A 55,815-nucleotide genomic window follows, 5' to 3' on the forward strand; every position below is an offset into this window, starting at 1 on the left:
GACCGACTCGGGTCGATGGTCGTCGACGTCAGCGGCGTGGAGGTGCCGGTCCGGGTCGTGCGTGAGGGCTCCTTCGGGAAGCTACCCTCTGAGGCGGCCACGCCGCTCGCGATGGTGCTGACCGAGCTGCTGCAGAACGCCGTCGAGCATGGCTACGCCGGGGTCCCTGCCGAGACGTCGGGCCGGGTCGTGGTCACCGCACGCCGCATCGTCGGCCGCCTCCACGTCGTGGTCGAGGACGACGGCCGGGGGCTGCCCGACGACTTCGACCTCGACTCCTCGACCCAGCTCGGCCTGTCGATCGTGCGCACGCTGGTGGAGTCGGAGCTCGGCGGCGTGCTGGACATCGGACCGGGCAGCCGGGGCACGCGCGTGCAGGCGGACCTGCCGGTCGACTGACTCAGGCCGTGCGGATGCGGGCCCGGGCGTTGCGTCGCTTGAGCGCGCGGCGCTCGTCCTCGCTGAGGCCACCCCACACTCCGTGGTCCTGGCCTGCCTCGAGGGCCCACGCGAGGCACTGCTCGCGCACCTCGCAGCGACGGCACACCTGCTTGGCCTCCTCGATCTGCAGGATCGCGGGCCCGGTGTTGCCGATGGGGAAGAAGAGCTCGGGGTCTTCATCGAGGCATGCGGAGCGGCTGCGCCAATCCATGGGTGGGGGAATCCCTCTTTCACATCACGTCGGTTGCTGTTGGCGGACGTTCAGCTGGGCCCGGGCGCATGACAGCGCAGCGACCAGACTGACAACATTTGAACGTTCACACAACCCCCGCTGCTGGTCGTGTCCGTCACAACTACTGTTGCCCGGTGACCGTTACGCCCCCGGTGGATCCCCGTGACCGCGACCTTACCGTGCCGCCCCCGCTCGCGGTAGCGGCTGCGCTGGTCGCCGTCGAGGCGTTCCTGCTCCTCGTGCTGGCCGTCCTCGAGCTGGCCAACCTACGCTCGATCCGGCTCACCATGGGCGTCACCACGACGATGTTCTTCCTCGTGGCCGCGGCCGGGCTGGCCTGGTGCGCCTGGTCGCTGTGGAAGGCGCGGCGCTGGGCACGCGGGCCGGTCGTGATGGCCCAGCTGATCCAGCTCGGCCTGGCGTGGAACTTCCGCGACGCGCCCACCACGCTCGTCGCGATCGGGCTCGCGGTCGTCGCGCTGGTCGTCGTCGCGGGCCTGCTCCACCCGGCGACGACCCGGGTGCTGGAGGACGACGCGCCGCCCGAGCGGTAGCCGGCCGTCCCTTCCGGTCGGGTCAGCCGGTCGGGTCAGTCGGTCGGGTCAGTCGGCCTCGAGCGACGTACGCAGCTGGGCGAGCGTGCGCGTCAGCAGGCGGGAGACATGCATCTGGGAGACGCCGATCTCCTCGGCGATCTGGGACTGCGTCATGTTCTTGAAGAAGCGCAGGAGCAGGATCCGCTTCTCGCGCTCGCCGAGGCCCTCGAGGAGCGGCTTGATCGACTCGCGGACCTCGACGTGCTCGATGTTGGCGTCCTCGACCCCGAGCGTGGCGAGCATCGCCGGGGGGCCGTCGTCGCTGTCGTCCGAGGCGTCGAGCGACAGCGTCGCGTAGGCGTGGGAGGACTCGATGCCCTCCATGATCTCCTCCACCGTGCAGCCGATGACCTCGGCCAGCTCGCGCGGCGTGGGGGAGCGACCCAGCTTCTGGGTCAGCTCGCCGGTGGCGCTGCCGATCTGCATCCGCAGCTCCTGCAGGCGGCGTGGCACGCGGATCGCCCAGCCCTTGTCGCGGAAGTGACGCTTGATCTCGCCGATCACCGTCGGTGTCGCGTAGGTCGAGAACTCGACGCCGCGGTCGGTCTCGAAGCGGTCGACGGCCTTGATCAGGCCGATGGTGCCGACCTGCACCAGGTCCTCGAACGGCTCGCCCCGGTTGCGGAAGCGCCGGGCGCAGTGCTCCACCAACGACAGGTGCAGGTGCACCAGGTCGTCGCGCGCCACGGCCCGCTCGGCGCTGCTCGCCTCGTCGTCGCGCAGCACCCCGAACAGGTCGGCACTGCGCGCACGTACGTGGTCGAGACCGCTGGGCGCGACGCCGTCGGCCTCGTGGTCATGGGCAGCGTCGCCTGCCGTGTCGTCCCCCGTGTCCCCCGTGTCTCGGCTCATGTCAGAGCTCGGCACCTGTCATTCCCGCAGCCACCGCCGACGTCACCGTGAAGCGGACGCGGAAGCGTCCACCCTCGGGTCCTGCCGAGGCGTCCTGCGCCATCGTGTCGAGCACCTGCCAGGCGAAGCTCTCGGTGTCGAGCGGGGGGTCGTCGATCGCCTCGACCTGCAGCTCGACGGTCATCGAGCCGGGACCGAACCAGAAGGTGGCGACGAGGTCGGTGCCGGGATCGGCCTCCGGGATGACGAGCGCGCTCGCCTCGCCGATGGCGATGCGCAGGTCCTCGATGTCGTCGATGGTGAAGTCGAGCCGGGCGGCGAGCCCGGCCGCCGTGGTGCGGACGATCGTCGCGAAGGCTCCCTCGGCGGGGAGCCGGAGCTCGACGTCGGCGCGAGATGTCCCCGTGTTGTCTGCCATCTGCGTCAGTGTCCCGTCCTCGAGGCCGATGCTGCGCACACCCTAGCCGTCACGATCACTGGAACCACGGACACACCTGGTCGCGCGTGCGGAGCTCGTGGCGGTGGCGAGGCTCGTGGAGCAGCGCGGTTGGTCGGCGACCGACGCGTGCCACCGGCACCGGCGACGGCGTACGGACCGACCCGTCCACCGAGGCGTTCGGCTCGAGCTCGACGACGACGCCGTACACCCCGTTGCCCTCGTCCTCCAGCTCCACCGGGCCGAGCCGGCGCAGCATCCCCAGCGACGCGGGGTTGTCCTGGAGCACCTCGGTGATGATGCGGTCCACGCCCACCGGACGGCTGCGTACCAGCACCTCGAGCAGCGCGGTCGCGACGCCGCGACCCTGCCACTCGTCCTTGACGGTGACGGCGAGGTCGGCCGCGTCGGTGGCGTCGGCGTAGCGCACCATCCGGGCCAGGGCGACCGGGTCGTAGACGTCGGGGCTCGTCTCCGCGCACAGCACGAGGGCGATGTGGTCGACGCCGTCGACGTCGTCGACGAGGTGCTCCAGCATGGTGTCGCTCAGGTGCCGGACCGGCGCGAGGAAACGGCGGCGCTGCGACTCGGGGGAGAGGGTCTCGAACTCCGCCACGAGCGTCGCCCGGTCGGTGCGCTCCAGTGGTACGACGAAGGCGTCGGTGCCGTCGCGCAACGTCACCTGCTCGATCATCGGCCCTCCTGTCCGCCGGGCGGTGCCCAGCCAGCCGGAGCCTAGCCAGCCGGAGCCCTCCTGGCGGTCCAGACCTCGCGTCGCGGGTCGTTGATGGGTCGCCCGGGGAGGAGCAGACTCGTCGGAGCGGGGGGAGGACGGTGATCTGGATGAACAACCTCAAGCGGTTCACGACCTGCAAGCTCTTCGACCACCGCTGGACGAAGATCTCCTACCCCGTCGGATCCGACGGCGAGCGGGCCGGGAAGTTCCTCCGCTGCCTGCGCTGCGGCAAGGAGGACCACAACGTGGGTGCTGTCGCGAAGGGGCCCAACGGCGCCATGGCGTGACGGGGAAGCAGAACGCCGCACCGACCCGGAGGTCGGTGCGGCGTCGAGAGCGTCAGGCCTTCGTTTCGCTCAGGCCTTCTTCGTCTCCCAGAAGATCTCCGCGATCTCGTCGATCTTGGCGAGCAGCTCGTCGGCCTTGCCGGCGTCGAGCTCACCCTTGGTGCCGGAGGCACCGGCCAGCTTGGTGGCCTCGTTGACGAGGGTGTGCAGCTGGGGGTACTTCTCGAAGTGCGGGGGCTTGAAGTAGTCGGTCCACAGCACCCACAGGTGGTGCTTGACGAGCTCCGAGCGCTGCTCCTTGATGAGGATCGCGCGGGTCCGGAAGTCGGGGTCGTCGTTGTCGGCGACCTTGGCGATGATCGCCTTGATCGACTCGGCCTCGATGCGGGCCTGGGCAGGGTCGTAGACGCCGCAGGGAAGGTCGCAGTGGGCGGAGACCTCGACGGTGGGGGCGAGCAGCAGGTGGCGAAGCATCGGATTCCTCTCGATCGGGAAGATGTGCATCTGCTGCGACACTACTCCGCGTGGAGAGGCGTCTGCAGCGGGGTCCCGCCCCTCGGGGTGGACGCTCCGGGCCCCCGTTCGGGACGGCTGTCGTGCGCGGTCGTTCGATGCTCCCGACGCTGCGCGACGGCGATCTTCTCCTCGTCCGGTACGGCGCCTCGCCCCGGCCCGGCGACCTGGTCGTCGCCCGGTTCGTCGACGGCACGGTCGCGGTCAAGCGTGCGGTCGAGGGACGTCGTACGCGCTCCGGCGCAGCCGGCTGGTGGCTGCTGAGCGACAACCCCGACGAGGGCGTCGACTCCCGCCACCGCGGGCCCGTGCCGGAGGTCGACGTGCTGGCCGTCGTACGCCTTCGAGTGTGGCCTTCCCCACGCGTGGGACGCAGGCTCGCAGGCCCCTGACCTGTGCCAGTATCCCGGGCATGGCTTCGCACCCGCACGCCGGCGACCCCGTCTTCGACCTGCACGTCGGCGGCAAGATGGAGATCCGCTCGACGGCCGCGCTGACCGGCCCGGACGAGCTCTCCCTCGCCTACACGCCCGGCGTGGCGCGGGTGTGCGAGGCCATCGCCGCGGACCCGTCGATGACCCAGCACTACACGTGGGTGCCCAACACGGTCGCCGTCGTCACCGACGGGACGGCGGTCCTCGGCCTCGGCGACATCGGCCCGGCCGCCGCGATGCCGGTGATGGAGGGCAAGGCGGTGCTCTTCAAGCAGTTCGGCGGCGTCGACGCCGTGCCGATCTGCCTCGACACCACCGACGTCGACGAGATCATCGAGACCGTCGTCCGGCTCGCGCCGAGCTTCGGCGGGATCAACCTCGAGGACATCTCGGCCCCGCGCTGCTTCGAGATCGAGGCCCGGCTGAAGGAGCGCCTCGACATCCCGGTCTTCCACGACGACCAGCACGGCACGGCCGTCGTCGCGCTGGCAGCGCTGACCAATGCGCTGCGGTTGACCGGTCGCGACGCCGCGACCGTCCGCGTGGTGGTGCAGGGCGCCGGTGCCGCTGGCGTGGCCGTGGCGCGCATCCTGCTCGAGGCCGGGGTGCGCGACGTCGCGGTCCTCGACCGCAAGGGCGTGCTCAACTCCGAGCGCGCCGACCTCACGGAGGTCAAGGCCGCACTCGCCCGCGACACCGCCGACGTGTCCGGTCGGTCGGGGAGCCTGGCCGACGTGATGGCCGGTGCCGACGTCTACATCGGCGTCTCCGGCGGGCAGGTGCCCGAGGAGATCGTGGCCTCGATGGCCGCCGACGCGATCATCTTCGGCCTGGCGAACCCGACGCCCGAGGTGCACCCCGACCTGGCGAACAGGTACGCCCGGGTCGTCGCCACCGGGCGCTCGGACTACCCCAACCAGATCAACAACGTGCTCGCGTTCCCCGGCATCTTCCGCGGCGCCTTCGACGTCCACGCCACCGCGATCACCGAGGGCATGAAGGTCGCCGCCGCGACCGCCCTCGCCGAGCTGGTCGGCGACGACCTCCGCGAGGACCTGGTCATCCCGTCGCCCTTCGACCCGCGCGTCCCGGGCGCCGTACGCTCCGCGGTGGCCGACGCCGCCCGCCGCGACGGGGTCGCGCGCCGCTGACCCGACCCCGGGCCGGGCGGTCGCAGAGCGTCGAACAGGACGAAGTCCTGCCCGGGCCGGATCGGCACGCCCGAGCAGGCTGGCGCGCCCAGGTTCGCCCTGTTGGACGCGCCGCGCGATGTGCTGCTCTGGCAGCATCGGGGCATGGACGTCGAGGTGTCGGGGGCGGAGCGGCTGCGGTTCGGGGACGGGACGCCCGTGCGGGCGGCCTCCGCGGTCGCGCCGTTCGGTGACGGACACCTCGTCGCCTCCGACGACACCGTCCACGCGGCGTGGTTCCGCCCGGAGGAGGGAGCCACCCGCGTACGACTCCTGCCGCCGGTGGACGGGCACGAGGTGTTCGACGAGGAGTCAGGCACCAAGCACCTCAAGCCCGACCTCGAGGCGGCGTGCCATGTGACGACGGGTGCGGGACCGGCGGTGCTGCTGATGGGGTCGGGCTCCTCGTCGCGGCGGATGCGGTGGTGCCTGCTGCACCTCGAGGAGGGTGGACCGCGCGTGGTCGTCGCCGACATGACCGAGGTGTACGCAACCGTCGCCGCAGCGCTGGACGTCGCGCACGACGTGCTGAACCTCGAGGGTGCCTGCGTCGTCGGCGACACGCTGCGGTGGTTCCACCGCGGACTGCCCTCGGCGGGGCTGCCGTCCGGCAGCGTGGACCTCGATATCGGCGCAGCCCTCGCCGCGGCACGCCGCGAGGTGGCTGCGGCAGACCTGCAGGTGTCGCGGCCCGTGCACTACGACCTCGGGTCGGCGGACGGCGTCGGCCTGGCGATCACGGACGTCGTGCACCTCCCCGACGAGGGCCTGCTCGCCAGCGCCGCGGCCGAGGACAGCCCGAACGCACGCGACGACGGGCCGGTCACCGCGACGGCCCTGGCCCTGATCCGCGACGACCGGGTCACCGAGGTGGTGCGGCTCCCGGAGGTGCGAGGCAGCGTGCTGAAGGTCGAGGGACTCATGGTGCTCGAGGCGGGAGCATCGCACGCGACCCTGCGTGCCGTCACCGACGTCGACGACCCCGACGCCGCGTCGTGGGCGGCGACGCTCCACGTGCGCCTCTGAACCTGCGGACTCTTGATTCCCGACCGCCCGGGACGTGCGTCCCTGTCGCCGGGCCCCGCCGACGCCGCACGGTGGTCGGGACGCCGACCATCGGGGTCGGCGCCATCCGGAAGGAGAGTGCTCATGGGTGGAATGTTCAGCTCGAGCCGCTACTCGGCCGTCGCCTCGACGGTGGCTCTTGCTCTCGCGCTCGGAGGCGGGACGGCGTACGCCGCGCAGCTCATCACCAGCAAGGACATCAAGGACGGAGGCGTGAGACGCGCCGACCTCGCGAAGGGGGCCGTCGACTCCCGCACGGTCGCCGACGGCAGCCTCAAGTCCCGCGACTTCGGTGTCGGGCAGCTGCCCGGTGGCGCCCAGGGGCCCACCGGACCTCAGGGACCGGCCGGTCCGCAGGGCCCCGCCGGACCTCAGGGGCCGGCCGGCCCGGCCGGTGCGAGTGGCGACCTCGACCTGGTCTACGTCCGGACCGGGCCGCTGAACGCGGCGGTCGGGGTCACGACGCTCTATCTCTTCTGCCCCGACGGCCTGTCCCCGACCGGGGGCGGGCCGGCTGCGACGGGCTCTGGGACGACCTTGAGCATGCACAGCTCGTTCCCGTTCGACGACAACATGCTCGGGAGCGGTGCCGACAGCGACACGATCCCCGACAACGGGTGGGCAGTGCAGCTCAACAACGACGGTGAGTCTGGCGTGATCTTCGCCGGGTACGCCGTCTGCGGTTCCGCGACGACCGTCGACGAGGAGTACGTCATGGTGACCCCGGCGCGGACGACGACCGAGACGACCGCCGACGGCGTCCGCATCATCGCCCGCCCCGGCTAGAACCCGATCGACGGCTGACCGCGCACGTGCGGCGGAACTGACCCCTGGATCGCCGTGTCGGGGGCCACACGCGCCGCACGTGCGCCGACGGTCGGGCGGCCGACGCTAGAAGCCGATCGACGGCTCCGGGGCCACCAGGGTGCGCATCGCGCGAGCGAGCTCGGCGTACGACCCCGAGCGGTGGTCCTGCACGAGCCCGGCCCGGAGCAGGCCGCCGATCGAGTGGCCGAGGTAGCCGGCACCGAGGACGGCGATGTCGAGGGCGAGCTCGGCGTCGGCGTCGGTGCGCGTGGCAGACCCGATGCCGGAGGAGGCCGTCAGCCGCCAGCGCCCGGCGTTCCAGGGCGCGTAGCGGTCCACCACCTCCACGACGACGTCGCAGTCGGCCTCGTAGGAGCGCAGCGGCCAGGCGGCCTCGAGGTCGACGAGGCGGACCCACGTGCTGTCCCAGGTCTGGAGGCTGCCGGCGCTCCGCGGTCCGCCGATCCAGCCGAGGAGCGGGTCGTCGAGGCCGAGGTTCTCGAGCTTGGTCGTGCCCATCAGGTCGAGGTCGACCACACGGCGGGCGAGGGCGAGCCGCGCGGCGGGGGAGCCGCAGAGGGTGCCGACGACCACGGTGCCCGACGGACGCGCGTTCTCCCACTTGTGCTCCCGGCGCAGGCCGGTGAAACCGATGTCCTGACCGTCGCGGCGGGCGAGGAGGATGCGGCGCCGCTCCTTGTCGCGCAGCTGCTCCGGCGCCTCGTGGGCCATGAGGGAGAAGAAGTCGGGCGAGCCGACGATCGTGCCGGGGAAGTCCGGTGCCGCGGCCAGCTGGCAGGCGCGCATCCGCTCGGTGACGCCGGGGGCGGCCATGTCGAGCAGGTGGGTGGTGATCGCGGCGGCCTCGTCCTCGAGGTGCGGGGCGGTGAACGTGGTGCCGCGGCCGAGGGTGACCTGGTGCGTGAGGACCGCGTTGCCGTAGCCGAAGCGCCCGTAGATGGCGGCCTCGCTCGCATGGAGTGCGGAGAGGGCGGTCCCGGCGTCGCGGGTACGGGCGAGGTGGTCGGTCATCATCGCGGCGAGGACACCGCGGCGCCGCGCGTCGGGGTGTACGCCGACCCAGGTGAGGCCGGCGATCGCCACGAGTGCACCGCCGGGCAGCGACATCTCCATCGGGCGGACCCCGTAGATCCCGCTGTGCAGGTCGTCCGGACCGTCGGGCAGGTCGACGACGAACCGTTGGTCCTCGGGCAGCCCGAGCCGCAGGTGCTCGGCGTCGGCGTCGGTGACCTCGCCGAACCAGACGAGCTGGTCGGTGGCCAGGTAGGTGGCGGCGTCCTCCGAGGGACGTACGTCGATGCTCACCGGCCAACCCAACCGCTCGGCGTGACGACCCGCAACCGGATAACAGGAGTGACTCGCTAGGGTCGGGACATGTTCGCTGTCTACGCCGAGTCCTTCTCCTCCGACGACCCGCTGAGCGGCCTGGTGGTGGGGGAGCGACCCGCTCCCGAGGCGCCCGACGGGTGGACGACCGTGACGGTGAAGGCCGCCAGCCTCAACCACCACGACCTGTGGTCGCTGCGTGGCGTGGGACTGCGCGAGGAGTCGTTGCCCATGATCCTCGGCTGCGACGCCGCCGGCGTCGACGAGGACGGCAACGAGGTCGTCGTCCACGGCGTGATCGGCGACCCCCGGTGGACGGGTGCCGAGGCCGACGACCCGGGCCGGTCGCTGCTCTCCGAGCGCCACCAGGGCACGTTCGCCGACCAGGTGGTCGTGCCGCGTCGCAACCTCGTGCCCAAGCCCGCCTCGCTGTCCTTCGAGGAGGCGGCCTGCCTGCCCACCGCGTGGCTCACGGCCTACCGGATGCTCTTCGTGCAGGGCGGGTGCAAGCCCGGCGAGACGGTGCTCGTGCAGGGCGCCGGCGGCGGGGTCGCCACCGCGCTCATCACGTTGGGAAGGGCGGCCGGGCTGACGATCCTGGCCACCAGCCGCGACGAGGCCAAGCGCGAGCGTGCCCGCGAGCTCGGCGCCCACGAGGTGTTCGAGTCCGGCGCGCGGCTGCCGGTGAAGGTCGACGCGGTGATGGAGACCGTCGGCAGAGCCACCTGGACCCACTCCATCCGCTCGCTGCGCCCCGGCGGCCGCATCGTGATCAGCGGCACCACGTCCGGCCCCAACGTCGACGACGCCGGCCTCACCCACGTGTTCTTCAAGCAGCTCTCGATCATCGGCTCGACGATGGGCACCCGGGGTGAGCTCGACCTGCTCGTGAAGCTCCTCGACGCCACGGGCGCCCGGCCGCTCGTCGACCGGGCCATCCCGATGGAGCAGGCCCGCGACGGCTTCGCGGCGATGGCGGAGGGTGACGTCTTCGGCAAGATCGTCTTCACCCGATGAGCCGCACGCACGTCGTCACCGGGGCAGGCTCGGGCATCGGGCTCGCCCTCGCCCACCGCCTCGCCGACCGCGGCGACCGGCTGGTCCTGATCGCTCGCAGCGACGCCCGAGCGGCCGAGCTCGCGCAGACGTTCCCGCACGCGCAGGTCCTCGTGGCCGACCTCGCCGACCCGGGAACGCTCAACGGCATCGGCCGGCAGGTCGACGGCCCCGTGGACTCGCTCCTGCACGTCGCCGGCGTCGTCGAGCTGGCGCCGGTGGAGCGACTGCGCCTCGCGGCGTGGGAGGAGCAGATCGCCGTCAACCTCACCGCGCCCGCGGTGCTGTCGCGCGAGCTCCTGCCGCACGTGCGCACCGCCCGCGGCACGGTGGTCTTCGTCAACTCCTCCGCGGGGCTGAGCGCGAGCGCCGAGTGGTCGGCGTACGCCGCCTCGAAGTTCGGCCTGCGTGGCTTCGCCGACGCGTTGCGCGCGGAGGAGGTCGAGCACGGCGTGCGGGTCAGCACGGTCTACCCCAGCCGCACGGCCACGCCGATGCAGGAGAAGGTGCACGAGCAGGAGGGTCGCACCTACGACGCCTCGCGCTGGATCAGCCCGGAGACGGTCGTCGACACGATCCTCCACGTCATCGACCTGCCGCCCGATGCCACGATCCCCGACGTGACGGTCCGCCCGGTCGTCCCGCGCACAGGGACCTGATCGCCACCTGTCAGACCGGGTCGAGCACGAACACCCGGATCCGGCGGGTCTGCCCGACGCGCTGCCGGTAGCGGGCGTAGCCGGGGTAGGACCGGGAGGCCAGCGCGAAGACCTCCTCGGCCTCGGCGGGCGTCGCGGCCCGCGCGACGACCTCCCGCGTGGCGCCGCGGTAGGTGAGGGTCGCACGCGGGTCGGCCTCGAGGTTGAGGGCCCACGCCGGCGTCGCGGCCTGGCCGAAGTTGGTGCCCAGCAGCGCCAGCCCGCCGTCGTACGGCGTCGCGATCAGGTGGCTGGTCCGGCGCCGTCCCGACCGGCGGCCGGTCGTCGTCACGTCGAGGACCTCGAGCCCGGCGAGCAGCCCCGGCGCGCTGTGCCGCCCACCCGTCAGCCGACCCACGACGTCGTCGAGGTGCCGCAGCACGCGCGAGAACACCCACCCGCCGGCGCGGGTGCCGGCACCCCAGCGGACCACGCGGTGCACGGGGTTGCCCGTCGCGTGCGCGTAGCCGAGGTCGGCGGCGAGCCCGGAGGTCACCGCGACGCCCGCCCCTCAGTCCTCGGGGTCGTCGAGCCGGGCCAGCCAGGTGGCCAGCCGCTCGATCGGCACCTCGAAGTCGGGGTGGGCGTCGACGAAGGCCTGCAGCTGCTCGGCGAGCCAGGCCAGGGTGACCTCCTCGTCACCCCGGCGCCGCTCGAGCTCCTCGATCCCACGATCAGTGAAGTACACCCATGCTCCTGACTGCCTGTCCGGCCCCGGCTCAGTAGTCGTGGCCGGCGGCGCGCGGCGACTCGAAGGCCGCGTCGAGCAGCGTCTTCTGCTCCTCGACGTGGCGCTTCACCGTGCCCACCGACGGCGACGCCGACGCAGGACGCGTGATCGGCTCGACGGTCATTTCGAGCTCCGGCCACACGTTGAGCTGGTAGTGCGGCCACGGGCCCATGTTGCGCGGCTCGTCCTGCACCCAGCGGACGGCCTTGAGGTTGGGGTACTTCGCAACCTCGGCCTTGATCTCCTCGACGGGGTTGGGGTAGAGCCGCTCGATGCGACCGATGGCGAAGGCGTCGCCGTTGTCGCGCTTGGACCGCTCGACCATGAGGTCCCACGTCACCCGGCCCGAGCACATGATCAGCGTCTCCACCTTGTCGCGGTCGGCGGCGTCGTCACCGATGAACGCGCGGAAGGTGGTGTCGCCGACGAAGTCGGCCGGCTGCGAGGCCGCCTCCTTGCGCTTGAGCATCGACTTGGGCGTGAAGACGATCAGCGGGCGGTGCTCCTCGCCGAGCGAGTGGCGACGCAGCAGGTGGAAGTACGACGCAGGCGTCGACGGCTGCGCCACGACCATGGCGTCCTCGGCCGACATCGTCAGGAAGCGCTCGATGCGCGCCGACGAGTGGTCGGGACCCTGGCCCTCATAGCCGTGCGGGAGCAGCAGGACCACGCCCGACTGCTGGCGCCACTTGGTCTGGCCGGCCGAGATGAACTCGTCGATGACGGTCTGCGCGCCGTTGACGAAGTCGCCGAACTGCGCCTCCCACAGCACGAGCGCCTCGGGCCGCGCCACGGAGTAGCCGTACTCGAAGCCGAGAGCGGCGTACTCCGACAGCAGCGAGTCGTAGACGTGGAACTTGGCCTGGTCCTCGGTGAGGTTGGTCAGCGGCGTCCACTCGTCGGCGTTGGTGCGGTCGATGATCGTCGCGAAGCGCTGCACGAAGGTGCCGCGGCGCGAGTCCTGACCGGCCAGGCGCACCGGACGGCCGTCCATCAGCAACGAGCCGAAGGCCAGGATCTCGCCCGTGCCCCAGTCGATCGGACCGTCGGTGATCGCGGCTGCGCGGCGCTGCAGCTGCGGCATCACCTTGGGGTGGACGGTGAAGCCGTCCGGCGGCGTGACGTAGCTGTCGGAGATCCGCTTGAGCACCTCTGGCGTGACCGCGGTGGAGAACTCGCCGGCCGGCTTGTCGGGGTAGTCCGGGACCGTCGTCCACTCGGTCGGTGCCTCCGAGCTGGCCTCGCGCACCTCGGTGAAGACCCGCTCGAGCTGCTGCTGGTAGTCCTTGAGGACCTGCTCGGCCTCGTCGATCGTGATGTCGCCACGACCGATCAGCGACTCGGTGTAGAGCTTGCGCACCGACCGCTTCTGCTCGATGAGGTCGTACATCAACGGCTGCGTGTAGGACGGGTCGTCGCCCTCGTTGTGGCCGCGGCGGCGGTAGCACACGAGGTCGATGACGACGTCCTTGTTGAACGCCTGGCGGTAGTCGAAGGCGAGCCGGGCGACGCGGATGCACGCCTCCGGGTCGTCGCCGTTGACGTGGAAGATCGGCGCCTGCACCATCCGCGCCACGTCGGTGGCGTAGAGGGACGAGCGGGAGGAGCCGGGTGCGGTGGTGAACCCGACCTGGTTGTTGATCACCAGGTGCACGGTGCCGCCGGTGCGGTAGCCGCGCAGCTGCGAGAGGTTGAGGGTCTCGGCCACCACGCCCTGCCCGGCGAACGCGGCGTCGCCGTGGACCAGGAGGGGGAGGACCGGGAACTTCTCGCCCTGGTCGAGGAGGTCCTGCTTGGCGCGGGCGATGCCCTCGAGGACCGGGTTGACCGCCTCGAGGTGCGAGGGGTTCGCGGCCACGGAGACCTTGATCTTGTCGCCCGACCCGGCGATGAACTCGCCCTCGGCGCCGAGGTGGTACTTCACGTCGCCGGAGCCCTGGACCGTGCGCGGGTCGATGTTGCCCTCGAACTCGCGGAAGATCTGGCTGTACTTCTTGCCCACGATGTTGGCGAGCATGTTGAGCCGGCCGCGGTGGGCCATGCCGATGCAGACCTCGTCGAGGCCCGTCTCGGCGGCTGCCTCGCAGATCTCGTCGACCAGCGGGATGGTGGTCTCGCCGCCCTCGAGGCTGAAGCGCTTCTGCCCGACGAACTTGGTCTGCAGGAACGTCTCGAACGCCTCGGCCTGGTTGAGCTTGAGCAGGATGCGCAGCTGCTCCTCGCGAGGCGGCTTCACGTGCGGCTGCTCGACGCGCTCCTGGATCCACTTGCGCTGCTCGGGATCCATGATGTGCATGTACTCGATGCCGGTGGTGCGGCAGTAGGAGTCACGCAGGATGCCGAGGATGTTGCGCAGCTTCATGAAGCGCCGGCCCTCGCCGCCGAAGGACCCGGTCGCGAACTCGCGGTCGAGGTCCCACAGGGTGAGGCCGTGCGACTCCACCTCCAGGTCGGGGTGGCTGCGCTGGCGGTACTCCAGGGGGTCGGTGTCGGCCATCAGGTGGCCGCGGACCCGGTAGGCGTGGATCAGCTCGAGGATCCGAGCCTGCTTGACGATGTCGTCGTCGTGGGTGGCCACCACGTCGCGCGCCCAGCGGATCGGCTCGTAGGGGATGCGCAGCGAGCGGAAGATCTCGTCGTAGAAGTCGTTCTCGCCCAGCAGCAGGCCGTGCACGCGCTTGAGGAACTCGCCCGACTGCGCGCCCTGGATGACCCGGTGGTCGTAGGTCGAGGTGAGCGTCATCGCCTTGCTGATGGCGTTGCGGTTGATCGCCTCGTCGGAGGCGCCCTGCCACTCCGGCGGGTACTCCATGGCGCCGACGCCGATGATCGCGCCCTGCCCGGCCATCAACCGCGGCACCGAGTGCACGGTGCCGATGCCGCCGGGGTTGGTCAGGGACATCGTGGTGCCCTGGAAGTCGGCGACGGCCAGCTTGCCGTCGCGCGCCTTGCGGACCATGTCCTCGTACGCCGTCCAGAAGGCGGCGAAGTCCATCGCCTCGGCGCCCTTGATGTTGGGCACGAGGAGCTGGCGGGTGCCGTCGGGCTTCTGCATGTCGATCGCGAGGCCGAGGTTGATGTGGGCCGGCGTGATCAGGTTGGGCTTGCCGTCGCGGACCTCGTAGCCGACGTTCATCTCCGGCATCGAGCGCAGCGCCTTCACCAGCGCGTAGCCGATGATGTGGGTGAAGGACACCTTGCCGCCGCGGGCGCGGGCGAGGTGGTTGTTGATGACCGTGCGGTTGTCCCACAGCAGCTTGACGGGGACCGAGCGCACCGAGGTGGCGGTCGGGACCGACAGCGACGCGTCCATGTTGGCGGCGGTGCGCGCGGGCGCGCCGCGCAGCACGGTGTAGGTCGGCTCGTCGGCGGCCGGCGTGGGCGCGGCAGGCTTCGGGTCCTTCGCGACGGGCTTGGCCGAGCCCTTCGCCGGCTCGTCGGCGGCGGCCGCGGGTCGCGGCGTCGCGGTCGCGGACTTCGCCGGGGCCTGCTTGTCAGCGGCCCCGTCGGCGGGCTTGTCGGCCTGCTTGTCGGCGGGCTTGTCGGCCTGCTTGGCGGCGGGCTGGGCGGGGGCCTTCGCCGGCGCCTTGGCCGGAGCCTGGGACGTCACGGGGGCCTTGGTCTGGGTCTGGGTCTGCGTGCTCGCCTGCGGCTGGGACTGCGTCTTCTGGGCGTTGGGGGCGGGGGAGGCGCTCCCGTTGCCGAAGTAGGACGCCCACTCCGGCCCCACGCTCGCGGGATCCTTGTCGTACTGCTCCTTCATCTCCTCCACGAGCCACTCGTTGGCTCCCAGGTCAGATGACGGTGCAACCGAGGACTGGTTGCCGGACTGCCCGTTCGGGGACTGCGCCACGCTTGTTTCGCCTCTTCCAGATGTGATCGCGCGAGGATTGACCAAGTCGACGACAAGGCTAGTCGCACACGCACGCAAATGCAGGGCCGGGTTCGACTGGTGAGGCATGGTGTCGACCACACCACCAGCTACCCGTCAGTCACCCCCGTCATTCACCCCGTCCGTCCCCCCGTCGTCCTCGTCGTCACTGGACCCCCCGTCGTCCGCTCGATCCGCCTGGAGCTCCTCATGCCCCGCCCCTCACCAGGCAGCGTCCACCATGCCCACCGCGCCCGACGCGTCGTGGGACTCGCGCTCGTCCTGCTCGTCCCGCTCACCTCCGCCTGCCAGTCCGCCGCCGAGCCGTCCGCGGCTCCGGAGCGGCTGAGCCGGTCCGACTCGCGAGCGAGCCTGGCCTCGCACCCCGAGCCGACCAGGGTGGGGATCCACCGCGTCCACGGCCGGCTCCCGGACGCGAGGCGCAAGGCCGTGCGCAAGCAGGTCGGGGCCGTCGTCGACCGGTGGTGGGAGGCGGCCTACCTCGGCGGCACCTACCCCCGCAGCAGCTTCCCCTCCGCCTTCCCCGGCTTCACCGCCGCCGCCGAGGAGCGCGCCCGGGCCGACAAGGCCCTGCTGACCAACCAGGTCGCCGGTCCACGCATCGACTCGGTCACGGCCCGCAAGCGTCGGGTCACCATCGACATCCTCGCCACCGGTCGAGAGGCGCGGGCGGTGACCGCGCAGTTCGTCCTCACGTTCGACACCGCCGGCAGCAGGACCGGCACCACCACCGTGCGGGGGCGGCTCTTCCTCACCCGCAAGCGGGGCGCCTGGCGCGTCTTCGGGTACGACGTCGCGAAGGGAGCCCGGTGATGGGACGGACCATGAGGCTCGCGCGGACGGTCGCCCTCGTGGCGGTCCTGGCCGTCACCGCGTTCGTCGTACCCACCTCGGCGGTCCAGCCGACCGAGGTCAGCCTGGTGAGGATCCGGCACGCCCAGGGAGTCGCCACCGGCGGTGAGGACGTCGTCTGGATCCTCGGCGTCGGCTCGGACGCCCGGCCGGGTCAGGCCATGACCCGGGCACGCGGTGACGCCCTGCAGCTGGTGGGCATCAACACCCGCACGGGAGCAGCCACCGCCATCGGCGTGCCCCGCGACTCGTGGGTCGCCATCCCGGGCCACGGACGGGAGAAGATCAACTCCGCCCTCTACTTCGCCGGCCCGCGCGGGATGGCCGGCGCGATGCGCAACCTGATCGGCATCGAGCCCGACTACGTCGTGGTCACCCGGTTCCCGTTCTTCGAGGACATGGTCGACGACATCGGGGGCATCACCGTCACCAACCCGCGCCGCTTCACCGACCCCAACCTCAAGAAGGAGGGGTTCGCCCGCGGTCGCATCCGTCTCGGCGGCTACGACGCGATGGCGTTCTCTCGGATCCGCTACAACCTGCCGGGCGGTGACTTCGACCGCTCGGCCAACCAGCAGCGCACCCTGCGTGGCATCCACGCCCGCATCCGCGCGCAGGCCGACGTGCCCGGCTTCATCGAGCGCGGCGTCATGTCGGTGATGGCCCACACGGACACGAACGCCTCGCCGGGGGAGCTCTTCGAGATCGCCCAGGCCGTCGCCCAGGTCGACCCGCGCAAGATCACCACGTGCGTGGTGCGCGGGCGGATCGGGTCCGTGGGAGCCGCCAGCGTGGTCTTCCCCGACGTGGCGCAGGCGCGGCGCCTGGGGCGCGAGGCCCGGCAGGACGCCGCCCTGCGACGCTGCTGAGCGGCGGCCCCGGGGCCGCCGCCCACCGGGTCAGCCCTCGTAGATCCGTCCCGCGGTGCGGGCCAGGTCGATGACGACGGCGTCGGCGTAGAGCTTGATCCGCAGCCCGATGACCTGGGAGCCGCGGTAGCCGGTGTCGACGAGCTGGCGCTGGATCTCGCCGACGCCGTTCGGCAGCTCGACGACCTCGCCGGGCGCCGGGACCGCCAGCGGCTGCCCGCCGACGGTGATCGAGCCCACGCCGGTCGAGACCTTGGAGCCGACCCGCTTGCCGGCCTTCTGGCGCATGGCCGCACGTGAGCTGACGTCGGTGATCACCAGCTGGGCCGTGGGGATCGAGACGGACCTGATCGCGGTGCGCGACCAGCCCTTGGCGACCTTGCCGCGCTTCTTGCCGGCCTTGGCGCGGAACTGGTCGCCGTTGACCTGGTAGGTCACGCCCTCGAGCTGCACCGGCACCGGGACGAGCTGGGTGGCGTGGGGGACCTGGTACGTCTGCGTCCGGCCACGGGTGCCCTGGCAGGGGAGCGCCTTGTGCTGGACGTTGCCGAACCGCAGGGCGCCCTGCAGGGCCTGGTAGTCCATGGCGGTGCCGCCGGAGCGGAAGACGCCGGCCGGGGCCGGACCGCCCATCCGGACGCGCGCGGTGCCGAGCTCGACGAGCTGGCGGCGGTCGCCGGCGGTGACCTCGATGCGCAGCGCGGAGGCCTGCGACTGGGCGTTGTGGCGGTTGGCGCGCCCGTTCTCGTAGCCGAGCGCGATCGTGCCGAGACCGGGGATGATGATGGGCTTCGTGACGTCGCTCAGCACCTGGAAGACCTGCTGGGCGGCCTGCTGCGTGCCGGTGAAGACGGTGTCACCGACCTGGTCGAGCGGGGCGAGGAGCTGCTGGAGCTCGGGCGGCAGCTGCTCGACCACGGTGTTGTCGAGGAGCTCGAGGGAGATGCTGGCGAAGGTGAACCCCTCGTCGTGGCCGTAGCCCCGCGGGGTGTGGAAGGCATGGGCGGTCGTCTGCAGGCCCTTGATCACCAGGCGGGGGGTGGTCAGCGGTCCGACGGTCCCGCCGATGCTGATGTCGCCGATGGTGTTGGTGCCGCGGACGCCGTGCGTCTCGCCGTCGACGTACGTCTCGGTGCGGCTGGTGCTGGCCGAGACCTGGATGAGCGGGTTGTCGGGAACCGACACCGCGCTCTGCTGCTCGACGACCCTGCCGGCCGCCCGGGTGCACAGCTGCTGCGCGTGGGCGTCCTTGAGGTCGAGCGCCTCGACGCTGTCGGTCACGAGCTTCACGCCGTAGACGTCACCGCGGTAGCCGAAGCCGGTGAGCTGGTCCGCCCCCGCTGCCCGGGCATCGGTGGAACCTCCCGCCTGCGCCGGCGCGGCACCGGTGGACAACGCGAGCGCGGCGCTGAGGCCGAGGCTGACGGCGGCGACGAGCCGTCGCTGGGTCTTCTCCATGTCCCCTCCCAGGGTCTGCGGGGAGCGACACCCGGCCGTCCGAATGACCGGCCGGCAGCTCCCTCGCCCGCTCAACGACGGGGAGCCGGACAGGTCACGGCCGGAATGAGGTCCAAAGACCCTGTGGGGGAGAGGAGCGCGCTCCCGATACTGGAGGTCGTCACGCATGCGGGCGGCGGCGCGAGGCGCCGTGCTCCCGGTGTGCAGGAACGGGGGTCCCGATGGTTGAAGACATCTCGGCGCCGCGGCTCACGGAGACCGGTCCACCACCTCCCGACGTCCAGGACGAGCCCACCGCCGAGCCACCGGAGCCTGCAGCAGCCGGGCGGGTGCCGCTGCACCGGTTGCTGACCGCGGTCACGCTCAGCCCCGCGGAGGCCTCCCTCGTGTCCGTCCGGCTGCTCGAGTCCGTCGGTGCGTCGCGGGCGACAGGTGGGTCGCTGTCCGACGACGACCTCTGGGCGGCAGCCCTGACCCGCTCCGGCGGCGTCGCGGCCACGCGCGCGGAGGGGAACGCCGGTGCCGCGCTCGACGAGCTCCTCGGTCAGCTGTGCCGCAACGCTCGACGGCTGCCGGCCCACCCGGCACCTGCCCAGCTCGTGCTGCTGCGCAGGCTGGAGGAGGCGGCCGCGGAGCCGGGCCTGGAACCGGGCGCGCGAGCGGCCCGGCTCGAGGCGGGACTGGTGGAGGTCCTGGGTGCGAGCGCACCCCAGCGTCTCGGCGCCCAGCTGGCCGACCTCGTCGGCGCGTCCGCGCACCTCGCTGCCAGCACCCGGGCGCCGCTCGCCGTCGCGAGCCCTCCCGTGACGAGGCTAGCCCGGTCGCGCCCACCGTGGCATGGCCGGCCCTCGGGGCGTCGGCGGCGGCCCGCCCGCCGCGCCGCGGCGATCGCCCTGCTCCTGGTGGCGGCCGCGGCGGGCAGCGGTTACGTGCTGACCCGCCGCACGGGTGACGCGAGCGCCGGTGCGGAGGGTGGCGACCCCGCCACTGCCGCCCCGTCCGGGGAAGCCCGCACCTCGCCCACGCCCTCCGAGCGGCCGGCCCGGCCGCGCTTCGCGAGCCTCGCACCGCGGCAGGCCGGAGCGGTCACCGGTCTCGAGCTCCGGCCCGTCGCCGGGTGCGACAGGGGAGCGCCGTGCCCGGTCACGGTGACGGTGCGCCTGCGTCCCGCCTCGGACGTCCGGGTCGTGACCTGGCGCGTGGGCACGGCGACGTCGTGCGCCGGCGAGCTCCGCTGGTCACCTCCGGTCGGCGTGGGCGCGCAGCCCGGCTGGACGCGCGTCTACGCCACCTCATCGGTCCCGATCCCCGAGCGGGGCCCGGTGGTGCTCGTCGCGGCGACGACGACCCCTGCCCGCGCCCAGTCGCCCCCGGTGCCCGTCGCCGGGTCCTCCCCGAGCTGCTAGCCGGCCATGCTCAGCGTGGAGCGCGGGCTGCTGGGCGCACGTCCGTCCCGCCCGCAACCGGGCCGTCCGGCCCGCCTCCCCGTCCCGCGCCTCCTCGATCCCCTCGCCGTCGGAGCAGTGGCGCTCCTCGTGGCACTCGGCCTGGCCAACCTCGCCGCCCTGGGTGACCAGGCGGCCGTACGGCACCAGCTGGTCGTCGTGGTCTGCGGCGTGGTGCTCTTCGTCGTCCTCAGCCGGTGGCGTACCGCCGGCCTGCGCTGGCTGGCGTGGGGCTGCTACGGCGTGAGCGTCCTGCTGCTGTTCGCGGTCGACGTGGGTGGCATGTCGGTGCGGGGTGCCCAGCGATGGATCGCCCTCGGGCCCTTCTCGATGCAGCCGTCCGAGCTCGCCAAGCTCGGCCTGCTCCTCGTGCTGGCCCTGGTCCTCGGGAGCGACCGGTCGTGGCCACGCCGGCTCGCGACCGCCGCGCTCGTCGCCGCCGTGCCGATCGGCCTCGTCCTCCTCCAGCCCGACCTGTCGACCGCACTGGTCCTGTGTGCCCTGACCGGGACGATGCTGGTGCTGGGCCGGATCCCGTTCAAGGTCCTCGTGCCGTTGCTCGTCCTCGGTGCCGTCGCGCTGCCGTTCGCCGAGCAGCTGCTCCACCCCTACCAGCAGGAGCGGCTGCACGCCTTCCTGAGCGGGTCGACCGACGTCGACGGGCCGGGGTGGGCGATCCGCCAGATGCACATCGCGCTGGCCTGGGGCGGCCTGACCGGCGGCGCGGACCACCCGCTTCACCAGCTCGTCGGGCTCTACCTGCCGGACCGGCACACCGACCTGGCGTTCGCCAGCATCGTCGAGCAGTTCGGGATCCTGGCCGGGTCGGCGGCCGTGCTCGCCGCGACGGTGCTCGTCTGGCGGGTCGTCGGCACCAGCCGCCACAGCCGCAACCGTCCCGCAGCACTGGCCGCGGCCGGGTTCGCGGCGCTGGTCAGCGTCGAGGTCGCGGTCTCGGGGGCAGGCAACCTCGGACTGATCCCCACGGCAGGGGTGCCGTTCCCCCTGCTGAGCTACGGCGGTACGGCGGCCGCGGTGCACATCGCCGCCCTCGGGCTGGTGCTGGCGCTGGGCGCGGACGGCGAGGCCCACCGCCTCTGGCTCCGCGGCCGGCCGGACCGGGCCCGGCCGCGCTTGCTCCGCACGACGGCCGTCGCGGTGACGGCCCTCCTGGTCGCGATGGTCGGCTTCGTCTGGCAGCTGCAGAGCGCGCAGGGCTCCCAGCTGCGCGAGGCCGCGCTCGACCAGATGCTGCGCTGCACCCGGGTCCCCGCAGCGCGCGGGGAGATCACCGACCGGCACGGGGCACTGCTCGCCCTCGACGTCCGGCGGCACCGGGTGGCGGTGGTGCCGGCCCTGGTGCGGCGCGCCGACGTGCCCACCCTCGCCGCCCTCACGGCGCGGCCCGAGAGCGGCCTGCGTCGCGTGCTGCGCCGGAACCGGGCGAGCCGTGACCTGACCGTGGCCTCCCTCCCGCCGGCGGCCGGTCGACGCGTCCGCGCTGCCGCACTGCCCGGGGTCTTCGTGGTGCCGGAGACCCGTCGGCGCTACCCCGCCGGGGACGTGCTCGGCCCGGTCCTCGGCTGGACGGGCGTGGCCACCCCCGTCGAGATGGAGCGCTGGCCCGACCTGGCCCTCGGGGCGATCGCCGGCCGCGCCGGCCTCGAGCAGGTCTACGACCCGATCCTGCGCGGCACCGACGGACGCCAGTGCGTCTACGTCACCCCGGCGGGCACGCCGATGGCGATGGGCCCGTACACCGCGCCCCGTCGGGGGAGGACCCTGCGCCTCACCGTCGACCTCGGTCTGCAGCGCGAGCTCACCCGGTCCCTCGACGCCGTCCTGCGCAGCAGGCCGGGCCAGCCGCTCGGGGACCTCGGCGGAGCGGTGCTCCTCGACCCGCGGAACGGGCAGGTCCTGGCGACGGCCAGCCGACCGTCGTACGACAACCGGATCTTCGGACCGCCCGTCGACAACCGCGCGCTGGCCCGGGCGTCGCGGCAGCCCGGGAGCCCGATGCTCGACCACGTGACCCAGGTGGCAGCGCCGCCCGGGTCGACGTTCAAGCTCGTCGTGGCGGCCGCCAGCATGAGGGACGGCACGGTGCCACCGGACCGGGTGCTGCCGGGCGGCGGCTCGTGGACGCTGGGCGACCACTCCTTCGGCAACTGGATGCCCCTGCCCGCGCAGGACCTGCCGAGCGCGATCTCCTGGTCCAACAACGTGTACTTCTACCAGCTCGCCTGGGCGATGGGCCCGGAGCCGATGATCAGCACGGCACGGAGCCTGGGCGTCGGCCGACCGTCCGGCATCGACCTGCCCGGGGAGGTCGGCGGCTACCTCGGCACCCCGGACTCGGTCGCCCGCGACGGCGGGACGTGGTTCCCCGGCTCCACCGTCATCCTCGGCATCGGACAGGGCTACCTGACGGTCACGCCGCTGCAGGACGCCCTCTGGACCGCAGGGATCGCGACCGGCGCCATGGTCACGCCGCACCTCGGCCTGGCGTACGGCGAGGGGCGGGGCCGCACGTCGCTCCGGTGGCCACGACCCCGGCGGTTGCCGTACGCCGACAGGCTGGGGCCGGTCCGCGACGGCATGGCCCTCGCCGCGTCGTCCGGCACCGCGGGCATCCTGACGGCCCTGCCCGTCAAGGCCGGCGCGAAGACGGGGTCCGCCCAGGACCCGTCGGCGCTCAACGGTGCTCCGGACTCGTGGTTCACCGCAGCCGCCCCGATCGAGCGCCCGCGCGTCGTGGCGACCTCGTTCGTCCGCGGCGGTGGTCACGGGGTCAGCACGTCCGGCGCCGTCGTGCTTCCGGTCCTGCAGTACTTCTTCGACCACGAGGAGGAGATCCTGCGCACGGGACGTCCTCCGTCCCGGCGCCGGTGACCGGCTGCAGCCCCGACTTCGTGGTCAGGCGGCGTCGAGGAAGGTGTCCTCGTAGGCGCGCACCACGTCGGGGATGGCCAGGCAGCGCGCGGCGCCCTCCGCCACGCAGTACAGCGGTCGCTCGGCCATCCGCACGGGGAAGCCCAGCGCCGCCTCGACGAGCTCGTCGAAGCCCCGCAGCAGGCTGGAGCCGCCGAACACCGTCACGCCCTCGCTGAGGATGTCGTCGGCCGCTTGCGGCGGCAGGTCGTCGAGGACGCCCGCGAGCGAGGCGATGATGACGTCGGCCGTGGGCCTCAACGCCTCGAGGACCTCGGCGAGCTCGATCGTCTTCAGCCGCGGCCGACCCGTGGCGAGGTCGATGCCCTGCACCACCGTCGTGAGGCGGTCGTCCCCGTCCACCGCGCACTTCAGGGTCTCGGCCATCAGCTCGCCGACGAGCAGCTGGTGCTCGGCGCGCAGGTAGCGGTGGAGGGTCAGCGTCATCTCGTCGCCCGCGACCCGGGACGACCGGTGCGACAGGACGCCGCCGTAGCAGAACGCGGTGATCTCCGAGGTGCCGCCGCCGATGTCGAGGACCATGTGAGCGCGGGGCTCGAGGGGGTTGAGGTCGCACCCGAGGGCTCCGGCGATGGGCTCGGGCACCAGCACCGGCTTCCGCATCCCCGCCTCGTCCGCCACCTCCAGCAGCGCTCGACGCTCGAGCGCGGTCGCGCCGGCCGGCACCCCGATGACCGCTCGTGCGCCGACCCGCTGCCACGGGGGCAGCGCCGCCCTGTCGAGGAGCGCGGCCATGAAGGCCCGCGCGGCCTCGAGGTCCACGATCACCCCGTCGTGGAGGGGCCGCATGGCGGTGAGCCCGACCGGGCAGCGGCCGAGCAGGTCGCGCGCCTCGTGCCCGACCAGGAGCGGGCGCACGCGTCGCCGGCCCGCCTCGGACGGGCGCACGACCATGATGGACGGCTCGTCCAGCACCACGCCGCGCGTGCGGTGGCAGACCACCGTGTTCGCGGTTCCGAGGTCGATCCCGAATCCACCGCTCATGTGCGCCCCCTGCGTCGACCTGGAGTCCTGGTCAGACGGTACGACGCCGCTGCCGCGTGGACAGGAGTCTTTGGTCCCGAAGTCAGGTCACCGCACGCGGCCGTCCAGGCCCGGCCGGAAATGACGAACGGACCCACGTCTGTCGTGAGTCCGTTGTCGCTGATGTCCTGAGACATCACAGGGCGCCTCCGGCAGGATTCGAACCTGCGGCACCTGGTACCGGAAACCAGTGCTCTATCCCCTGAGCTACGGAGGCCCGCACCGTTCCGGACCGCTCCGGACCTGGTGCGCGGTGAAGACTACCGGTCGCCCGGCGCCGTGGTGAAACCGCCTCAGCGCAGCGCGAGCGACCCGGACGTGTCGGCCGGGAAGGGTAGGGCCTCGTGCTCGCCGATCCGGGCGTCGAGCTTGGCCGCGACGTCCTCGGGCCAGGGTGCGGTGCGCCGGTCCTCCAGCTCGATGTGGAGGAAGATCTCCTCGACCACGCACGCCACCCGCTGGTGCGTCTCGTCGAGCAGGTAGATCAGCACGTGGGCGGCCCGCTCGGAGCGGCCCAGCATGCGCACCCGCGCCGACATCGTGTCGCCGGTGCGCAGCTCGTTGAGGTAGGTGACGTGGTGCTCGGCGGTGAAGCACGCGTGACCGTGGGTCAGGGGCCACATCTGCGGGATGCCGACCTCGACGAGCGACTCGTCGAGCCCCTCGCTGGCGATGCCGATGTAGTGGCGGACGTTGAGGTGGCCGTTGATGTCCTCGAAGGGCATGGGCACGGGCTGCTCGACGTAGGCCGGGAGATCGATCAGCTGGTCGTAGGTGGGGTGCGTCGTCACGCCCAGAACCCTAGGGCAGGACGTGCTGCGGGTCTGTGGGCCACGGCGTGAAACCGGTTCGGTCCCTGCTGCGGGCCGCCGATAGGCTTGCCCGGTGAATCCTGATCAGCTCTCCGAGACCATCGTCGACGTGCTGGAGGCCCTCGTGGCCGACGGCGCGATCACGCTGCCCGACGGCGTACCGACCCAGGTCACGGTGGAGCGACCCCGGCAGAAGGGGCACGGCGACTACGCCACGAACGTCGCGCTCCAGCTCGCCAAGAAGGCTGGAACGAACCCGCGGGCCTTCGCCGACCTCGTGGCCGAGCGCCTGCGCTCCTCCGACGGCATCGCCGAGGTCGAGGTCGCCGGGCCGGGCTTCCTCAACGTCACGGTCGAGGCCGGCGCCCAGGGGCAGGTCGCGGCCGACGTCGTCGCGGCGGGCGAGGCGTACGGCTCCTCCGACGCGTTCGCGGGCGAGAAGATCAACCTCGAGTTCGTCTCGGCGAACCCGACCGGGCCGCTCCACCTGGGCGGCGTGCGCTGGGCAGCGGTCGGCGACGCCCTGGGCCGGATCTTCGAGAAGACCGGTGCCGAGGTCACCCGGGAGTACTACTTCAACGACCACGGCGCCCAGATCGACCGCTTCAGCTCGTCGCTGCTCGCGAGCGCCAAGGGCGAGCCGGCCCCTGAGGACGGCTACGGCGGCCAGTACATCCACGACATCGCCTCGGCGGTCGTCGAGCGCCGCCCGGACGTCAAGGAGCTCGACGACGCCCAGGCCCAGGAGGTCTTCCGCGAGGTCGGCGTCGACATGATGTTCGACGAGATCAAGAAGTCCCTGCACGACTTCGGGGTCGACTTCGACGTCTACTTCCACGAGAAGTCGCTCCACGACTCCGGTGCCGTCGAGCGCGCCATCGAGCGGCTCACCGAGATGGGCAACACCTACGAGGCCGACGGCGCGCTGTGGCTGCGCACCGAGCAGTACGGCGACGACAAGGACCGCGTGATCATCCGGTCCAACGGCACCCCGGCCTACATCTCCGGCGACCTGGGCTACTACCTCGACAAGCGCGAGCGGGGCTTCGACCGCTGCTTCATCATGCTCGGCGCCGACCACCACGGCTACGTCGGCCGGATGAACGCCATGTGCAGCGCGTTCGGCGACGAGCCGGGCAAGAACCTCGAGATCCTCATCGGCCAGATGGTCAACCTGCTCCGGGACGGCGAGCCGATGCGGATGTCCAAGCGCGCTGGCACGGTTGTCACCATCGACGACCTCGTCGACGCGATCGGCGTCGACGCCAGCCGCTACGCGCTGGCCCGCTACCACAGCGACAGCCCGATCGACATCGACCTCGACCTGTGGTCGCGCGCCACCAACGACAACCCCGTCTTCACCGTGCAGTACGCCCACGCGCGCGTGTCCAGCCTGATGCGCAACGCCGCCGACCTCGGTGTCACCGCCGCGTCGCACCCCGAGCTGCTCACGCACGAGAAGGAGGGCGAGCTCCTGCGTGCGCTCGCCGAGTTCCCGCGGGTGGTGAAGGCGGCCGCCGAGCTGCGCGAGCCGCACCGCGTGGCCCGCTACCTGGAGGAGCTGGCCGGCACCTACCACCGCTTCTACGACAGCTGCCGCGTGCTGCCGCGGGGTGATGAGGAGACGTCCGACCTCCACCGGGCGCGGCTGATGCTGGTCGACGCGACTCGCGTGGTCCTCGCCAACGGGCTCGACCTGCTCGGCGTCTCGGCTCCCGAGAGGATGTGATCGGGCGTGCCCACCGCACACCCGTCCGGTTGGGCCCACGCGGACGGCGCGCTGCGTGGCCCGCACTGGCTGCGTGAGCCGAGCGACCCCGACGCCCTCGTCCCGCTGCTGTGGTCGCGAACGGCCACCAAGGACGACGGCGTCCTGAGCGTCGGCGGCGTGCCGCTGCCCGAGCTGGTGCGCGAGCACGGCTCGCCGGCGTACGTCCTCGACGAGGCCGACTTCCGCAGCCGCGCCGGCGCCTTCCGTGATGCCTTCTCCGACTACGACGTGTACTACGCGGGCAAGGCCTTCCTCTGCACCACCGTCGCCCGGTGGCTGGCCGACGAGGGGCTGTCGCTCGACGTCTGCTCGGGTGGCGAGCTGGCCGTCGCCGAGCGGGCCGGGTTCCCGATGGAACGGGTCGGCTTCCACGGCAACAACAAGACCCTCGGCGAGCTGGAGCGGGCCGTCGAGCTCGGCGTGGGGCGGATCATCGTGGACTCCTTCCACGAGATCGAGCGACTCGCCGCCGTCACGGCCGAGCTCGGGCGGACCGTGGGCGTGATGGTGCGGGTCACCGCCGGCGTGGAGGCCCACACGCACGAGTACATCGCCACCGCGCACGAGGACCAGAAGTTCGGCTTCTCGATCGCCAGCGGCAACGCGCTCGAGGCCGTACGCCGGGTGCACGACGCGCCGGGGCTGCGCCTGCTGGGCCTCCACTCCCACATCGGCAGCCAGATCTTCGACACCTCCGGCTTCGAGGTGGCCGCCCGTCGCGTGCTCGCGCTGCACGCGCGCGTCGTCGAGGAGGTGGGCGTCGAGATGCCGGAGATGGACCTCGGCGGCGGCTTCGGCATCGCCTACACGACCCAGGACGACCCGTCCGACCCCGCGCAGCTGGCCACGGAGATCTCCAAGATCGTCGAGCACGAGTGCCGCGGCCTCGGCATCACGGTGCCGCGGCTGTCCATCGAGCCCGGCCGTGCGATCGTCGGACCCTCCATGTGCACGGTCTACGAGGTCGGCACGGTCAAGGAGGTCGCCCTCGACGGCGGGCTCGTGCGCACCTACGTGTCCGTCGACGGCGGGATGAGCGACAACATCCGCACCGCCCTCTACGACGCCGACTACTCCGCCACGATCGCCTCGCGCTCGTCCGGCGCACCGCCCGCGCTGTCGCGGGTCGTGGGCATGCACTGCGAGGCCGGGGACATCGTCGTCAAGGACGAGTTCCTGCCCGGCGACGTACGTCCCGGTGACCTCGTCGCGGTGCCCGGGACCGGTGCCTACTGCAGATCCATGGCGTCGAACTACAACCACGCCCTGCGTCCTCCGGTGATCGGAGTTCGGGACGGGAAGACTTTCACCGTGCTGCGACGAGAGACTGTGGCCGACCTGTTGGCGACCGATGTGGGTGTTTCTTCATGAGCGAGCGAAGCGAGCGAATCATCCAGCACAGCGTGATTCGTGCCTCGTGTGCGCACGGAACGAAGCGAGTACGCGCATGAGTATGGGTGACAAGCGCACCTTGGGTGTGGCCGTGCTGGGCTGCGGTGCGGTCGGCTCCCAGGTGGTGCGGCTGCTCGCCGAGCAGCACGACGACCTGGCCGCCCGGGTCGGTGCACCCGTCGAGCTGGTGGGGGTCGCCGTACGACGCCTCGACGCGCCCCGCGACGTCGACGTGCCCGAGGGGCTGCTGACCACCGACGCGCACGGCCTGGTCGCCCGCGACGACGTGGACCTGGTCGTGGAGGTGATCGGCGGCATCGAGCCGGCGCGCTCCCTCATCCTGTCCGCGCTCCACAACGGCGCCAGCGTCGTCACGGCCAACAAGGCGCTGCTCGCCGAGGACGGCCCGACCCTGTTCGAGGCCGCGGCCAAGGCCGAGCGCGACCTCTACTACGAGGCGGCCGTCGCCGGTGCGATCCCGATCCTGCGCCCGCTGCGCGAGTCGCTCGCCGGCGACCGGGTCACCCGGGTGCTGGGCATCGTCAACGGCACCACCAACTTCATCCTCGACAAGATGGACACCTCCGGCGCCGGCTTCTCCGAGGCGCTCGAGGAGGCCCAGGAGCTCGGCTACGCCGAGGCCGACCCGACGGCCGACGTCGAGGGCTTCGACGCCGCGGCCAAGGCGGCCATCCTCGCCAGCCTCGCCTTCCACTCGCGGGTGACCGCCGCCGACGTCCACCGCGAGGGGATCTCCGAGGTCACCGCGGCCGACGTCGCCAGCGCCCGCGACATGGACTCGGTGGTCAAGCTGCTCGCGATCTGCGAGCTGCGCCCGGGCCCGGACGGCCAGGAGCAGGTCGCAGCCCGCGTCCACCCGGCGATGATCCCGCGCTCCCACCCGCTCGCGAGTGTCCGCGAGGCCTACAACGCCGTCTTCGTCGAGTCGGAGGCCGCCGGACAGCTGATGTTCTACGGCCCCGGTGCGGGAGGCGCGCCCACGGCGAGCGCCGTGCTCGGTGATCTGGTCACGGTCGCCCGCAACCGCCTCGCCGAGACCCGCGGCGCCGGCGAGTCGGCGTACGCCGACCGTGCCGTCCTGCCGATGGGGGAGACCCGCACCCGCTACCACGTCGCGATCGACGTGGACGACCGCGCCGGCGTGCTCGCGGCCGTGGCCAACGCGTTCGCCGACCACGACGTGTCGATCCAGACCGTCCGCCAGGAGGGCCGCGGCGCCGACGCCCAGCTCGTCGTCGTGTCGCACGCCGCGCCCGACGCCGCGCTCAGCGCAACGGTCGACCAGCTCCGCAGCATGGACATCGTCCGCGAGGTCACCTCGGTGATGCGGGTCGAGGGAGGCGACGAATGACCACCACCGTCAGGACCCACCAGTGGCACGGGGTGATCGAGGAGTACCGCCACCTCCTCGACCTGCCCGAGGGCATGCCCGCCGTGACGCTTCGTGAGGGCGGCACCCCCCTCGTGCACTCCGAGTGGCTCTCCGGGCTGACCGGGGGAGAGGTCTGGCTCAAGGTCGAGGGCGACAACCCGACCGGCTCGTTCAAGGACCGTGGCATGACGGCCGCGATCTCCCACGCCAAGCACCTCGGCGCTGAGGCAGTGGTGTGCGCCTCGACGGGCAACACGTCGGCGTCCATGGCGGCGTACGCCGCGAAGGCCGGGCTCAAGCCGCTCGTGCTCATCCCCGAGGGCAAGATCGCCGCCGGCAAGCTCGCCCAGGCGGTCGTGCACGGTGCGCAGGTCATCATGGTGCGCGGCAACTTCGACGACTGCCTGTCGATGGCCATCGGCCTGTCGAAGGGCTACCCGGTCGAGCTGGTCAACTCGGTCAACCCGGTCCGGCTGCAGGGGCAGAAGACGGCGTCGTTCGAGATCGTCGACTTCCTCGGCGACGCGCCCGACGTGCACCTGCTGCCGGTCGGCAACGCCGGCAACATCTCCGCCTACTGGCTCGGCTACCAGCAGTACGCCGACCTCGGCCGCGCGAGCAAGAGGCCGAGGATGCTCGGCTTCCAGGCCGAGGGCGCGGCGCCGCTGGTCACCGGTGAGCCGTTCCCCGACCCGGAGACCAAGGCGACCGCGATCCGGGTCGGCAACCCGGCGTCGTGGCACCTCGCCGAGCAGGCGGCCAAGGAGTCCGAGGGCGGCTTCGCGGCCCTCTCCGACGCGCAGATCCTCGCCGCCCAGCTCGAGCTCGCCCGCAACGACGGCGTCTTCGTCGAGCCCGCCTCGGCCGCCGGCGTCGCCGGCCTGCTGGCGGCGCTGGAGTCCGGCCAGGTCTTCACGGGGGCGACGGTGGCGATCACCGTCACCGGCCACGGCCTCAAGGACACCGCCACCGCGCTGGAGTCCTGCGGCGACATCGTCGACACGGTCGTCGACGCCGATGTCGACGCGGCCGCTGCCGCAGCCGGCCTCGGCTGATGGCCCAGTTCGTCGACGGGCCGGTGCGGGTCACCGTCCCGGCGACCTCGGCCAACCTCGGCCCGGGCTTCGACTCCCTCGGCCTGGCGCTGTCGCTGCGTGACGAGCTCGAGGCGCAGGTGCTGCCCGACGGGCTGGTCGTCGAGGTCGACGGCGCCGGCGCGGACGGCGTACCGCGCGACGGGTCACACCTGGTGGTGCGGTCGATGCGCGCGGCCTTCGAGCTGATGGGGGAGCAGCCGCCCGGCCTGCGCCTGCGCTGCAGCAACGCCATCCCGCACGCCCGCGGGCTCGGCTCGTCGTCCGCCGCGATCGTGGCCGGCGTCGTCCTGGCGCGGGCCCTGGTCGCCGGCGGCCAGCTGCTCGCCTCCGACGACGCGCTCTTCGACCTCGCCGCGGACCTGGAGGGCCACCCCGACAACGTCGCCCCGGCGTTCTACGGCGGCTTCGTGATCTCCGGACGCGAGGACGGGCACTGGTACGCCGTCCGTGCCGGGGTCGACCCGCGGATCACCGCCGTGGCGTTCGTCCCGCCGACCGGGGTGGAGACGACCGTCGCCCGCGGCCTGCTGCCGGAGTCCGTGCCGCACGCCGACGCCGCCGCGAACTCCGGTCGCGCCGCGCTGCTGGTGGCCGCCCTCAACGGTCAGCCCGAGCACCTCCTCGCCGCGACCCGCGACTGGCTCCACCAGGACCAGCGCGAACCCGCCATGCCCGAGACGCTGGCACTCGTACGCCGACTCCGCGCGGACGGCGTTCCCGCCGTGGTCTCCGGTGCCGGGCCGACCGTGCTGGCCTTCGGGTCGGCCGACACCTCGGCCCTCACCGCCCGCTGCCCGGCCGGCTGGTCGTGCCACGACCTCGCGATCGAGCCGAGCGGCGCGATCCTCCTCTGACCGCCGCCACCCCGGTTGGCGCGGCGAACGGTGCCGCAGTTCTGCACCGACGTGCTCTCGGACGGCCGCGTCCCTGCTAACCTGACCGCGCGCCGCTCGGCGTACCAGCCCGTCCCCGTCCTCGCGATGTCACGAGGTCCGCGTGGACGGGCGACCACCATCCGCCTCGCCGGCCGCACGTGTCGGTCCGGGAGGCGACGCGACGTGCGAAGGATCCACGTGACCGAGACCCCCTCTGCTGCTGCGGAGAACGCTGCCACCAAGCCTGCCAAGAAGTCCGGCGGGCTCAGCTCGATGCTCCTGGCCGACCTCAAGTCGATGGCCGCGGGCCTTGGCATCGCCGGAGCAGGCTCGATGAAGAAGGCTCAGCTCGTCGACGCCATCCGGGCCTTCCAGTCCGGCGGCGCCCAGGCGCACGCCGCGCCGGCCCAGGCGGCGCCGTCGCAGACCGCGCCGGCCCGGGCCGAGCAGCCGGCCCAGCAGCCGGAGCAGAGCACGGAGGCGGCCGCGGCCCCCGAGCCGGCGCCGCAGACGACCGTACGCACCCGCACCCGCAAGCAGCGCCAGGCCGAGCAGCAGGCCGAGCGGGCAGAGGCGACGACCGCGGACCGCTCCGAGAAGGAGCCCGAGCAGCGCCCCGAGCAGAGGTCCGAGCAGAGGTCCGAGCAGAAGCCCGACCGCTCCGAGAAGCAGGACCAGAAGAAGCAGGACCAGAAGCAGGACAAGCAGCAGGACCAGAAGCAGGGCCAGAAGGCCAAGCAGAACCAGCAGAACCAGCAGGGCAAGCAGGACCAGCAGGGCAAGCAGGACCGGGACCGCCAGGACCAGAGCCGCCAGGACCGCGACCGTCAGGACCGGCAGGACAGGGATCGGCAGGACCAGAACCGTCAGGACCAGAACCGCCAGGACCAGAGCCGGCAGGACCAGCACGCCGGCGACGACGACGAGGACGGCGAGGGCGGCAGCCGCCGCAACCGCCGTCGTCGCGGACGCGACCGTACGACGGCCCGTCAGGGTGGCAGCCGCAACGAGCCCGACACCACGATCCTCGAGGACGACGTCCTGGTCCCGGCTGCCGGCATCCTCGACGTCCTCGACAACTGCGCGTTCGTGCGGACGTCGGGCTACCTGCCCGGCCCGGAGGACGTCTACCTGTCGCTGTCGATGGTCCGGAAGTACCACCTCCGCCGCGGCGACGCGGTGGTCGGCCAGGTGCGCCAGCCGCGCGAGGGGGAGCGCCGGGAGAAGTTCAACCCGATGGTCCGCATCGACAGCGTCAACGGCACCGAGGCCGAGGGCGCCAAGGAGCGCCCGCAGTTCGTCGACGCGGTGCCGGTCCACCCGCACCAGCGGCTGCGCCTGGCCACGGACGCCGACCTGATCGGGCGCGTCGTCGACGTCGCGGCCCCGGTGGGCAAGGGTCAGCGCGGTCTGGTCCTCGCGCCTCCGCGCACCGGTGCCACGACGCTCCTGCAGTCGATCGCCCAGTCGGTCACGACCAACAACCCGGAGTGCCACGTCATGGTGGTCCTGGTCGACACCCGTCCCGAGGAGGTCACCGACTACCAGCGCGCCGTCAAGGGCGAGGTCGTCGCTTCGACCTTCGACCGGCAGCCGGCTGACCACACCCTGGTCGCCGAGCTCGCCATCGAGCGCGCCAAGCGGCTGGTCGAGCTCGGCCACGACGTGGTCGTCCTGTTGGACTCGCTCACCCGGCTGGGTCGCGCGTACAACCTGGCCGCGCCGGCCAACGGCCGCGTCCTCGCCGGCCTCGTCGACGCCTCGGCGGTGCACCCGACGAAGGAGTTCTTCGGCGCGGCGCGCGCGGTCGAGGACGGCGGCTCGCTGACCATCCTGGCGACCGTCGCCGTCGGCACCGGCTCGGCCACCGACGAGTTCTTCCTCGAGGAGCTCGCGGGGGCCGCCAACCTCGAGCTGGTGCTCAGCACCGACCGCGCGGCCAAGGGCATCGTGCCCGCGGTCGACGTGGCGGCCTCGGGGACCCGGCACGAGGAGAAGCTGCTCGCCCCGGCCGAGGGTGCCGTCGTCGGCGACCTGCGCAAGCAGCTCGCCGCCGCGGACTCCCCGCAGGCCGTGACGAAGGTCGTCGGCGCCCGCTGACCGGGGGTTCCCGAGCGGGAATCCATGGATTGGCGCCGTTGTTCACACCGGTGGCACACTTGTGCGCCGGCTCCGGTTCACGTCACTACGCATCCACGCGGGCGACCCGGAGCAATTCGAGAGGACACCATGAAGAAGGACACCCACCCCGAGTACGTCGAGACCCAGGTGACCTGCACCTGTGGCGCGAAGTTCACCACCCGCAGCACCGCGACCTCCGGCTCGATCCACGCCGACGTCTGCTCGCAGTGCCACCCGTTCTACACCGGCAAGCAGAAGATCCTCGACACCGGCGGCCGCGTCGCCCGCTTCGAGGCCCGCTACGCCAAGAAGGCTCCGGCCGACAAGAAGTAGTCCACGCCTGGCGCCGGTCGCCCGCTCACCGCGGGAGGCCGGCGCCTTGTCGTCTGCCCACCCGTCCCACCCGTCCCGACCCGGACCGAGGAGTCACCGTTGTTCGAAGCAGTCGACGGCATGCGCGAGGAGCACGCCGACCTCGAGCGACGCCTCGCGCTCCCCGAGACCCACGCGGACCAGCGCCTGGCCAAGCAGCTCAACCAGCGCTACGCCGAGCTGACCGCGGTCGTGACCACCTGGCAGGAGTGGCTCCGGCTGGGTGACGACATCGAGGCGGCGCGCGAGCTGGCCTCCGACGACCCGGCCTTCGCGCAGGAGGCCGACGACCTCGCCGCGCGGCGGGACACCGCCGAGGAACGGCTGCGCCGGTTGCTGGTGCCGCGCGACCCGGCCGACGGCAAGGACGCCCTGCTGGAGATCAAGTCGGGGGAGGGCGGCGAGGAGTCCGCGCTCTTCGCCGGTGACCTGCTGCGGATGTACTCCCGCTACGCCGAGACGCGCGGCTGGAGCGTCGAGCTGCTCGACGCCACCGAGTCCGACCTCGGCGGCTACAAGTCGGTCACGGCGGCCGTGAAGGCCCGCGGGACCGTCGAGCCCGGCCAGGCGCCGTACGCCCTGCTCAAGTTCGAGGGCGGGGTGCACCGGGTCCAGCGGGTGCCGGTCACCGAGTCGCAGGGCCGCGTGCACACCTCGGCCGCCGGCGTCCTCGTGTCGCCCGAGGCGGAGCCGATCGACGTCACGATCGACGACAACGACCTGCGCATCGACGTCTACCGCTCGAGCGGACCCGGCGGCCAGAGCGTCAACACCACCGACTCGGCCGTGCGCATCACCCACCTGCCCACCGGCATCGTGGCGAGCTGCCAGAACGAGAAGAGCCAGCTGCAGAACAAGGAGTCCGCGATGCGGATCCTCCGCTCGCGCCTGCTGCAGGCTGCCCAGGACGCCGCCGACGCGGAGGCCAGCGACGCCCGGCGCTCGCAGGTGCGCACGGTCGACCGCTCCGAGCGGATCCGCACCTACAACTACCCGGAGAACCGGATCTCCGACCACCGCACCGGCTACAAGTCCTACAACCTCGACCAGGTGCTCGACGGCGACCTCCAGCCGGTGCTCGACTCGTGCGTGGAGACCGACATGGCCGCCCGGCTCGCGGCCCTCGAGTCATGAGCACCCCACGACGTTCCTCTCCTCCGCTTCGCTCCCCCGAACAACGCCGCGGGGACCCCGCATGAGCGGCGCCCGGGACCTGCGCCGCGCCGCCGCGGCACGGCTGCGCGAGGCGGGCGTCGCCTCGCCCGAGCGCGACGCCGAGCTGCTGCTCGCCCACGTCCTCGACGTCGGCCTCGGCCGGCTGCTGCTGATCGACGACCTCGACGCCGACCAGCACGAGCGGTACGACGCCCTGGTGGCGCGCCGCGCTGCCCGCGAGCCGCTGCAGCACCTGGTCGGCACGGCGGCCTTCCGCCACGTCGAGCTCGCCGTCGGGCCCGGTGTCTTCGTGCCACGCCCCGAGACCGAGCTGCTGGCCGGGTGGGCGATCGAGCAGGCCCGGCTCGTCTCCGCGAGGGGTGAGGGAGAGCGGGCGCCGGTGGTCGTCGACCTCTGCACGGGCTCGGGGGCGATCGCGCGGGCGGTCGCGGACGAGGTCCCCGACGCGGAGGTGCACGCGGTCGAGCTCGACGAGCAGGCGTTCGCCTGGGCCGAGCGCAACCTCGCCGGCACCGGCGTCGACCTGCGCCCCGGCGACATGGCCACCGCCTTCGACGACCTGGCCGGCACCGTCGACGTCGTCGTGTGCAACCCGCCCTACATCCCGCTCGAGGCATGGGAGTCGGTCGCCGTCGAGGCCCGCGACCACGACCCCCACCTCGCGCTCTTCTCCGGCGACGACGGCCTCGACGCGATGCGCGTCCTCGAGCGGCGCGCCGCCCTGCTCCTGCGGCCCGGGGGAGTGGCGGGCGCCGAGCATGCCGACGTCCAGGGAGCGGCCGCGCCGGGGGTCTTCGCGGCGTCCGGCCGCTGGGTCGACGTGGTCGACCACCCCGACCTCGCGGGTCGACCGCGCTACCTGACCGCGCGGCTGGCACGATGAGCGACGTGGACAGGCTTGCGACCTCGACGGAGGAGGAGCGGGACGCGGCGGTGAGCGCCGCGGCCGGCGCCGTACGACGCGGTGACCTGGTGGTCATCCCCACCGACACCGTCTACGGCATCGCGGCCGACGCGTTCTCCCACGACGCCGTCCGACGCCTCCTGCAGGCCAAGGGACGCGGCCGCGAGATGCCGCCGCCGGTGCTCGTCTCGGCCGCGACCACCCTCGACGCGCTCGCGGAGAGCGTGCCGCCCTGGGCGCGCACCCTCGTCGAGGAGTTCTGGCCCGGACCGCTCACGCTCGTGTGCCGGCAGCAGGGCTCGCTCATGTGGGACCTCGGCGAGACGCGTGGCACCGTCGCGGTGCGGATGCCCGACGACGAGGTGGCGCTCGCCGTCCTCGAGCGCACGGGGCCGCTGGCCGTCAGCTCTGCCAACCTCACCGGCCGACCGGCCGCGACCGACGCCGACCAGGCGGAGGAGATGCTCGGAGACGCCGTCGCGGTCATCGTCGACGCCGGCGCCTCTCCGGGAGGGGAGGCCTCGACCATCGTCGACGTCACCGTCCCCGAGGGTCGCGTGCTGCGGCTCGGCGCGCTGTCCCTGGAGCAGCTCAACGCCGCGATCGAAGAGCACGGGGTCGTGCTCGAAGACCAGGGCTAGGCCGGATGCGGGAGTACCTCCTCGTCTTCCTGGTCGCCCTGTCGGTGACCTACCTGCTCACGGTCGTCGCGCGGGAGATCGCCCTGCGCACCGGAGCGGTCGCCAAGGTCCGCGACCGCGACGTGCACGCCGAGCCGATCCCCTACCTCGGCGGCCTGGCCATGCTCGGTGGGCTCTACGCGGCCTACCTCGTCGCCCGCCACCTGCCGTTCCTGTCGACGAGCGAGGAGTTCGTCCTCCCCGACGCCGGGGCCGTCCTCCTGGCGGGCGCCCTCGTGTGCGCCGTCGGCGTCATCGACGACATCTTCGAGCTCGACGCGCTGACCAAGCTGGGCGGGCAGGTCCTCGCCGCCGGCCTGCTGGTGACGCAGGGGGTGCGGTTCTACTACTTCCCGGCCGCCGACGGGACCCAGTTCTCCCTCGACGACGTGCAGGGCGCGGTGCTGACCCTGGTCGTGGTGATCGGCACGATGAACGCCGTGAACTTCGTCGACGGGCTCGACGGCCTGGCTGCGGGCGTGGTGGGCATCGGGGCGGCGGCGTTCTTCCTCTACTGCTACTTCGCCTCCGCTCAGACCAACCTGACCCTCGCCACGACCGGCGCCCTGCTCAGCGCCGCCCTGGCCGGGGCGTGCGCGGGCTTCCTCCCGCACAACTTCCATCCCGCCCGCCTCTTCATGGGTGACTCCGGGTCGATGCTCATCGGGCTGGTGCTGTCCGCGAGCGCGCTCACGCTGACCGGTCAGTTCGTCGGCATGCCGGAGACCACGGGCAACAGCCTCTTCGTGACGGTGCTGCCTGTCCTGCTTCCCATCTCGCTGCTGATGGTGCCGATCGTCGACCTCGTGCTCGCCGTCGTACGACGCACGCGCGCGGGCCGCTCGCCGATGAGTGCCGACAAGCAGCACCTGCACCACCGCCTCCTCGAGATCGGCCACTCCCAGCGGCGTGCGGTGCTGATCATGTGGACGTGGGCCTTCACCATCGCGACCGGAGCGGTCCTGGTCAGCCTGTTCGACGACCCCCTGGTGTGGTGGGGCCTCGGCTCGATGATCGTGCTGAGCGTGACGCTGACCTTCGTGCTGCCCAAGCTCCACCGGCCGCGCAAGACGGGTCTGGGGGACACCGGGCTTCCCGAGAACGCCAGTGTCGAGGGACGGGCGGACGAGCCCGTCGCGGGGTCGTGATTGCGGCTGCCCGCAGACTTTGTGATAGTTTTCACGAGCACTTCACGCACCGGATCAAGACACCAGACAGGCCGCCGACATGACGACCGAGAGCCGCGCGACCACTCGCCGCAGCAGCCTCGTGCCGGGCGTCCGGGTCGTCGTCCGAGCAGCCGCCCTGACGGCCCTCGCCGGGGTGCTCCTGATGGTCCTCGCCGCCGTCGTGCACGGCGCGGAGGCGGCTGCGGCCGCTGCGGTCGGGGCCGGACTGGTGGTCCTGGTGGTGTCCTTCGGCACGTTGTCGCTGCACGTCGTCGCGAGCGCGATGCCCACGGCATCGCTGCTGGTCGCCCTCGTGACCTACGCGACCCAGCTCGCGATCGTGCTGCTGGTCTTCCTCGCCATCACCCGGGGCGAGGCGTTCTCCGGCGACCAGGCGCGCGGCTGGCTGGCCGCGGGGATGGTGCTCGCCACGGTGGTGTGGACGGCCGCGCACCTCGTGCTGACCGCGCGCGAGCGGGCGCCCTACTTCGACCTCCCGCCCGGGGGTGAGTGATGGTCACCGCGACTGCTAACGTTCGGGGCGCGATGGCCGAGTCCAGTGCCTCTTCCTCCCAACCTCGCAGCAACGGCGCTCCCAGCTACCTCGTGGCCGGGGTGCTGTTCTACGGCGCGGTCGGCTGGCTGCTGGACCAGTGGCTGGGCACCCGCTACCTGGTGGCGGTGGGAGTCCTGCTGGGCGCAGGCCTCGGCACGTACCTGATGATCCTGCAGCTGACCCGGCTCACGGCCGGCGAGCAGGAGAGCACCACCCAGACGAGTGACAAGACGAGCATCGAGGAGTCGGAGTGAGCTACAGCCAGCCTGTCGCGGCAGAGGGCGGTTCGGGATTCCACGCCCCCGGCCCCGGGAGCTTCGAGCTGCCGCCGATCTTCGGTGACGTCACCAAGCCGATGCTGCTGCTCGCGCTGTCGGCCGTCCTGGTCTTCGGCTTCTTCTACGCCGCCACGCGCAACGCCTCGCTGGTGCCGGGCCGCCTGCAGTTCGCCGGCGAGATGGTCTACGGCTTCGTGCGCAACAACATGGCTCGCGACAACATCGGCAGCGAGCACTACATGAAGTTCGTGCCCTACCTCTTCACGCTGTTCACCTTCATCCTCGTGAACAACTACTACGGCGTGATCCCGTTCCTGCAGTTCCCCAGCTTCTCCCGCATCGGCTTCATCGTCCCGCTCGCGCTGATGAGCTGGTTGCTCTACATCGGTGCCGGCATGTGGAAGCACGGGCCGCTCGGCTACCTCAAGCACGCCACGATGCCCAGTGGCGTCAAGGGCCCGATCCTGCTCCTGCTCGTCCCGCTGGAGTTCTTCTCCAACATCATCATCCGGCCGTTCACGCTGACGCTCCGTCTGTTCGGCAACATGTTTGCCGGCCACCTGCTGCTCATCCTGTTCGCCACAGGTGGTGCCGCGCTCCTCGCGAGCGGCAACCTGCTCTACGGAGCCGTCGGCCTGCTGTCCTTCGGGCTCGGCATCGGCGTCAGCTTCCTGGAGATGCTGGTCATGTTCCTCCAGGCCTACGTCTTCACCCTCCTGAGCTCGATGTACATCGGCGAGGCCCTCGCCGACGAGCACTGATCCGCACCACCCCACAAGTTTCGCCAAACAGCGGCGCGAGAGACGCGTCGCCGACGAAAGGAAAAGCCGTGGAAGGCTCCATCAACCTGGTCGGTCTCGGCCTGTCCGCCATCGGTCCCGGTGTCGGTATCGGCCTGATCTTCGCCGCGTTCATCTCCGGTGTCGCGCGCCAGCCCGAGGCCCAGAGCCGTCTGCAGTCGATCGCCATCCTTGGCTTCGTTCTCGCCGAGGCGCTCTTCATCATCACCGTCGCGCTCGCGTTCGTCCTGCCTCTCTGACGACCGTCGCACCCAGCTCTAGACCGTAGGAGTTCGACTCATGGACCACATCGTCCTGGCGGCGGCAGAGGGCGAGACCCACAGTCCGGTTCTGCCGGTCTGGTCAGAGGTCATCCTCGCCCTGATCGTCTTCGCGATCCTCTTCGTGCTCATGCGCAAGTTCGTCGTGCCGAGCTTCGAGAAGACCTTCGCGGAGCGCACGCAGGCGATCGAGGGTGGGCTCAGCGCGGCCGAGTCCAAGCAGGCCGAGGCCGACGCCAAGCTCGCCGAGCTCGAGAAGCAGCTCGCCGACGCCCGGCACGAGGCCGCGCGCATCCGTGAGGAGGCGCGCGAGCAGGGTGCCGCGATCATCGCGGAGATGCGGGAGCAGGCCCAGGCCGAGTCCTCCCGGATCGTCGAGCACGGCAAGACGCAGATCGAGGCCGAGCGCCAGCAGGCGGTCACCTCGCTGCGTGCCGAGGTCGGCGCCCTCGCGACCGGCCTGGCCGGCCGCATCGTGGGCGAGAGCCTCGACGACGAGGCTCGCCAGAGCCGCGTGGTCGACCGGTTCCTGTCCGAGCTCGAGGCGCAGAACGGCACGACCTCGGCCCAGTCGGGGAGCGTCAACTGATGATGCGAGGAGCCTCTGCCGACGCCTACGCCGCCACCGCCGGCGCCCTCACGGGCGCCGGTGACGCGGCCGCGGTCGGTCGGGACCTGTTCGGGGTGGCGGACCTCCTCCGCTCCGAGCCCGCACTTCGCCGCGTCGCCACCGACGCGTCGATCGACAGCGACGCGAAGGCCGGGCTGCTCCGTCAGGTGCTGTCCGGCAAGGTCTCCGACCTGGCGCTGGCCGTGGTGACCATCGCGGTCGCCCAGCGCTGGACCGCCAGCCGCGACCTCGCCGACGCCCTCGAGCGCCTCGGTGTGATCTCGGTGGCGAAGTCAGCGGGGGGCGACGCCGGTCGCCTCGAGGACGAGCTGTTCGCCTTCGGGCGGGTCGTCCAGGACAACCCCGAGCTGCGTGACGCGCTGTCCGACCCGGCCCGCAACCGTGACGACAAGTCGCGGCTGCTGGCCGACCTGCTGGGGGACAAGGTGCTCCCGGCGACGGTCGCGCTCGTGCAGCAGTCGCTCTCGGGCAGCTACCGCACCGTCGGAGTGGCGCTGGCCGACTACCAGAAGGTGGCGGCCGAGGTCCGCGGTCAGGGTGTGGCCACGGTCCGCGTGGCCCGTCCCCTCGCCGACGCCGACCGGCAGCGGCTGGCCGAGGCGCTCTCGCGCAACTACGGCCGGGAGATCCACCTCAACGTCGTCGTCGACCCAGACGTCATCGGCGGCATCCGCGTCGAGACCGGCGACGACGTCATCGACGGGACGGTGTCCAGCCGTCTCGACGAGGCCCGGCGCCGCCTCGCCGGCTGAGCACGACGGCACCACGCAGCACCCAGAACTTTCGAGTCCAGAACTTTCGAGCAGTGAAGACCCAGGAACAGGTGAGATGAGATGACGGAGCTTTCCATCCGTCCGGACGAGATCCGGGACGCGCTCCAGCGCTTCGTGTCCGACTACAAGCCCGACACGGCGACCACGGAAGAGGTCGGCACCGTCGCGGAAGCCGCTGACGGCATCGCCCGCGTCAGCGGACTGCCCTCGGTCATGGCCAACGAGCTGCTCGAGTTCGAGGACGGCACGCTGGGCATCGCCCTCAACCTCGACACCCGCGAGATCGGCGTCGTGGTCCTGGGTGACTTCGACAAGATCGAGGAGGGCCAGGCGGTCCGTCGCACCGGCGAGATCCTCTCGGTCCCGGTGGGCGACGGCTACCTCGGCCGCGTCGTCGACCCGCTCGGCACCCCGATCGACGGCCTCGGCGACGTCGAGACGTCCGGACGTCGTCCCCTGGAGCTCCAGGCCGCGTCCGTGATGGAGCGCAAGTCGGTGCACGAGCCGCTCGCGACCGGCATCAAGGCCATCGACGCCATGACGCCGATCGGCCGCGGCCAGCGCCAGCTGATCATCGGTGACCGTGCGACCGGCAAGACCACCATCGCCATCGACACGATCATCAACCAGAAGCAGTACTGGGAGACCGGCGACCCGGACAAGCAGGTCCGCTGCATCTACGTCGCCATCGGCCAGAAGGGCTCGACCATCGCCTCCGTGCGTGGCGCCCTCGAGGAGGCCGGCGCGCTGGAGTACACCACCATCGTGGCCTCCCCGGCGTCCGACTCCGCCGGCTTCAAGTACCTCGCCCCCTACACCGGCTCGGCCATCGGCCAGCACTGGATGTACGAGGGCAAGCACGTCCTCATCGTCTTCGACGACCTGACCAAGCAGGCCGAGGCCTACCGCGCCGTGTCGCTGCTGCTGCGCCGCCCGCCGGGCCGCGAGGCCTACCCGGGCGACGTGTTCTACCTGCACAGCCGGCTGCTCGAGCGTTGCGCGAAGCTGTCCGACGAGATGGGCAAGGGCTCGATGACCGGCCTGCCGATCATCGAGACGAAGGCCAACGACGTCTCGGCGTTCATCCCGACCAACGTCATCTCGATCACCGACGGCCAGATCTTCCTGCAGTCCGACCTGTTCGCGGCCAACCAGCGCCCGGCGATCGACGTCGGCGTGTCGGTGTCGCGCGTGGGTGGCTCGGCGATGACCAAGGCGATGAAGGCCGTCACCGGCTCGCTCAAGGTCGACCTGGCGCAGTTCCGCGCGATGGAGGCGTTCGCGATGTTCGCCTCCGACCTCGACGCGGCGTCGCGCCAACAGCTCGACCGCGGCCAGCGCCTGATGGCCCTGCTCAAGCAGCCGCAGTACTCGCCCTACCCGCTGGACGAGATGACCGCGTCACTGTGGCTCGGCACCACCGGTCGTCTCGACCGGGTGCCGACCGACGACGTGCTGCGCTTCGAGCACGAGTTCATCGACTACCTGCGTCGCAGCCACGAGGGCATCCTCGCCGGCATCCGCGAGACCACGAAGTTCGACGACGACGCGGAGGCCGAGCTCGCCTCGGCCTACGACTCCTTCCTCGACCAGTTCGAGACTTCCGACGGCCAGAGCATCAAGGCCGGCAAGGAAGAGCACGTCGCCCTCGAGGACGAGGACGTCGAGCAGGAGCAGATCGTCAAGCAGAAGCGGGGCTGACGCCATGGCTCTCTCCGTACGCGAGTACCGCGCGCGGATCAAGTCGACGGAGTCGATGAAGAAGATCACGCGTGCGATGGAGCTCATCGCGGCCTCGCGGATCATCAAGGCCCAGCAGCGAGCCCAGGCGGCCGCGCCCTACGCTCGCGAGCTGACCCGCGCGGTGTCGGCCGTGGCGACGTTCTCCAACGTCGACCACGCGCTGACCACCGAGCCCGAGGACCCCAAGAAGGCAGCCGTCCTCGTGGTCACCTCCGACCGCGGCCTGGCCGGCGCCTACTCCTCGAGCGTCATCAAGGAGGCCGAGCGCCTCGTCGAGAAGCTCAAGGGCGAGGGCAAGGACGTCGACCTCTACACCAGCGGTCGCAAGGGTGAGGCCTACTTCAAGTTCCGTCAGCGGGACGTCGTCCAGGCCTGGACGGGCTTCTCCGACCAGCCGACCTACGACGTCGCGGCCGAGATCGGCGCCACGCTGATCGCGGCGTTCCTCGCCGACGCCGAGGACAACGAGTCCGACGTCCGCGACGTCGACGAGGTCCACGTCGTCTACACGCGGTTCCGCTCGATGCTCAGCCAGGAGCCCACGGCCGTGCGCCTGCTGCCCCTGGAGGTCGTCGAGGGCACGGAGGCCCCCGACAAGGCCGACCTGCTGCCGCTCTACGAGTTCGAGCCGTCCCCCTCGGAGGTGCTCGACTCCCTGCTGCCGCGCTACGTCCAGAGCCGCATCTTCTTCGCCCTCCTGCAGGCGGCCGCCTCCGAGCTGGCCGCGCGGCAGAAGGCGATGAAGTCCGCGACGGACAACGCCGACGAGCTCATCAAGAAGTACACCCGCATCGCCAACCAGGCCCGCCAGGCCGGTATTACCCAGGAAATCAGCGAGATCGTCGGTGGCGTCAACGCCCTCGCCGACGCCAACGCCGGGAGTGAGTGAGAGAACATGACTGCCACTGTTGAAGAGACCACGACGAGCGGCAACGCCGGCTCGGTCGGTCGCATCACGCGCGTCATCGGCCCGGTCGTGGACATCGAGTTCCCGACCGACGCCATGCCGGCGATCTACAACGCCCTCAAGGTCGACCTGACCCTGAGCGGCGAGACCACGACGATCACCCTCGAGGTCGCCCAGCACATCGGTGACGGCATGGTCCGTGCCATCTCGATGAAGCCCACCGACGGCCTCGTGCGCGGTGCGCAGGTGACCGACACCGGTGAGTCGATCACCGTTCCCGTGGGCGACGTGACCCTCGGCAAGGTGTTCAACACCACGGGTGACTGCCTCAACCTCGCCGAGGGCGAGACCCTCGACGTCAAGGAGCGGTGGGGCATCCACCGCAAGGCGCCCGCCTTCGACCAGCTCGAGTCGAAGACGCAGATGTTCGAGACCGGCATCAAGGTCATCGACCTGCTCACCCCCTACGTGCAGGGCGGCAAGATCGGCCTGTTCGGTGGTGCCGGCGTCGGCAAGACCGTGCTCATCCAGGAGATGATCGCCCGCGTGGCGAAGGACCACGGTGGTGTGTCGGTGTTCGCCGGTGTCGGCGAGCGCACCCGTGAGGGCAACGACCTCATCGTCGAGATGGAGGAGGCCGGCGTCATCGGCCAGACCGCCCTCGTCTTCGGTCAGATGGACGAGCCGCCGGGCACGCGCCTGCGCGTCGCCCTGTCGGCGCTGACGATGGCGGAGTACTTCCGCGACGTGCAGAAGCAGGACGTGCTGCTCTTCATCGACAACATCTTCCGCTTCACGCAGGCCGGTTCAGAGGTCTCCACGCTGCTCGGTCGCATGCCGTCCGCGGTGGGCTACCAGCCCAACCTGGCCGACGAGATGGGGCAGCTGCAGGAGCGCATCACCTCGACGCGTGGTCACTCGATCACCTCCATGCAGGCGATCTACGTCCCCGCCGACGACTACACCGACCCGGCCCCGGCGACGACCTTCGCGCACCTCGACGCGACGACCGAGCTCTCGCGAGAGATCGCCTCGCTCGGCATCTACCCGGCCGTGGACCCGCTGACGTCGACCTCGCGGATCCTCGACCCGCAGTACATCGGCGAAGAGCACTACCGCTGCGCCGTGCGGATCAAGCAGATCCTGCAGCGCAACAAGGAGCTCCAGGACATCATCGCGATCCTCGGTGTCGACGAGCTCTCCGAGGAGGACAAGATCATCGTCTCCCGAGCCCGCCGCATCCAGCGCTTCCTGTCGCAGAACACCTACGTCGCCAAGCAGTTCACCGGCATCGAGGGTTCGACCGTCCCGGTGGCCGACACCATCGAGGCGTTCAACAAGATCGCTGACGGCGAGTACGACCACGTGGCCGAGCAGGCCTTCTTCATGTGCGGCGGTCTGGACGACGTCGAGCAGAAGTGGGCCGAGATCCAGAAGAGCCTCTGATGGCTGACTCCACCGACAAGGCCCTCCAGGTCGAGCTGGTCGCTGCCGACCGGCTCGTCTGGTCGGGCCAGGCCACCATGGTCATCGCCCGCACCACCGAGGGCGACGTCGGCATCCTGCCCAACCACGCGCCGCTGCTGTCCTCGATCATCGAGGGCGTGGTGGACGTGCAGACGGCCGAGGGCGAGACCTGGATCGCGGCCGTCGACGCCGGGTTCATCTCGGTCGCCGACAACCGCGTCTCGATCCTGGCCGAGCGCGCCGAGATGTCCCACGAGATCGACCTGGAGAAGGCCCGCCAGGAGCTCGAGCGGGCCAAGGGCGCCGGCGAGAACGACGACGCGGCCCAGGAGGCCGTGCGCCGCGCCGAGGCCCGGATCCGTGCCGTGGAGCGGGCCTCCTGACGAGGCTTCCGGACCGACCGCTAGGGTGAGCGCACGAACCGCAGGGTTCGTGCGCTCACTGCGTTCGAGGGGTGTGGATGCCGGTCTGGGAATGGGCGCTCGACATCGTCGGGCTCTGCCTGCTCCTCGCCCTGCTCTACGGCATCGCCCTCATCGTCCGACGCCGCCTGCTGGCGCGTCATGGCGGCACCTTCGAGCTCAGCTACCGGGCGCGCACGGAGCACCCGGGGCGAGGCTGGCTGCTCGGCATCGGGCGCTACTCCGGGCAGTCGCTCGAGTGGTTCCGGATCTTCTCCCTGTCGCCACGCCCCAAGCGCGTGTGGGCCCGTGACCTGCTGGAGTACGCCGGTCGGCGCTCCCCGGCCGGCGCCGAGGAGATGTCCCTCTACGACGGTCACGTCGTGGCGTCGTGCCAGTACGACGGCGAGCCGCTGGAGATCGCGATGAGCGAGGCGTCCCTCACCGGCTTCCAGTCCTGGCTCGAGGCCGGCCCGCCCGGCACCGACTGGAACAAGCGCTAGTCAAACCTCGTTCGGAGCGGGGCCCGTCGAACCACTCACCCGCATCCGGACCGGCAGCAGCACGTCGTCGACGACCTCGCCGGCGATGCGGGACAGCACGGCTCGTGCCGTGGCCCGTCCCTTCTCGGCCAGCGGCTGCACGACCGTCGTCAGCTCGAGGTCGAGCCACGGCGTCGCGACTCCGTCGAAGCCGGCGACGCTGACGTCATCGGGGACCTCCATTCCGCGCCGTCGTGCCTCGAGCACCACGCCCGCGGCCTGTACGTCGCTCTGGCAGACCACCGCGGTCGCCTCGCCGCCGTCGTCCCACCACCCGCCGACCATGGCCTGGGCGGCGACGAGGTCGCTCGCGCACGGACCGATGACCTCCGCGTCCGGGAACACCTCGCGCAGCCCCGCCTCACGCTCGCGCTGGGGGTGGGACGGCTCCAGCGTGAGGGTCGCCACCCGCCGGTGGCCGAGGTCGTGGAGGTGGCGGGCCACGTCGGCCGCGCCGCGACGGTGCTCGACGTCGACGTAGGTGGCACCGGGCCACGCCGGGCCCTCGACGACGACCAGCGGGACGCCACGCGCCACCAGGTCGTCGTACGCCCCCCAGGTCTCGCACCCGCAGATGTCGTAGATGACCGCGTCGAGGGGGAGGCCCGCGTGCTCGTCGCCCTCGGGCATGAGCAGCAGGCCCAGGCCCGCCGCGTCGAGGACCTCGGAGACGGCGTCGAGCATCGGCAGCGCTGCCGGGTCGCGGAAGGCCGTGCTGAGCCGACCCACGGCGACGCCCACCACGCCGCTGCGGCCCCGGCGCAGGTTGCGGGCCAGCGGGTTGGGGCCGGCGTAGCCCAGTGCCCCCGCGGCGGCCAGCACCCGTTCGCGGGTCTTTGCGGAGACCGGTTTGTTGCCCGAGAAGGCCAGCGAGGCCGTGGAGAGGGAGACGCCCGCGGCAGCGGCCACGTCGGCCATCGTGGGCGTGCGCGCGGAGGTACGAGTTGGACCGGGCACGTCGTGGACGATAGCATCGAATCGATTCGATCGAAACGTTTCGCCATCGCACCGAGGAGCAGCACCCGTGCCGACCCTGACCGCCGCCCGCAACGCCGTGGGGCTGACGTTCTTCCTCAACGGTCTGGTCTTCGCCAGCTGGGTCTCCCGCATCCCCGAGGTGCGGTCCAGCTTCGATCTCACCAACGGCCAGCTCGGCCTGGTGCTCCTCGCCATCGCCCTGGGGTCGGTGCTCGCGCTGCCGACGACCGGCGCTGCCATCAACGCCCTGGGCACCGTGCGCATCGTGCGGCTCGGTGCGGCCGCGGCGACCATCGGGATGGCCGCTGCCGCGCTCGGGCTGGGCCACGTGCTGCCGCTGACCGTGGCCGGGCTCTTCGTCTACGGACTCGGCATCGGTGTGTGGGACGTGGCCATGAACGTCGAGGGAGCCGAGGTCGAGCGCGGCCTGAGGCGCACGATCATGCCGCGCTTCCACGCCGGCTTCAGCGGCGGCACGGTCGTCGGTGCCCTGGGTGGCGCGCTGCTCATCGAGCTCGACGTGCCCGCGGTGGCCCACCTCGTGGGTGTGGTGCTGGTCGCCATCGTGCTGGTCTGGCGCACGTCGCCGTCCTTCCTGCCGGTCGCCGAACGGCACGAGCAGACCGCGTCCTCGGCAGCACGTGCCTGGCTCGAGCCGCGCACGCTGCTCATCGGCGTGATGGTGCTGGCCCTGGCGATGACCGAGGGCACGGCCAACGACTGGCTGGCCGTCGCGCTCGTCGACGGCCACGACGTCTCCCACGCGGTGGGGGTGGCCGGCTTCGCCGTCTTCGTCCTGGCGATGACCGCCGGCCGCTTCGCCGGGACCGGCCTCATCGACCGGTTCGGCCGCGTCGTCGTGCTGTGGGGCACCATGGCCCTCGCGGGGGCGGGTGTCCTGCTGATCGTCCTCGCGGACCAGCCCGCGCTGGTCGTGGTCGGCATCGTGCTCTGGGGCGTGGGCGCCTCGCTCGGCTTCCCCGTCGGCATGAGCGCCGCGGCCGACGACCCCGTCCGTGCGGCGTCGCGAGTCAGCGTGGTGTCGACCATCGGCTACGCGGCGTTCCTCGCGGGTCCGCCGCTCCTCGGTTTCGTCGGCGACGAGGTCGGCACGCTCAAGGCGCTGCTGGTGGTCGCCGTGCTCCTGATGCCCGCGGCCCTGGTCGTGCCGGCTGCCCGCGAGCAGCGGGTCACCGAGTCGGCGCGGGTCGGCTAGCAGGTCCGGGGACGGCGTTTGTCGGCGTAGGTCGCGGCCTCCGCGGCGGCCTCGGTCTTGACCATCGTGCCCGCCCGCTCGAGCGTGGCGGCACCGATCCCTGCCGAGAGTCCCGCAGCGGCCAGCTCGGAGCGGATCCGGTCGGTGTAGACGGCGACCTGGGAGGCCGTGGTCTGCGGGCACAGGACCGCGAGCTCGTCGCCGTCGCGCCTGGCCACGACGTCGGTTCGGCGCGACGACGCACGCACCACCCGCGCGGCGCGGCGCAGGAGCGCGTCACCGGCGGCGTGACCGTCGCGGTCCTCGACCTGCTCGACGCCGTCGAGGTCGATCACCACGATGCTCGCGTGGTCGCCCAGCCGGTGGTGGCGAGCCTCCTCGGTCCGGCACGCGTGCCGCCACGAGCGCCGGTTGCGCAGCCCCGTCAGCGGATCGGTCTCCGACTCCTGCAGGGTCAGCTCGAGGCGACGCGCCAGGGACACCGCCCGGCCGTCCAGCTCGCGGACCACGCCGAGCAGCTGGCCGAGCAGCTCCAGCAGCGGCGCCAGCTCGGAGAAGGACTCGGGCCGGGCCTCGCGGTCGAGGCCGCAGATCGTGCCGAAGAGGGTGCGGTCGCTGTTGTGGACCGGGATGCCCACGTAGCTCGCGACGCCGAGGGCGCGGGCCGCGCTGTTGGCGGAGTAGGCGGGGACGCGGGAGATGTCCGGCGCGACGCTCGGGGCCCCGGTCACCCACATCGCGTGGCAGAGCGAGTCCTTCCAGGCGGTCCCCCCGCCGACGGCGAGACCGAGGTCGTTGTCGGGCGCGACCTCCAGGTAGACCTGCCGCCCCTCGATGACCCGGGACACCGTCCAGAACCCCATCGGCACGTGGGTCTGCAGGTGGTCGAGGACCAGCCGGCAGGCGTCCTCGAAGCTGGTCATCGTGGCCAGCTGCGGGGGAGGGGCGACGGCGGAGCTCTGGGGGTGCACGTCTCTCCTCGGAGCGTGTCGGTGATGTTCCAGAGCATTCTCGCCGCGAGGCGCCGTCCGCGCAGCCACTTGCACCAGGACGGCTCGCAGCCTCACTCCTCGAACAGGCCTCGGATGTCGTCGGCCGTGATGCCGGTCGACGTGGCGCCGCCGCCGTCGACGACCTTGGCGAAGAGCTCGGCCTTGCGCGCCTTGAGGGCCGTCACCTTCTCCTCGATGGTGTCGGTGGCCACCATCCGGTAGACGAGCACGTGCTTGTCCTGCCCGATCCGGTGGGCACGGTCCACCGCCTGCGCCTCGGCGGCGGGGTTCCACCAGGGATCGAGCAGGAAGACGTAGTCGGCCTCGGTGAGGGTCAGGCCGGTGCCGCCCGCCTTGAGGCTGATCAGGAACACCGGCGCCTCGCCGCGGCGGAAGGCCTCGATGACCTCCTCGCGGTCGCGTGTCGTGCCGTCGAGGTAGACGGTCGCGACACCCTCCTCGGTGAGCCGGTCGCGCACGCGGCGGAGGAAGGAGGTGAACGTGCTGAACACCAGGGAGCGGTGGCCCTCGGCGGTGATCTCGAGGAGGTGCTCGGCGAGCAGCTCGGTCTTCGCGGAGCCGACCCGGTCGTGGGCGAGGTCGACGAGCGCGGGGTCGAGGGCGAGCTGGCGCAGCCGGGTGAGTGCGCCGAAGATGGCCATCCGGTTGCGGTCGAAGTCGTCCACGAGCCCCAGGATCTTCTGGCGCTCCTTGGCGAGGTGGGTGTCGTAGATCCTGCGGTGGCGCGGCTCGAGCTCGACCTCGAGGACCTGCTCCTGCTTGGGCGGCAGCTCGGACGCGACGAGGTCCTTGGTGCGTCGCAGGACGAACGGACGGATGCGGGTGCGAAAGCGCTGGAGCGCCGCCTCGTCCCCGTCCTTCTCGACCGGGCCTACCACGACGTCGCGGAAGCGCCGCGAGGTGGGGTAGAGGCCGGGCGCGGTGATCGAGAGCAGCGCCCAGAGCTCCATCAGCCGGTTCTCGAAGGGGGTGCCCGTGACGGCGAGACGGAAGTCGGAGTCGATCGAGCGGACGGCGGCGTAGGTCTTGCCGAGGTGGTTCTTGACCTGCTGCGCCTCGTCGAGCACGAGTCCGCTCCATCGTCGCCCGGCGAACTGCTCGCGCTCGAGCCGCAGCATGGCGTAGGTGGTGACCACCACGTCGTGGGTGGCGGCGATCTGCGCCACGTCGTCGGTGCGGCGGCGTACGACGCCCACGCGGACGCCCGGCGCGTGGGTGACCGCCTGCTGGCGCCACGCCGTCACCACGCTGGTCGGCGCGACCACGAGGAAGGGCGCCTCGAGCCCGGAGGCACGCACGTGCTCGACGAGCGCGAGCACCTGCAACGTCTTGCCGAGGCCCATGTCGTCGGCCAGGATCCCGCCGAGCCCGTGGGCGTGCAGGAAGGCCAGCCACCAGAAGCCGTCGCGCTGGTAGGGGCGCAGCTCGGTCGTCAGGCTCGCCGGCGGGTCGGGACGCGGCAGCTCGGTGACGTCGCGCAGGGCGGTCGCCCGCTCGACCCAGGCCGCGGCCCGCCCGTCGACGACGCCGAGGTCGGCCAGCTCGGCCCACACGGCCAGGTCGTGGGAGCCCACGCTCAGGCGGTCAGTGTCCGACTCGCGCAGCTGGGCCGCCAGTGCCACCAGCTCGTGCAACCGGGCGAACTCGGGTCGGTCGAGCGTGACGTAGAGGCCGCTGGGCAGCACGAGGAACTCCTCGCCGAGCGTGAGGGCCGCCAGCACGTCGGGGAGCGGGACCTGCTCCCCGTCCACGCTGACCCGGACCTCCAGGTCCAACCAGTCGGTGTGGTCGGGCTGGGCCTCGGCGAGCACGAAGGCGATCTCGGGGTCCTCGGTCGACTCACGGAAGTCGGGAGGCGTGCGCTCCTCGACGTCGACGTCGGCGAGGGTGCGCAGGTGGGGGAGGTCGTGCAGGGCGAACGCGAGAGCGTCGCCTCCGGACACCGAGTCCGGCACCGGCCCCGACGGCGTGGCGGACGGTGCGAGCGAGTCGGGGAGCGTGGCGAGGATCGAGCGCTCTGCGGCAGGGTCGCGCATGCCGTCGAGCGGGTCGGTCGCGGCGAGGTCGCAGCGACGGTCGCCGTAGACCCACTGCCAGCGGAGCTCGGCCGAGGTCGACGACTGCCAGGCCACGGTCAGCGCGAGCCGGGGGCGGGGCGGCGCCGGCACCTCCACGGAGCCGTCGGACGACTCGACCGTGAGGCTGCGCACCAAGGGTGCCACCGCCTCCAGGAAGGCGTCGCGGTCGTCACGCGGTGCGGTCACGCCCCGGCGGTCGAGGACGAGGTCCATCAGCGCGTCGTGGCACGGGTCGACCAGCTCGGCCAGCACCACCTCGTCGTCCTCGAACAGGGCCACGGACGTGGCGGGCCGACCGAGGGGGACCACCTCGCCCCCTCGCCAGCGTCGACCCTGCAGCCGCACGGAGACGTCGAGCCGCAGACCGTCGTCGGTCTCGACCAGGTCGGCCACGACCTCCGCCGGCTCCGGTGCGACGGTGACCGCCGCGAGCCCGGCGCCGGGGACGAGGGTGACCCCCTGTGAGACCGCGTGGCGCAGGGCCGGCACCAGTCGGTCGCCGTAGTCCTCCAGGGCGGAGGGGGCTCCGGCCACGAGGTAGGCGTGGCGGGCGACCAGGCCCCGGTGGAGGGCCCGCAGGGCGTCGACCTGGGCGGGCACGAAGCGCGAGGTCGCGACCGGCCCGGCGATGTCGCTCCACTCCGCGCCGCTGCGCGCCCACCCGCGTCGTGCCCCGGGCCGCACCGGGCGCATCGAGAGCTCGCCGGCCGTGCCGCGGGACCAGCGTGACGCCGGCCGCCTGCTGAGCTCGAGCCCGAGGCGCTGGCCGGTGAGCGTCGAGCGCGCCCGGGCCTCGAGGTCGCCCGTCAGCCGGCCGAGCTGGTGGCGCCAGGCCGGACCGGCGGCCGTGGGCGCGGGGGAACGCAGCGTCAGCGCGACGGCCGCGCCGTGCTTGCACATGCGGGCGACCGGGCACGAGCAGGCGCTGAAGACCCAGTCGACTGCCACGTCGACCTCGGCGTGGAACTGGACCTGGTAGGGGACGGGAGCAGTGCCCAGGACCGTCGCGGTGGCCGTCAGTGAGCTGTCGGTCTCGTGGACGACCTCGATCTCCTCGACCGCCTCGAGGTAGTGCCGGGCGCGGGCCAGCGTGCCGGGGTCGAAGAACCCGGCCAGGTAGGCGTCGGTGAGCGCGTGGCGGATGTCCATGGGTGGCTCATCGTGTCACCGCGGGCCGACAGCGGGCAGGCGCTCTCCACAGCCCCCGGGCGGCGGTTGTCAGCGCTCGCCGCCGGGCACCCAGAGCACGTCGCCGTTCTCGCGGTTGGCGTGGCGGGCGAGGATGAACAGGAGGTCGGAGAGACGGTTGAGGTAGGTGATCGCGAGGACGTTCATGGTGTCCTCGTGCTCGGCCCAGGCCGCCCACCCGGCCCGCTCGGCACGGCGTACGACGGTGCGGGCGACGTGGAGGTGGGCGGCCGCGGTGGTGCCGCCGTTGAGGATGAACGACCGCAGGGCCGGCAGGTCCTCGTTGTAGTGGTCGCACCACGCCTCGAGCCGGTCGACGTAGTCCTGCTCGACGCGCAGCGGGGGGTACGCCGGGTCGGGGACGACGGGCGTGGAGAAGTCGGCACCCACGTCGAAGAGGTCGTTCTGCACGCGGGTGAGGACCGTGACGACGTCGTCCTCGAGGCCGCCGTGAGCCAGCGCGACACCGATGTGGGCGTTGCCCTCGTCGACGCAGGCGTACGCCTCGAGGCGCAGGTCGGTCTTCGAGGTCTCGCTCATGTCGCCGAGCCGGGTGCGTCCGGCGTCGCCGGTGCGGGTGTAGATGCGCGTCAGGTTGACCATAGGGCTGAGCCTAACCGCCGGGACGCGCCGGAAAAGGTGAGGCATCGATGCAACCGAACGGGGTACAACTACGTCAGTAGCAGTGACAGGGGTCACGTTCAGGCGTCGGGGGACGCCGGTGAGGAGCACCGGATGGACATCGTCTCGGACGTCGTCGCGGACATCGCGACGGACGGACACGTGCTCGTCCTGCACGGGGCCTTCGACGTGCGCAGCACGTGGGAGGTCCGCAACGCCATCTACGAGGTCATCGACGTGCTCGACGACGACGTCGTCATCGACATGACCGACGTGTCCACGATCGACATGACCGCCCTGCGCCTGCTGGCGGTCGCAACCCGCCACGCCTGGCTCGCCGGCCACCACCTGACCGTCCGCAACCCCGGCCCGGCCGTGCGCCGGATGGTGCACCTGGCCCGGCTCGCGCACGCGATCGAGGTCGAGCGGGTCGCCGCCACCGCCTGAGCACTGGGGCGACCCGTCCCGGTCGGACCGGCTCAGCCCGCCGGCACCACCTCGATCGCGGAGATCTTGGCCTGGTCGACCACGGAGTCGAGGTCGACGTCGACCTTCCCGTCGGTGACCTGGACCGTGTAGGACTTCACCACCGCTGTCGCGGACCCGACGTCGGCGACGATGTCGTAGTTGTCCAGACGCAGCTGCCCCTCGACCGCCACGTCGAACACCCGCCGTCCGGTCCCGCCGGGCCCGCCTCCGGGGGCGCCGAAGTAGATCTCGGCGAAGTGCAACCGGACCGTGTAGGTCCCGTTCTGGACCGGGATGTCGTAGTCGATGCCACCCGTCGCGGTGGAGTACTCCGACTGGTAGAGGACGTCGTCGGTTGTCCCGGCGACCGCGACGGCGTTGGTGTAGGTCTTGCCGCCCGTGCCGTACTGCTGCGCGCCCCATGCGACCCCGCCCGTGTTCACCGCCGGGCCGCCGGCGTTGATACGCACCGCAGCCTGCGCCCGCGGGGGCGTGGTGACGCTCGCGGTGGCTGACGGGGCTGAGGCGTTCTGGGAGGTGTCCACCGCGAGCACCCGGTAGGAGACCTGGGTGTTGCCCGGCGCTGCGGTGTCGAGCAGCGACAGCCCGGCCACGGGGGTTGCGTTGACCCGCGTCCAGGAGGTCGCTCCGGCCGCCTGCCGCTCGACGACGTAGCCGCCGAGGTCGGCCGCGGCCACCTCGTTCCAGGTGACCCGCACGTCGCTGCCCGTGACGGTCGCGGTGACGCCGGTGGGTGCCGCCGCGGGGGCGGTGGTGTCCGCCGAGGCGACGGGTGCGATGTTCGTCATCAGGAAGACGTTGTCCTGGTAGTCGCAGTTGGCGCTGCCGCCGCCGCACCCGTTCTGGACGAAGTCCTGCCCCACGATGTAGGCCCCGGGGACGGTGCGCCCCCCGATCTCGACCGGCCAGACGCGGATGCCGAGGTTGGCCGGGTCGCTCGACGTCGGCGCTTTGTTGCTGGTGTAGCCCGCGATCGTCAGCGGGAAGCTGCCGCCCGGGTTGGCCTGCCCCTGCTGGAAGGGGGCCGTCGCGGGCGCGGTGCCGCTTTGGGCCACCCGGGGGTAGAACGACTGGCCCCACGCGCCGTCGTGCGAGCCGGAGATCGGACTCGCGATGTTGTCGCCGGTCTCGCCGCAGCACCCGTGAAGCGCGGTCAGCTGGCGCGCGGTGACCGGCCGGGACGGGTCGAGCCGCTTCCAGAGCAGGGAGCGGACCTCGTCGCCCTGCAGCGGGCCGCTGTAGGCGTCCTCGAGCGGCTCGCCTATGGACGTGGTCCAGCCGAAGACCCGGGCGACCTCGGTCATGGTCGGCTCGACCCCGCCCTCGGGCTGCGGCTGCCAGTAGCCGCGCAGCTGAACGGGCAGCTCGGGCGCGTTGGCGGCGTTGGACGTGACGGTCATGGTCGCGCCGTACGCGCCGCGACTGCCCGCCCCGCCGAACCGCACACGCAAGTCGTGGCTGGCACCCGGTGCGACCGTGAGCGGCAACGTGGTGTCGGGGGTGGTGAAGTTGGTCGTGCTGGTGCGCAGTCCCGGGGTGGGGTCGAGTGGAGCAGACAGGGCGAGGCCGGTCACGACGAGTGGGTCGTCGGGATCGGTGTTGCTGATCCGCAACGTCGCGGTGTCGTGTGTGACGGCGTTCGCATGGCTGGGCGTGCTCGTGGACTTGTTGTTGAGGTGGTGCATGACGAGGAAGTCCTCGGCCATGCCGGGGACCACGGTGCCGTTGACCCGCTGCGCGTCCTGGTTGGCGATCGCGATCGCAGCCACGCTTCCGTCGACGATCGTGAGGGTGCGTGTGGCCGTGGTGTCGTTGCCGGCGGCGTCGGTGGCGGTGACGGTGACCGTGTGCGCGCCGAGCCCGGTGACCTCGAGGCGGTCGTCGGCCGGTCGGGTCACGTCCTTGCCGTCCAACGTCCAGTCGACGAACTCGATGCCCGACCCGCCGCGGTCGGTCACGTCGGCGACGACCGTCGCCGAGCGGACGTAGCCCCCAGCGCCGCTGACGCCCGTGACGGACAGGTCGACGGTCGGCGGGATGACGTCGACCTCCGACCCCGACGCGACGCTGACCCACTGCACCTTGGTGTTGCTGCCGGTGGAGGCAAGGGTGAGCCTGCCGTCGGCCACCTCGACCGTGGTAGTCGCCACCCGGTAGTCACCGGCGCCCGAGGGGACGAAGCCCGAGACGAGGGGCACCCC

Annotated in this window: 54 protein-coding genes and 1 tRNA gene (2 of these 55 running past the window's edge); 37 read left to right on the forward strand and 18 right to left on the reverse strand. The window is 71.9% G+C overall.

The annotated features are described in order from the left end of the window. A protein-coding gene (locus HOO61_RS11040) for a PAS domain-containing sensor histidine kinase (RefSeq protein WP_172258717.1) crosses the window boundary here: on the forward strand, positions 1 to 399 show its final stretch. It extends 1,071 nt beyond the left edge of the window; the window shows 399 of its 1,470 coding nt (coding positions 1,072-1,470); the start codon falls outside the window, past its left edge; its stop codon occupies positions 397 to 399. Position 400: 1 nt separating this feature from the next. On the opposite strand, the gene HOO61_RS11045 is transcribed toward HOO61_RS11040, so the two are convergent. Next, positions 401 to 652: a WhiB family transcriptional regulator gene (locus tag HOO61_RS11045; RefSeq protein ID WP_056601527.1), complete on the reverse strand. Its 252-nt coding sequence runs from the start codon at positions 650 to 652 to the stop codon at positions 401 to 403. Between the two features lie 155 nt (positions 653 to 807). On the opposite strand from HOO61_RS11045, the gene HOO61_RS11050 reads away from it, so the two are divergent. Beyond that, entirely contained in the window at positions 808 to 1,227 is a 420-nt protein-coding gene (locus HOO61_RS11050; protein ID WP_172258718.1) for a hypothetical protein, read from the forward strand. A gap of 48 nt (positions 1,228 to 1,275) precedes the next feature. Here HOO61_RS11050 and HOO61_RS11055 read toward each other — a convergent pair whose 3' ends face one another. From HOO61_RS11055 to HOO61_RS11065, 3 genes are read right to left on the reverse strand one after another with little or no spacing between them, the layout of a single operon-like run. Further along, positions 1,276 to 2,121: an RNA polymerase sigma factor SigF gene (locus HOO61_RS11055; protein WP_172258719.1), complete on the reverse strand. Its 846-nt coding sequence runs from the start codon at positions 2,119 to 2,121 to the stop codon at positions 1,276 to 1,278. 1 nt (position 2,122) lies between these two features. Then, on the reverse strand, positions 2,123 to 2,539 hold the full coding sequence (locus tag HOO61_RS11060) for an anti-sigma factor (protein ID WP_172258720.1): 417 nt from the start codon (positions 2,537 to 2,539) through the stop codon (positions 2,123 to 2,125). Positions 2,540 to 2,594: 55 nt separating this feature from the next. Further along, entirely contained in the window at positions 2,595 to 3,251 is a 657-nt protein-coding gene (locus tag HOO61_RS11065) for a GNAT family N-acetyltransferase (RefSeq protein WP_172258721.1), read from the reverse strand. Positions 3,252 to 3,400: 149 nt separating this feature from the next. Between HOO61_RS11065 and HOO61_RS11070 the strand changes: the two genes are divergently transcribed. Next, positions 3,401 to 3,580, forward strand: a complete 180-nt coding sequence (locus HOO61_RS11070; RefSeq protein ID WP_172258722.1) for a hypothetical protein — start codon at positions 3,401 to 3,403, stop codon at positions 3,578 to 3,580. Positions 3,581 to 3,649: 69 nt separating this feature from the next. On the opposite strand, the gene sodN is transcribed toward HOO61_RS11070, so the two are convergent. Then, positions 3,650 to 4,054: a superoxide dismutase, Ni gene (sodN, locus tag HOO61_RS11075; RefSeq protein ID WP_172258723.1), complete on the reverse strand. Its 405-nt coding sequence runs from the start codon at positions 4,052 to 4,054 to the stop codon at positions 3,650 to 3,652. Between the two features lie 122 nt (positions 4,055 to 4,176). On the opposite strand from sodN, the gene HOO61_RS11080 reads away from it, so the two are divergent. The 4 genes from HOO61_RS11080 to HOO61_RS23715 all read left to right on the forward strand — a co-directional run bounded on the left by HOO61_RS11080 (position 4,177) and on the right by HOO61_RS23715 (position 7,568). Further along, a complete protein-coding gene (locus tag HOO61_RS11080) occupies positions 4,177 to 4,485 on the forward strand; it encodes a S24/S26 family peptidase (RefSeq protein WP_367650126.1) in 309 nt (102 codons plus the stop codon). A gap of 20 nt (positions 4,486 to 4,505) precedes the next feature. Next, a complete protein-coding gene (locus HOO61_RS11085) occupies positions 4,506 to 5,678 on the forward strand; it encodes an NADP-dependent malic enzyme (protein ID WP_172258724.1) in 1,173 nt (390 codons plus the stop codon). A 144-nt stretch (positions 5,679 to 5,822) separates the two neighbouring features. Beyond that, positions 5,823 to 6,743, forward strand: a complete 921-nt coding sequence (locus HOO61_RS11090; protein ID WP_172258725.1) for a hypothetical protein — start codon at positions 5,823 to 5,825, stop codon at positions 6,741 to 6,743. A gap of 123 nt (positions 6,744 to 6,866) precedes the next feature. Continuing rightward, the gene (locus tag HOO61_RS23715; RefSeq protein WP_216658789.1) at positions 6,867 to 7,568 is read left to right on the forward strand and encodes a collagen-like protein; all 702 of its coding nucleotides are present in this window, start codon (positions 6,867 to 6,869) and stop codon (positions 7,566 to 7,568) included. A 105-nt stretch (positions 7,569 to 7,673) separates the two neighbouring features. Here HOO61_RS23715 and HOO61_RS11100 read toward each other — a convergent pair whose 3' ends face one another. Continuing rightward, positions 7,674 to 8,915, reverse strand: a complete 1,242-nt coding sequence (locus HOO61_RS11100) for a GNAT family N-acetyltransferase (RefSeq protein ID WP_172258726.1) — start codon at positions 8,913 to 8,915, stop codon at positions 7,674 to 7,676. 69 nt (positions 8,916 to 8,984) lie between these two features. Between HOO61_RS11100 and HOO61_RS11105 the strand changes: the two genes are divergently transcribed. Then, positions 8,985 to 9,953: a zinc-binding dehydrogenase gene (locus HOO61_RS11105; RefSeq protein ID WP_172258727.1), complete on the forward strand. Its 969-nt coding sequence runs from the start codon at positions 8,985 to 8,987 to the stop codon at positions 9,951 to 9,953. Then, positions 9,950 to 10,651, forward strand: a complete 702-nt coding sequence (locus HOO61_RS11110; protein WP_172258728.1) for an SDR family oxidoreductase — start codon at positions 9,950 to 9,952, stop codon at positions 10,649 to 10,651. Before HOO61_RS11105 ends, HOO61_RS11110 begins: the two co-directional genes overlap by 4 nt. Positions 10,652 to 10,661: 10 nt before the next feature. Here the strand turns inward: HOO61_RS11110 and HOO61_RS11115 are convergent, their stop codons facing one another. From HOO61_RS11115 to HOO61_RS11125, 3 genes are read right to left on the reverse strand one after another with little or no spacing between them, the layout of a single operon-like run. Further along, positions 10,662 to 11,186, reverse strand: coding sequence for a nitroreductase family deazaflavin-dependent oxidoreductase (locus tag HOO61_RS11115; protein WP_172258729.1), 525 nt, complete (start codon positions 11,184 to 11,186; stop codon positions 10,662 to 10,664). 15 nt (positions 11,187 to 11,201) lie between these two features. After that, on the reverse strand, positions 11,202 to 11,378 hold the full coding sequence (locus HOO61_RS11120; protein ID WP_168218509.1) for a DUF6104 family protein: 177 nt from the start codon (positions 11,376 to 11,378) through the stop codon (positions 11,202 to 11,204). 31 nt (positions 11,379 to 11,409) lie between these two features. Continuing rightward, positions 11,410 to 15,213, reverse strand: coding sequence for a multifunctional oxoglutarate decarboxylase/oxoglutarate dehydrogenase thiamine pyrophosphate-binding subunit/dihydrolipoyllysine-residue succinyltransferase subunit (locus tag HOO61_RS11125; protein ID WP_301539038.1), 3,804 nt, complete (start codon positions 15,211 to 15,213; stop codon positions 11,410 to 11,412). Between the two features lie 288 nt (positions 15,214 to 15,501). On the opposite strand from HOO61_RS11125, the gene HOO61_RS11130 reads away from it, so the two are divergent. Both HOO61_RS11130 and HOO61_RS11135 read left to right on the forward strand, forming a co-directional pair. Continuing rightward, positions 15,502 to 16,125, forward strand: coding sequence for a hypothetical protein (locus HOO61_RS11130; protein WP_172258731.1), 624 nt, complete (start codon positions 15,502 to 15,504; stop codon positions 16,123 to 16,125). Positions 16,126 to 16,136: 11 nt separating this feature from the next. After that, entirely contained in the window at positions 16,137 to 17,033 is an 897-nt protein-coding gene (locus HOO61_RS11135; protein WP_253942247.1) for an LCP family protein, read from the forward strand. A 30-nt stretch (positions 17,034 to 17,063) separates the two neighbouring features. On the opposite strand, the gene HOO61_RS11140 is transcribed toward HOO61_RS11135, so the two are convergent. Further along, on the reverse strand, positions 17,064 to 18,491 hold the full coding sequence (locus tag HOO61_RS11140; protein ID WP_172258733.1) for a choice-of-anchor P family protein: 1,428 nt from the start codon (positions 18,489 to 18,491) through the stop codon (positions 17,064 to 17,066). A 221-nt stretch (positions 18,492 to 18,712) separates the two neighbouring features. On the opposite strand from HOO61_RS11140, the gene HOO61_RS11145 reads away from it, so the two are divergent. Both HOO61_RS11145 and HOO61_RS11150 read left to right on the forward strand, forming a co-directional pair. Next, positions 18,713 to 19,897, forward strand: coding sequence for a hypothetical protein (locus tag HOO61_RS11145; protein ID WP_172258734.1), 1,185 nt, complete (start codon positions 18,713 to 18,715; stop codon positions 19,895 to 19,897). 6 nt (positions 19,898 to 19,903) lie between these two features. Next, positions 19,904 to 22,828, forward strand: coding sequence for an FtsW/RodA/SpoVE family cell cycle protein (locus tag HOO61_RS11150; protein ID WP_172258735.1), 2,925 nt, complete (start codon positions 19,904 to 19,906; stop codon positions 22,826 to 22,828). Positions 22,829 to 22,852: 24 nt separating this feature from the next. Here the strand turns inward: HOO61_RS11150 and HOO61_RS11155 are convergent, their stop codons facing one another. The 3 genes from HOO61_RS11155 to HOO61_RS11165 form a co-directional block, all read right to left on the reverse strand. Continuing rightward, positions 22,853 to 23,872, reverse strand: coding sequence for a rod shape-determining protein (locus HOO61_RS11155; protein ID WP_172258736.1), 1,020 nt, complete (start codon positions 23,870 to 23,872; stop codon positions 22,853 to 22,855). A 183-nt stretch (positions 23,873 to 24,055) separates the two neighbouring features. Beyond that, positions 24,056 to 24,128: transfer RNA gene (locus tag HOO61_RS11160), tRNA-Arg, on the reverse strand. A gap of 76 nt (positions 24,129 to 24,204) precedes the next feature. Then, a complete protein-coding gene (locus tag HOO61_RS11165; RefSeq protein ID WP_172258737.1) occupies positions 24,205 to 24,702 on the reverse strand; it encodes a thioesterase family protein in 498 nt (165 codons plus the stop codon). Between the two features lie 94 nt (positions 24,703 to 24,796). On the opposite strand from HOO61_RS11165, the gene argS reads away from it, so the two are divergent. The 22 genes from argS to HOO61_RS11275 all read left to right on the forward strand — a co-directional run bounded on the left by argS (position 24,797) and on the right by HOO61_RS11275 (position 45,992). Beyond that, complete coding sequence (gene argS, locus HOO61_RS11170; protein WP_172258738.1) at positions 24,797 to 26,452, forward strand: arginine--tRNA ligase; 1,656 nt, start codon at positions 24,797 to 24,799, stop codon at positions 26,450 to 26,452. Positions 26,453 to 26,458: 6 nt separating this feature from the next. Then, the gene (gene lysA / locus HOO61_RS11175; protein WP_172258739.1) at positions 26,459 to 27,865 is read left to right on the forward strand and encodes a diaminopimelate decarboxylase; all 1,407 of its coding nucleotides are present in this window, start codon (positions 26,459 to 26,461) and stop codon (positions 27,863 to 27,865) included. A 76-nt stretch (positions 27,866 to 27,941) separates the two neighbouring features. Next, positions 27,942 to 29,258, forward strand: a complete 1,317-nt coding sequence (locus tag HOO61_RS11180; protein ID WP_172258740.1) for a homoserine dehydrogenase — start codon at positions 27,942 to 27,944, stop codon at positions 29,256 to 29,258. Further along, the gene (gene thrC, locus HOO61_RS11185) at positions 29,255 to 30,334 is read left to right on the forward strand and encodes a threonine synthase (RefSeq protein ID WP_172258741.1); all 1,080 of its coding nucleotides are present in this window, start codon (positions 29,255 to 29,257) and stop codon (positions 30,332 to 30,334) included. The genes HOO61_RS11180 and thrC overlap by 4 nt, the downstream gene beginning before the upstream one ends. Beyond that, positions 30,334 to 31,230, forward strand: coding sequence for a homoserine kinase (gene thrB / locus HOO61_RS11190; protein ID WP_172258742.1), 897 nt, complete (start codon positions 30,334 to 30,336; stop codon positions 31,228 to 31,230). The genes thrC and thrB overlap by 1 nt, the downstream gene beginning before the upstream one ends. Before the next feature lie 219 nt (positions 31,231 to 31,449). After that, on the forward strand, positions 31,450 to 33,351 hold the full coding sequence (gene rho / locus HOO61_RS11195) for a transcription termination factor Rho (protein WP_172258743.1): 1,902 nt from the start codon (positions 31,450 to 31,452) through the stop codon (positions 33,349 to 33,351). A gap of 129 nt (positions 33,352 to 33,480) precedes the next feature. Beyond that, positions 33,481 to 33,705 carry a 50S ribosomal protein L31 gene (gene rpmE / locus HOO61_RS11200; protein ID WP_172258744.1) on the forward strand — a complete coding sequence of 75 codons (225 nt, stop codon included), beginning with the start codon at positions 33,481 to 33,483 and terminating at the stop codon, positions 33,703 to 33,705. Positions 33,706 to 33,804: 99 nt separating this feature from the next. Further along, the gene (gene prfA / locus HOO61_RS11205; protein WP_172258745.1) at positions 33,805 to 34,878 is read left to right on the forward strand and encodes a peptide chain release factor 1; all 1,074 of its coding nucleotides are present in this window, start codon (positions 33,805 to 33,807) and stop codon (positions 34,876 to 34,878) included. A 61-nt stretch (positions 34,879 to 34,939) separates the two neighbouring features. Next, positions 34,940 to 35,803, forward strand: coding sequence for a peptide chain release factor N(5)-glutamine methyltransferase (prmC, locus tag HOO61_RS11210; protein WP_172258746.1), 864 nt, complete (start codon positions 34,940 to 34,942; stop codon positions 35,801 to 35,803). After that, entirely contained in the window at positions 35,800 to 36,465 is a 666-nt protein-coding gene (locus HOO61_RS11215; RefSeq protein WP_172258747.1) for an L-threonylcarbamoyladenylate synthase, read from the forward strand. Before prmC ends, HOO61_RS11215 begins: the two co-directional genes overlap by 4 nt. Positions 36,466 to 36,470: 5 nt before the next feature. Next, positions 36,471 to 37,652, forward strand: a complete 1,182-nt coding sequence (locus HOO61_RS11220; RefSeq protein ID WP_172258748.1) for an MraY family glycosyltransferase — start codon at positions 36,471 to 36,473, stop codon at positions 37,650 to 37,652. 79 nt (positions 37,653 to 37,731) lie between these two features. After that, complete coding sequence (locus tag HOO61_RS11225) at positions 37,732 to 38,187, forward strand: hypothetical protein (protein ID WP_172258749.1); 456 nt, start codon at positions 37,732 to 37,734, stop codon at positions 38,185 to 38,187. Between the two features lie 32 nt (positions 38,188 to 38,219). Continuing rightward, positions 38,220 to 38,483: an AtpZ/AtpI family protein gene (locus tag HOO61_RS11230; protein WP_172258750.1), complete on the forward strand. Its 264-nt coding sequence runs from the start codon at positions 38,220 to 38,222 to the stop codon at positions 38,481 to 38,483. Beyond that, positions 38,480 to 39,268 carry a F0F1 ATP synthase subunit A gene (gene atpB / locus HOO61_RS11235; RefSeq protein WP_367650127.1) on the forward strand — a complete coding sequence of 263 codons (789 nt, stop codon included), beginning with the start codon at positions 38,480 to 38,482 and terminating at the stop codon, positions 39,266 to 39,268. The genes HOO61_RS11230 and atpB overlap by 4 nt, the downstream gene beginning before the upstream one ends. Before the next feature lie 68 nt (positions 39,269 to 39,336). Then, a complete protein-coding gene (gene atpE, locus HOO61_RS11240) occupies positions 39,337 to 39,546 on the forward strand; it encodes an ATP synthase F0 subunit C (RefSeq protein ID WP_030482691.1) in 210 nt (69 codons plus the stop codon). Between the two features lie 40 nt (positions 39,547 to 39,586). Next, on the forward strand, positions 39,587 to 40,156 hold the full coding sequence (locus HOO61_RS11245; protein WP_172258751.1) for a F0F1 ATP synthase subunit B: 570 nt from the start codon (positions 39,587 to 39,589) through the stop codon (positions 40,154 to 40,156). After that, a complete protein-coding gene (locus HOO61_RS11250; RefSeq protein ID WP_253942248.1) occupies positions 40,156 to 40,950 on the forward strand; it encodes a F0F1 ATP synthase subunit delta in 795 nt (264 codons plus the stop codon). Before HOO61_RS11245 ends, HOO61_RS11250 begins: the two co-directional genes overlap by 1 nt. An 81-nt stretch (positions 40,951 to 41,031) precedes the next feature. Further along, complete coding sequence (gene atpA / locus HOO61_RS11255) at positions 41,032 to 42,672, forward strand: F0F1 ATP synthase subunit alpha (RefSeq protein WP_172258752.1); 1,641 nt, start codon at positions 41,032 to 41,034, stop codon at positions 42,670 to 42,672. A 4-nt stretch (positions 42,673 to 42,676) separates the two neighbouring features. Then, positions 42,677 to 43,603: a F0F1 ATP synthase subunit gamma gene (locus tag HOO61_RS11260; protein WP_172258753.1), complete on the forward strand. Its 927-nt coding sequence runs from the start codon at positions 42,677 to 42,679 to the stop codon at positions 43,601 to 43,603. A gap of 6 nt (positions 43,604 to 43,609) precedes the next feature. Further along, complete coding sequence (gene atpD / locus HOO61_RS11265; RefSeq protein ID WP_172258754.1) at positions 43,610 to 45,067, forward strand: F0F1 ATP synthase subunit beta; 1,458 nt, start codon at positions 43,610 to 43,612, stop codon at positions 45,065 to 45,067. After that, positions 45,067 to 45,471, forward strand: coding sequence for a F0F1 ATP synthase subunit epsilon (locus tag HOO61_RS11270; RefSeq protein ID WP_172258755.1), 405 nt, complete (start codon positions 45,067 to 45,069; stop codon positions 45,469 to 45,471). The genes atpD and HOO61_RS11270 overlap by 1 nt, the downstream gene beginning before the upstream one ends. Before the next feature lie 77 nt (positions 45,472 to 45,548). Further along, complete coding sequence (locus HOO61_RS11275) at positions 45,549 to 45,992, forward strand: DUF2550 domain-containing protein (RefSeq protein WP_172258756.1); 444 nt, start codon at positions 45,549 to 45,551, stop codon at positions 45,990 to 45,992. Here HOO61_RS11275 and HOO61_RS11280 read toward each other — a convergent pair whose 3' ends face one another. Next, on the reverse strand, positions 45,993 to 46,988 hold the full coding sequence (locus HOO61_RS11280) for a substrate-binding domain-containing protein (protein WP_216658790.1): 996 nt from the start codon (positions 46,986 to 46,988) through the stop codon (positions 45,993 to 45,995). Positions 46,989 to 47,055: 67 nt separating this feature from the next. Here HOO61_RS11280 and HOO61_RS11285 point away from each other — a divergent pair, with 67 nt between their 5' ends. Next, positions 47,056 to 48,225: an MFS transporter gene (locus HOO61_RS11285; protein ID WP_172258757.1), complete on the forward strand. Its 1,170-nt coding sequence runs from the start codon at positions 47,056 to 47,058 to the stop codon at positions 48,223 to 48,225. Here the strand turns inward: HOO61_RS11285 and HOO61_RS11290 are convergent. The 3 genes from HOO61_RS11290 to HOO61_RS11300 form a co-directional block, all read right to left on the reverse strand. Further along, positions 48,222 to 49,196 carry a sensor domain-containing diguanylate cyclase gene (locus HOO61_RS11290; protein WP_172258758.1) on the reverse strand — a complete coding sequence of 325 codons (975 nt, stop codon included), beginning with the start codon at positions 49,194 to 49,196 and terminating at the stop codon, positions 48,222 to 48,224. The two genes, HOO61_RS11285 and HOO61_RS11290, sit on opposite strands and share 4 nt — an antisense overlap. A 92-nt stretch (positions 49,197 to 49,288) precedes the next feature. Continuing rightward, positions 49,289 to 52,465, reverse strand: coding sequence for an SNF2-related protein (locus tag HOO61_RS11295; protein ID WP_172258759.1), 3,177 nt, complete (start codon positions 52,463 to 52,465; stop codon positions 49,289 to 49,291). A gap of 69 nt (positions 52,466 to 52,534) precedes the next feature. Beyond that, positions 52,535 to 53,107 (reverse strand): cob(I)yrinic acid a,c-diamide adenosyltransferase, encoded by a 573-nt coding sequence (locus HOO61_RS11300; RefSeq protein WP_172258760.1) that lies wholly within the window; start codon positions 53,105 to 53,107, stop codon positions 52,535 to 52,537. Between the two features lie 132 nt (positions 53,108 to 53,239). Here HOO61_RS11300 and HOO61_RS11305 point away from each other — a divergent pair, with 132 nt between their 5' ends. Continuing rightward, positions 53,240 to 53,572, forward strand: a complete 333-nt coding sequence (locus tag HOO61_RS11305) for an STAS domain-containing protein (RefSeq protein WP_172258761.1) — start codon at positions 53,240 to 53,242, stop codon at positions 53,570 to 53,572. Positions 53,573 to 53,604: 32 nt separating this feature from the next. On the opposite strand, the gene HOO61_RS11310 is transcribed toward HOO61_RS11305, so the two are convergent. Then, positions 53,605 to 55,815: the final stretch of a putative Ig domain-containing protein gene (locus HOO61_RS11310; RefSeq protein ID WP_172258762.1), read on the reverse strand. The gene runs 9,063 nt beyond the window's last position; only the last 2,211 of its 11,274 coding nucleotides appear in the window; its start codon lies off the right edge, out of view; its stop codon occupies positions 53,605 to 53,607.

Origin of the sequence: Nocardioides sp. zg-1230, assembly GCF_013155335.1 — a bacterium.
In the GTDB taxonomy this organism is placed as follows: Bacteria; Actinomycetota; Actinomycetes; order Propionibacteriales; family Nocardioidaceae; genus Nocardioides.

Excerpts from the sequence above, each read along its gene's own strand:
- HOO61_RS11045 (WP_056601527.1), bottom strand. The coding sequence starts at position 652 with ATGGATTGGCGCAGCCGCTCCGCATGCCTCGATGAAGACCCCGAGCTC.
- HOO61_RS11055 (WP_172258719.1), bottom strand. The coding sequence starts at position 2,121 with ATGAGCCGAGACACGGGGGACACGGGGGACGACACGGCAGGCGACGCT.
- HOO61_RS11060 (WP_172258720.1), bottom strand. The coding sequence starts at position 2,539 with ATGGCAGACAACACGGGGACATCTCGCGCCGACGTCGAGCTCCGGCTC.
- HOO61_RS11065 (WP_172258721.1), bottom strand. The coding sequence starts at position 3,251 with ATGATCGAGCAGGTGACGTTGCGCGACGGCACCGACGCCTTCGTCGTA.
- HOO61_RS11070 (WP_172258722.1), top strand. The coding sequence starts at position 3,401 with ATGAACAACCTCAAGCGGTTCACGACCTGCAAGCTCTTCGACCACCGC.
- sodN (WP_172258723.1), bottom strand. The coding sequence starts at position 4,054 with ATGCTTCGCCACCTGCTGCTCGCCCCCACCGTCGAGGTCTCCGCCCAC.
- HOO61_RS11085 (WP_172258724.1), top strand. The coding sequence starts at position 4,506 with ATGGCTTCGCACCCGCACGCCGGCGACCCCGTCTTCGACCTGCACGTC.
- HOO61_RS11090 (WP_172258725.1), top strand. The coding sequence starts at position 5,823 with ATGGACGTCGAGGTGTCGGGGGCGGAGCGGCTGCGGTTCGGGGACGGG.
- HOO61_RS23715 (WP_216658789.1), top strand. The coding sequence starts at position 6,867 with ATGGGTGGAATGTTCAGCTCGAGCCGCTACTCGGCCGTCGCCTCGACG.
- HOO61_RS11105 (WP_172258727.1), top strand. The coding sequence starts at position 8,985 with ATGTTCGCTGTCTACGCCGAGTCCTTCTCCTCCGACGACCCGCTGAGC.
- HOO61_RS11110 (WP_172258728.1), top strand. The coding sequence starts at position 9,950 with ATGAGCCGCACGCACGTCGTCACCGGGGCAGGCTCGGGCATCGGGCTC.
- HOO61_RS11130 (WP_172258731.1), top strand. The coding sequence starts at position 15,502 with ATGCCCCGCCCCTCACCAGGCAGCGTCCACCATGCCCACCGCGCCCGA.
- HOO61_RS11135 (WP_253942247.1), top strand. The coding sequence starts at position 16,137 with ATGAGGCTCGCGCGGACGGTCGCCCTCGTGGCGGTCCTGGCCGTCACC.
- HOO61_RS11140 (WP_172258733.1), bottom strand. The coding sequence starts at position 18,491 with ATGGAGAAGACCCAGCGACGGCTCGTCGCCGCCGTCAGCCTCGGCCTC.
- HOO61_RS11145 (WP_172258734.1), top strand. The coding sequence starts at position 18,713 with ATGGTTGAAGACATCTCGGCGCCGCGGCTCACGGAGACCGGTCCACCA.
- HOO61_RS11150 (WP_172258735.1), top strand. The coding sequence starts at position 19,904 with ATGCTCAGCGTGGAGCGCGGGCTGCTGGGCGCACGTCCGTCCCGCCCG.
- HOO61_RS11155 (WP_172258736.1), bottom strand. The coding sequence starts at position 23,872 with ATGAGCGGTGGATTCGGGATCGACCTCGGAACCGCGAACACGGTGGTC.
- HOO61_RS11180 (WP_172258740.1), top strand. The coding sequence starts at position 27,942 with ATGAGTATGGGTGACAAGCGCACCTTGGGTGTGGCCGTGCTGGGCTGC.
- thrC (WP_172258741.1), top strand. The coding sequence starts at position 29,255 with ATGACCACCACCGTCAGGACCCACCAGTGGCACGGGGTGATCGAGGAG.
- thrB (WP_172258742.1), top strand. The coding sequence starts at position 30,334 with ATGGCCCAGTTCGTCGACGGGCCGGTGCGGGTCACCGTCCCGGCGACC.
- rpmE (WP_172258744.1), top strand. The coding sequence starts at position 33,481 with ATGAAGAAGGACACCCACCCCGAGTACGTCGAGACCCAGGTGACCTGC.
- prmC (WP_172258746.1), top strand. The coding sequence starts at position 34,940 with ATGAGCGGCGCCCGGGACCTGCGCCGCGCCGCCGCGGCACGGCTGCGC.
- HOO61_RS11215 (WP_172258747.1), top strand. The coding sequence starts at position 35,800 with ATGAGCGACGTGGACAGGCTTGCGACCTCGACGGAGGAGGAGCGGGAC.
- HOO61_RS11220 (WP_172258748.1), top strand. The coding sequence starts at position 36,471 with ATGCGGGAGTACCTCCTCGTCTTCCTGGTCGCCCTGTCGGTGACCTAC.
- HOO61_RS11225 (WP_172258749.1), top strand. The coding sequence starts at position 37,732 with ATGACGACCGAGAGCCGCGCGACCACTCGCCGCAGCAGCCTCGTGCCG.
- HOO61_RS11230 (WP_172258750.1), top strand. The coding sequence starts at position 38,220 with ATGGCCGAGTCCAGTGCCTCTTCCTCCCAACCTCGCAGCAACGGCGCT.
- HOO61_RS11245 (WP_172258751.1), top strand. The coding sequence starts at position 39,587 with ATGGACCACATCGTCCTGGCGGCGGCAGAGGGCGAGACCCACAGTCCG.
- HOO61_RS11250 (WP_253942248.1), top strand. The coding sequence starts at position 40,156 with ATGATGCGAGGAGCCTCTGCCGACGCCTACGCCGCCACCGCCGGCGCC.
- atpA (WP_172258752.1), top strand. The coding sequence starts at position 41,032 with ATGACGGAGCTTTCCATCCGTCCGGACGAGATCCGGGACGCGCTCCAG.
- HOO61_RS11260 (WP_172258753.1), top strand. The coding sequence starts at position 42,677 with ATGGCTCTCTCCGTACGCGAGTACCGCGCGCGGATCAAGTCGACGGAG.
- atpD (WP_172258754.1), top strand. The coding sequence starts at position 43,610 with ATGACTGCCACTGTTGAAGAGACCACGACGAGCGGCAACGCCGGCTCG.
- HOO61_RS11270 (WP_172258755.1), top strand. The coding sequence starts at position 45,067 with ATGGCTGACTCCACCGACAAGGCCCTCCAGGTCGAGCTGGTCGCTGCC.
- HOO61_RS11275 (WP_172258756.1), top strand. The coding sequence starts at position 45,549 with ATGCCGGTCTGGGAATGGGCGCTCGACATCGTCGGGCTCTGCCTGCTC.
- HOO61_RS11295 (WP_172258759.1), bottom strand. The coding sequence starts at position 52,465 with ATGGACATCCGCCACGCGCTCACCGACGCCTACCTGGCCGGGTTCTTC.
- HOO61_RS11300 (WP_172258760.1), bottom strand. The coding sequence starts at position 53,107 with ATGGTCAACCTGACGCGCATCTACACCCGCACCGGCGACGCCGGACGC.
- HOO61_RS11305 (WP_172258761.1), top strand. The coding sequence starts at position 53,240 with ATGGACATCGTCTCGGACGTCGTCGCGGACATCGCGACGGACGGACAC.